At 41.0% G+C, this 57671-nt stretch carries 48 protein-coding genes and 2 riboswitches (2 of these 50 cut by a window edge); of the genes, 28 read left to right on the top strand and 20 right to left on the bottom strand.

Annotated elements, in window-relative coordinates; all coding sequences use genetic code 11:
• The 4 genes from MMU05_RS03705 to MMU05_RS03690 form a co-directional block, all read left to right on the top strand.
• A protein-coding gene (locus MMU05_RS03705) for an amidohydrolase family protein (RefSeq protein WP_241140320.1) crosses the window boundary here: on the top strand, positions 1–582 show its end. It extends 720 nt beyond the left edge of the window; the window shows 582 of its 1302 coding nt (coding positions 721–1302); its start codon lies beyond the left edge, outside the window; it ends in the stop codon at positions 580–582.
• A 123-nt stretch (positions 583–705) separates the two neighbouring features.
• Positions 706–1029, top strand: a complete 324-nt coding sequence (locus tag MMU05_RS03700; protein ID WP_241140319.1) for a YbjQ family protein — start codon at positions 706–708, stop codon at positions 1027–1029.
• Between the two features lie 360 nt (positions 1030–1389).
• Positions 1390–1493, top strand: a riboswitch (SAM riboswitch).
• A gap of 189 nt (positions 1494–1682) precedes the next feature.
• Positions 1683–2981, top strand: coding sequence for an O-acetylhomoserine aminocarboxypropyltransferase/cysteine synthase family protein (locus MMU05_RS03695; RefSeq protein WP_241140318.1), 1299 nt, complete (start codon positions 1683–1685; stop codon positions 2979–2981).
• 42 nt (positions 2982–3023) lie between these two features.
• Positions 3024–4079, top strand: a complete 1056-nt coding sequence (locus tag MMU05_RS03690) for a homoserine O-acetyltransferase family protein (RefSeq protein WP_241140317.1) — start codon at positions 3024–3026, stop codon at positions 4077–4079.
• Positions 4080–4128: 49 nt separating this feature from the next.
• Here the strand turns inward: MMU05_RS03690 and MMU05_RS03685 are convergent, their stop codons facing one another.
• Positions 4129–5268, bottom strand: coding sequence for a DUF4221 family protein (locus MMU05_RS03685; RefSeq protein WP_241140316.1), 1140 nt, complete (start codon positions 5266–5268; stop codon positions 4129–4131).
• A 173-nt stretch (positions 5269–5441) separates the two neighbouring features.
• On the opposite strand from MMU05_RS03685, the gene MMU05_RS03680 reads away from it, so the two are divergent.
• The gene (locus MMU05_RS03680) at positions 5442–5831 is read left to right on the top strand and encodes a VOC family protein (protein ID WP_241140436.1); all 390 of its coding nucleotides are present in this window, start codon (positions 5442–5444) and stop codon (positions 5829–5831) included.
• 98 nt (positions 5832–5929) lie between these two features.
• Positions 5930–7864, top strand: a complete 1935-nt coding sequence (locus MMU05_RS03675; protein WP_241140315.1) for a TlpA family protein disulfide reductase — start codon at positions 5930–5932, stop codon at positions 7862–7864.
• Positions 7865–8173: 309 nt separating this feature from the next.
• On the opposite strand, the gene MMU05_RS03670 is transcribed toward MMU05_RS03675, so the two are convergent.
• Together MMU05_RS03670 and MMU05_RS03665 are read right to left on the bottom strand one after the other, a co-directional pair.
• A complete protein-coding gene (locus MMU05_RS03670) occupies positions 8174–8737 on the bottom strand; it encodes a hypothetical protein (protein WP_241140314.1) in 564 nt (187 codons plus the stop codon).
• A gap of 97 nt (positions 8738–8834) precedes the next feature.
• The gene (locus MMU05_RS03665) at positions 8835–9278 is read right to left on the bottom strand and encodes a DUF2147 domain-containing protein (RefSeq protein ID WP_241140313.1); all 444 of its coding nucleotides are present in this window, start codon (positions 9276–9278) and stop codon (positions 8835–8837) included.
• A 269-nt stretch (positions 9279–9547) separates the two neighbouring features.
• On the opposite strand from MMU05_RS03665, the gene pdeM reads away from it, so the two are divergent.
• The 12 genes from pdeM (at position 9548) to MMU05_RS03605 (ending at position 21559) form a co-directional block, all read left to right on the top strand.
• Entirely contained in the window at positions 9548–10222 is a 675-nt protein-coding gene (gene pdeM / locus MMU05_RS03660; protein ID WP_241140312.1) for a ligase-associated DNA damage response endonuclease PdeM, read from the top strand.
• 51 nt (positions 10223–10273) lie between these two features.
• Complete coding sequence (locus MMU05_RS03655) at positions 10274–11164, top strand: cell division protein FtsX (RefSeq protein WP_241140311.1); 891 nt, start codon at positions 10274–10276, stop codon at positions 11162–11164.
• A 1-nt stretch (position 11165) separates the two neighbouring features.
• Positions 11166–11375 carry a DUF3098 domain-containing protein gene (locus tag MMU05_RS03650; RefSeq protein WP_241140310.1) on the top strand — a complete coding sequence of 70 codons (210 nt, stop codon included), beginning with the start codon at positions 11166–11168 and terminating at the stop codon, positions 11373–11375.
• Positions 11376–11378: 3 nt separating this feature from the next.
• Positions 11379–12173, top strand: a complete 795-nt coding sequence (locus MMU05_RS03645; RefSeq protein WP_241140309.1) for an undecaprenyl-diphosphate phosphatase — start codon at positions 11379–11381, stop codon at positions 12171–12173.
• A gap of 1 nt (position 12174) precedes the next feature.
• On the top strand, positions 12175–12858 hold the full coding sequence (truB, locus tag MMU05_RS03640; RefSeq protein ID WP_241140308.1) for a tRNA pseudouridine(55) synthase TruB: 684 nt from the start codon (positions 12175–12177) through the stop codon (positions 12856–12858).
• On the top strand, positions 12845–13777 hold the full coding sequence (locus MMU05_RS03635) for a bifunctional riboflavin kinase/FAD synthetase (protein WP_241140307.1): 933 nt from the start codon (positions 12845–12847) through the stop codon (positions 13775–13777). Before truB ends, MMU05_RS03635 begins: the two co-directional genes overlap by 14 nt.
• A 19-nt stretch (positions 13778–13796) precedes the next feature.
• The gene (locus tag MMU05_RS03630) at positions 13797–14495 is read left to right on the top strand and encodes a CoA transferase subunit A (RefSeq protein ID WP_241140306.1); all 699 of its coding nucleotides are present in this window, start codon (positions 13797–13799) and stop codon (positions 14493–14495) included.
• A gap of 130 nt (positions 14496–14625) precedes the next feature.
• On the top strand, positions 14626–15285 hold the full coding sequence (locus MMU05_RS03625; RefSeq protein ID WP_241140305.1) for a 3-oxoacid CoA-transferase subunit B: 660 nt from the start codon (positions 14626–14628) through the stop codon (positions 15283–15285).
• Between the two features lie 148 nt (positions 15286–15433).
• Positions 15434–15778 carry a gliding motility protein GldC gene (gldC, locus tag MMU05_RS03620; protein WP_113922922.1) on the top strand — a complete coding sequence of 115 codons (345 nt, stop codon included), beginning with the start codon at positions 15434–15436 and terminating at the stop codon, positions 15776–15778.
• Between the two features lie 278 nt (positions 15779–16056).
• Positions 16057–19023, top strand: a complete 2967-nt coding sequence (locus tag MMU05_RS03615) for a TonB-dependent receptor (RefSeq protein ID WP_241140304.1) — start codon at positions 16057–16059, stop codon at positions 19021–19023.
• A gap of 167 nt (positions 19024–19190) precedes the next feature.
• Positions 19191–20942: a SulP family inorganic anion transporter gene (locus MMU05_RS03610; RefSeq protein ID WP_241140303.1), complete on the top strand. Its 1752-nt coding sequence runs from the start codon at positions 19191–19193 to the stop codon at positions 20940–20942.
• A complete protein-coding gene (locus MMU05_RS03605; RefSeq protein WP_241140302.1) occupies positions 20942–21559 on the top strand; it encodes a carbonic anhydrase in 618 nt (205 codons plus the stop codon). Before MMU05_RS03610 ends, MMU05_RS03605 begins: the two co-directional genes overlap by 1 nt.
• Before the next feature lie 45 nt (positions 21560–21604).
• On the opposite strand, the gene MMU05_RS03600 is transcribed toward MMU05_RS03605, so the two are convergent.
• Together MMU05_RS03600 and MMU05_RS03595 are read right to left on the bottom strand one after the other, a co-directional pair.
• Positions 21605–22258 carry a Crp/Fnr family transcriptional regulator gene (locus MMU05_RS03600; protein ID WP_241140301.1) on the bottom strand — a complete coding sequence of 218 codons (654 nt, stop codon included), beginning with the start codon at positions 22256–22258 and terminating at the stop codon, positions 21605–21607.
• A gap of 115 nt (positions 22259–22373) precedes the next feature.
• Positions 22374–23138, bottom strand: coding sequence for an SDR family NAD(P)-dependent oxidoreductase (locus tag MMU05_RS03595; RefSeq protein WP_241140300.1), 765 nt, complete (start codon positions 23136–23138; stop codon positions 22374–22376).
• A gap of 147 nt (positions 23139–23285) precedes the next feature.
• Here MMU05_RS03595 and MMU05_RS03590 point away from each other — a divergent pair, with 147 nt between their 5' ends.
• The gene (locus tag MMU05_RS03590; RefSeq protein WP_241140299.1) at positions 23286–24113 is read left to right on the top strand and encodes a universal stress protein; all 828 of its coding nucleotides are present in this window, start codon (positions 23286–23288) and stop codon (positions 24111–24113) included.
• 79 nt (positions 24114–24192) lie between these two features.
• On the opposite strand, the gene MMU05_RS03585 is transcribed toward MMU05_RS03590, so the two are convergent.
• Complete coding sequence (locus MMU05_RS03585) at positions 24193–25845, bottom strand: Na/Pi cotransporter family protein (protein WP_241140298.1); 1653 nt, start codon at positions 25843–25845, stop codon at positions 24193–24195.
• A 52-nt stretch (positions 25846–25897) separates the two neighbouring features.
• Positions 25898–26455: a PepSY-associated TM helix domain-containing protein gene (locus MMU05_RS03580; protein WP_262917631.1), complete on the bottom strand. Its 558-nt coding sequence runs from the start codon at positions 26453–26455 to the stop codon at positions 25898–25900.
• Between the two features lie 337 nt (positions 26456–26792).
• Here MMU05_RS03580 and MMU05_RS03575 point away from each other — a divergent pair, with 337 nt between their 5' ends.
• Positions 26793–27845: an acyloxyacyl hydrolase gene (locus MMU05_RS03575; RefSeq protein WP_241140296.1), complete on the top strand. Its 1053-nt coding sequence runs from the start codon at positions 26793–26795 to the stop codon at positions 27843–27845.
• A 52-nt stretch (positions 27846–27897) separates the two neighbouring features.
• Here MMU05_RS03575 and MMU05_RS03570 read toward each other — a convergent pair whose 3' ends face one another.
• The 4 genes from MMU05_RS03570 to MMU05_RS03555 are packed head-to-tail and all read right to left on the bottom strand — an operon-like array spanning position 27898 to position 33469.
• Positions 27898–28746 carry a hydroxymethylglutaryl-CoA lyase gene (locus MMU05_RS03570; RefSeq protein WP_241140295.1) on the bottom strand — a complete coding sequence of 283 codons (849 nt, stop codon included), beginning with the start codon at positions 28744–28746 and terminating at the stop codon, positions 27898–27900.
• A 22-nt stretch (positions 28747–28768) separates the two neighbouring features.
• Positions 28769–29722, bottom strand: a complete 954-nt coding sequence (gene metF, locus MMU05_RS03565; protein WP_241140294.1) for a methylenetetrahydrofolate reductase [NAD(P)H] — start codon at positions 29720–29722, stop codon at positions 28769–28771.
• A 5-nt stretch (positions 29723–29727) separates the two neighbouring features.
• A complete protein-coding gene (metH, locus tag MMU05_RS03560; RefSeq protein ID WP_418884458.1) occupies positions 29728–32406 on the bottom strand; it encodes a methionine synthase in 2679 nt (892 codons plus the stop codon).
• Between the two features lie 19 nt (positions 32407–32425).
• A complete protein-coding gene (locus MMU05_RS03555) occupies positions 32426–33469 on the bottom strand; it encodes a homocysteine S-methyltransferase family protein (protein WP_241140292.1) in 1044 nt (347 codons plus the stop codon).
• A gap of 58 nt (positions 33470–33527) precedes the next feature.
• Positions 33528–33629: riboswitch (SAM riboswitch) on the bottom strand.
• 149 nt (positions 33630–33778) lie between these two features.
• Here MMU05_RS03555 and MMU05_RS03550 point away from each other — a divergent pair.
• Positions 33779–34363: a RidA family protein gene (locus MMU05_RS03550; protein ID WP_241140291.1), complete on the top strand. Its 585-nt coding sequence runs from the start codon at positions 33779–33781 to the stop codon at positions 34361–34363.
• On the opposite strand, the gene MMU05_RS03545 is transcribed toward MMU05_RS03550, so the two are convergent.
• From MMU05_RS03545 to MMU05_RS03530, 4 genes are all read right to left on the bottom strand, one after another.
• A complete protein-coding gene (locus MMU05_RS03545) occupies positions 34360–35667 on the bottom strand; it encodes a hypothetical protein (protein WP_241140290.1) in 1308 nt (435 codons plus the stop codon). The genes MMU05_RS03550 and MMU05_RS03545 overlap by 4 nt on opposite strands.
• Before the next feature lie 62 nt (positions 35668–35729).
• Positions 35730–39884 carry a PAS domain S-box protein gene (locus tag MMU05_RS03540; RefSeq protein WP_241140289.1) on the bottom strand — a complete coding sequence of 1385 codons (4155 nt, stop codon included), beginning with the start codon at positions 39882–39884 and terminating at the stop codon, positions 35730–35732.
• Positions 39885–40640: 756 nt separating this feature from the next.
• Positions 40641–40820, bottom strand: a complete 180-nt coding sequence (locus tag MMU05_RS03535) for a hypothetical protein (protein WP_241140288.1) — start codon at positions 40818–40820, stop codon at positions 40641–40643.
• 250 nt (positions 40821–41070) lie between these two features.
• Complete coding sequence (locus MMU05_RS03530; protein WP_241140287.1) at positions 41071–41436, bottom strand: hypothetical protein; 366 nt, start codon at positions 41434–41436, stop codon at positions 41071–41073.
• Between the two features lie 306 nt (positions 41437–41742).
• Here MMU05_RS03530 and fmt point away from each other — a divergent pair, with 306 nt between their 5' ends.
• The 5 genes from fmt to MMU05_RS03505 all read left to right on the top strand — a co-directional run bounded on the left by fmt (position 41743) and on the right by MMU05_RS03505 (position 47017).
• A complete protein-coding gene (fmt, locus tag MMU05_RS03525) occupies positions 41743–42669 on the top strand; it encodes a methionyl-tRNA formyltransferase (protein ID WP_241140286.1) in 927 nt (308 codons plus the stop codon).
• 124 nt (positions 42670–42793) lie between these two features.
• On the top strand, positions 42794–43720 hold the full coding sequence (locus MMU05_RS03520) for a DUF4412 domain-containing protein (RefSeq protein ID WP_241140285.1): 927 nt from the start codon (positions 42794–42796) through the stop codon (positions 43718–43720).
• A 134-nt stretch (positions 43721–43854) separates the two neighbouring features.
• Entirely contained in the window at positions 43855–44355 is a 501-nt protein-coding gene (locus MMU05_RS03515) for a dihydrofolate reductase (protein ID WP_241140284.1), read from the top strand.
• Positions 44352–45617 carry a competence/damage-inducible protein A gene (locus MMU05_RS03510; RefSeq protein ID WP_241140283.1) on the top strand — a complete coding sequence of 422 codons (1266 nt, stop codon included), beginning with the start codon at positions 44352–44354 and terminating at the stop codon, positions 45615–45617. The genes MMU05_RS03515 and MMU05_RS03510 overlap by 4 nt, the downstream gene beginning before the upstream one ends.
• An 83-nt stretch (positions 45618–45700) precedes the next feature.
• Complete coding sequence (locus MMU05_RS03505; RefSeq protein WP_241140282.1) at positions 45701–47017, top strand: dihydrolipoamide acetyltransferase family protein; 1317 nt, start codon at positions 45701–45703, stop codon at positions 47015–47017.
• Positions 47018–47026: 9 nt separating this feature from the next.
• Here the strand turns inward: MMU05_RS03505 and MMU05_RS03500 are convergent, their stop codons facing one another.
• The 5 genes from MMU05_RS03500 to MMU05_RS03480 form a co-directional block, all read right to left on the bottom strand.
• Positions 47027–49921, bottom strand: a complete 2895-nt coding sequence (locus MMU05_RS03500; protein ID WP_241140281.1) for a PAS domain-containing hybrid sensor histidine kinase/response regulator — start codon at positions 49919–49921, stop codon at positions 47027–47029.
• Positions 49922–50920, bottom strand: coding sequence for a PDC sensor domain-containing protein (locus MMU05_RS03495; protein WP_241140280.1), 999 nt, complete (start codon positions 50918–50920; stop codon positions 49922–49924).
• A gap of 27 nt (positions 50921–50947) precedes the next feature.
• Positions 50948–51187 carry a hypothetical protein gene (locus tag MMU05_RS03490; RefSeq protein ID WP_113922945.1) on the bottom strand — a complete coding sequence of 80 codons (240 nt, stop codon included), beginning with the start codon at positions 51185–51187 and terminating at the stop codon, positions 50948–50950.
• Positions 51184–51600, bottom strand: coding sequence for an OsmC family protein (locus MMU05_RS03485; RefSeq protein WP_241140279.1), 417 nt, complete (start codon positions 51598–51600; stop codon positions 51184–51186). Before MMU05_RS03485 ends, MMU05_RS03490 begins: the two co-directional genes overlap by 4 nt.
• Positions 51601–51762: 162 nt before the next feature.
• A complete protein-coding gene (locus MMU05_RS03480) occupies positions 51763–55140 on the bottom strand; it encodes a methylmalonyl-CoA mutase family protein (protein WP_241140278.1) in 3378 nt (1125 codons plus the stop codon).
• 362 nt (positions 55141–55502) lie between these two features.
• Here MMU05_RS03480 and MMU05_RS03475 point away from each other — a divergent pair, with 362 nt between their 5' ends.
• Both MMU05_RS03475 and MMU05_RS03470 read left to right on the top strand, forming a co-directional pair.
• Entirely contained in the window at positions 55503–56591 is a 1089-nt protein-coding gene (locus tag MMU05_RS03475; protein WP_241140277.1) for a site-2 protease family protein, read from the top strand.
• Between the two features lie 164 nt (positions 56592–56755).
• Positions 56756–57671, top strand: partial view of a cation-translocating P-type ATPase gene (locus tag MMU05_RS03470; protein ID WP_241140276.1) — the start only. Its footprint extends 1832 nt past the window's final position; only the first 916 of its 2748 coding nucleotides appear in the window; its start codon is at positions 56756–56758; its stop codon lies beyond the right edge, outside the window.

Genomic DNA, 57671 nt, shown 5'->3' with positions numbered 1-57671 from the left:
GTTGTTGCGGGAGAATTACCTCTCTTGGTAGAAGTAAATGCCGCATCAGATATCACTTTAGCAATAGAGTGGATCCAATCCAAAAATGTAAAGGCCATCCTTACCGGAGTGGCTGAAGGTTGGAGAGTGGCTGACAAAATCGCTGCCTCCAAAATCCCTGTCATCACTGGACCGATGCTTTCCATTCCGACAAGGAACTCTGACCGTTTTGATGCAGCCTATACCAATCCCGGCAAAATGGCCAAAGCAGGTGTGAAAGTGGTCATCAGATCAAACGATGCAGAAAACACAAGAAACCTTCCTTTCAATGCGGGTTTTGCCGCTGCTTATGGCATGGGCAAAGAAGAAGCCTTGAAAGCCGTCACCATCAATGCCGCAGAGGTATTCGGGGTTGCTGATCGAATGGGTTCCATCGAGCAGGGAAAAGATGCCACGCTGTTTGTCTCCACAGGAGATCCTTTTGAAACCAAAACCCAGATCCGCCATGTATTCATAGACGGCTACAGGGTACCGATGAGCAACAGACATATCAAGCTGTATCAGGAATTTTTGCAGCGGTCACCGGGACTAAAAGAAAATTGATTTGATCCAAAATCAAACCGCAGCCCAAAAAGCTGCGGTTTATTTTTTTGTTAACTTGCTGAAAATAGAGATATCCAATTGTCTTGGTATCCGTAAGAATGTTGAATCATAAACCATAAAAAAATGATAGTAAGTACTACACCAAGTCTAGAGGGATATAAAATTACTGCCTACCTCGGCATTGTTTCAGGCGAAACCATTATCGGCGCCAATGTTTTTAAAGATTTCTTTGCCAGCATCACCGACATCGTAGGCGGCAGGTCAGGTGCCTATGAGCAGGTATTACGGGAGGCAAAAGCCACTGCCATGTCCGAGATGGAAATGCAGGCAAGGGCTTTTGGCGCGACCGCAATCGTGGGGATCGACTTGGATTATGAGACCATCAGAGATGGAATGCTGATGGTGACAGCAGCAGGTACCGCCGTCAAGATTGAGAAAATCTTTTAATTCACGATTTCGATTTTCCCTAAACTCACTTCGCAAAAGCCCAAGGTGGTATATAAGTATTTTCGGAAAAGGTTTTAAGTCAAGTTTACGAACTCAATCCTGTCCCAATCAACTGACCGGATGACAAGGTAGCTTTTCTTAAAGCCTTTACTTTTTGACAATCAGATTTTTGACCAAATAAAAAAGCAGCCCTCTCAAAAATTCTTTCGAAAGTCCAAATGGATAAGTCTGTTTACCTCATTGTCTAATCTAGTCGACCATAAACTTATTCTAGACTATACAGGAAAATATTTTTCATGAGTCTTGCATATCCGGCATTTCAACTATTTATTTGCATTGTCCTTTCACTTTTTGAGTGGGGATTTATAAAGAAGAGGTAAGAGACAGGCTCTGCGACCCTCTGGCAACCAGGAAAATCCAAGGTGCCAAATCCTGCCAGGTAAAATTCCCTGGAAATATAAATTCTTAACATCATGGATCAATACCTCCTCAATTATCCCTTCCTTTTAAGATTCACACCATCAGTATTGGAAGAAAACTTTGTAGGCTTCTCCGTAATCGGAACTAATTTTTTTCTTTTACCAAAGCAAAAGGTTTAAATTTAATCCTGTTAAAATCTACAACTTTTCACTAAACCATAAACCGAGAATAATATGTCAAATTATCGCTTCGAAACTTTGCAATTGCACGCCGGACAGGTTCCAGATCCTACAACCAATTCCCGTGCAGTGCCCATTTACCAGACTACTTCTTATGTCTTCAATTCCGCTGAACACGGGGCCAACCTTTTTGCCCTAAAAGAATTCGGGAACATCTATACAAGGATCATGAATCCTACCACGGATGTGTTTGAGCAACGCATTGCTGCATTGGAAGGTGGCGTAGCCGCTTTGGCAACCGCATCAGGTCAAGCGGCTCAATTTCTTGCACTCAACAATATTCTGCAGACGGGGGAAAATTTCGTTTCCACCTCTTTCCTTTACGGCGGTACTTACAACCAATTTAAAGTAGCATTCAAAAGAATCGGCATTGAAGCCCGATTTGCCAAAGGCAATGACCCGAAGGAATTTGAAAAGCTGATTGATGAGAAGACCAAAGCCATCTATTTGGAGACCATCGGAAATCCTGAATTCAACATTCCGGATTTTGAAGCTATTGCCGCCATGGCAAAAAAACATGACCTGCCTGTCATTGTGGACAATACCTTTGGTGCCGGCGGCTACTTGTTTCAGCCATTGAAGCATGGCGCCAATATCGTCACCGCCTCTGCTACCAAATGGATCGGTGGACACGGAACTTCCATCGGAGGGGTAATCGTCGACGGGGGAAATTACAATTGGGGCAACGGAAAATATCCTCAATTCACAGAACCATCCGAAGGTTATCATGGGATGAAATTCTGGGAAGTATTCGGAGAAAACAATCCCTTAGGACTTCCAAACATGGCTTTTATCATCCGTGCAAGGACTGAAGGTCTGAGGGATTTTGGACCGGCATTGAGCCCTTTCAACTCTTTCTTATTGATTCAAGGATTGGAGACTTTATCCCTCAGGGTCCAAAGAACAGTGGACAATGCACTCTCCATCGCACAATGGCTAGAGGCACATCCTAAAGTGCAAAAGGTGAATTATCCGGGTTTGAAATCTTCTCCTTACCATGAACTCGCCAAGAAATACTTGAGAAATGGTTTCGGTGGAGTTTTGAGTTTTGAACTGAAAGGCGACAAAGAAAGCACCTCCAACTTTATCAATAACCTCAAATTGATCTCCCACCTTGCCAATGTCGGTGATGCCAAAACATTGATTATCCAACCTGCCGCAACCACGCATCAGCAGTTGAGTGAAACTGAACAAGCTGCCGCGGGTGTCACTCCTACCCTGTTGAGGATTTCATTGGGTATTGAGCATATTGAAGATATCAAAGCCGATTTAGAACACGCTTTCAACAGTTAAAAAAATTCAGGAAAACCTGAGAAGAATTCCAATAGTAAAGTAATGAATGTAGCAAGCAACTACCTGATTATTGATATGGCGCAAGAAACCTACACGCATGAGGGTGTATTTGACCTGGAGTCTGGAGAGTCTCTTCCCGGATTCCAACTGGCCTATACCACCCAAGGACGTCTGACCACAGCAAAAGACAATGTCATCTGGGTCATCCATGCGCTCACCGGAGATGCCAAAGTCCAAGAATGGTGGAACGGTATGGTCGGGGAAGATAAATTTTATGACCCGGGCAAGTATTTTATCGTTTGCGCCAACTTGCTGGGTTCTTGCTACGGTTCGAGCAGTCCCCTTTCAGAAAATCCCCTGACAGGAAAACCTTACTACTATGATTTTCCGAATCTCAGCACAAGGGATATGGCAAGGTCATTGGATTATCTCAGAGAATATCTTGGAATCAATACCATCAACACCGTCATTGGAGGTTCGCTTGGAGGTCAAGTTGCCATCGAGTGGGCATATCTTCTGCAGGATCAAGTCAAAAACACCATCATCCTTGCTTCAAATGCGAAGACTTCCCCCTGGACCATAGGCTTCAATGAAACGCAAAGAATGGCGATCGAGTCCGATTGTACCTGGGGAGAAAACCATGCGGATGCCGGCAAAAAAGGGATGGAAGCCGCAAGGGCGATTGCCATGCTTTCTTACAGACATCCTGAGGACTTTGCCCTCAAGCAAAGCGATACCGAAGAAAAACTGGACAACTTCCGCATTTCCTCTTACCTCAGGTATCAGGGTCAAAAACTCGGAAACAGGTTCAATGCATTTTCCTATTGGGTGCTAAGCAAAGCCATGGACAGTCATGACCTTGGACGCGGACGCGGAGGAACGGAAAAAGTACTCCAGAAAATACCCTCCAAAGTATTGGCAATCGGAGTGGACAGGGATTTATTGTTCCTCAAAGAAGAATCCCAATTCATATCCCGGCATGTTTCCAAAGGGACTTACAGAGAAATCCAATCTCCCTACGGCCACGATGCTTTTCTAATCGAATATGGGCAGTTGCAGTATATTTTGAAGGGATTTTACCTAGAGAATAATGGGTAATTGCACTTATGGATTTTGAATGAAAAGGGATTCTGCAAAAACAGGTCCCTTATTTTTTTATCTGTATCAATTGAAACCTTATAAAATCTTCCGAGAGGGCCGGGTTGTCCGGATGGTCTGTTGAGATCCAAATCCCCTCAGGGTCTTCAAAAATGTATTGCCCATTATACCTATCCGGTTCCAATGCCATTTCGCCGACTTTGTTGAATTCCTTATCCAAAAATACCAAGCCCCACTTTGAAGCCAAGAAAGAACCTGTTTCAAAAACGTTTTCAGGGACATCCTCAAATTTTGCAACCCTTACCATCAGCTCCAGGTTTTTGAAATAAAACAGGTCTGTATAGATATCCACATGGTTTACGATCTTCATAATCTCGGGCATGTCCTCAAACATATTGGGAGACTTGGATATCGGCGGATCGTTGGGAAAAGCAGAATGTCCTGCAAATGATGAAACAATTTCTCCCTCCCTCAACCGGTAAATATTTCTGAAATTCATGTTGATCACAGGCATGTCGTCAGGACCCAAAGACAGCAAAGGAAAGATTGACTTGTTGAGGTTATCCCCGACAAATTCCTCAGGAAAGTAACTTACCGGTGTAAACGTCTTGCTAAGGGTGTCATACCTCATCAAATTCGGGATTTTGGTCAATTCCTCCGGAGTTACAGATGTCCATGCAAATACCATTGGAAAGGCAGGAAAGTAAAAGCCGTCTTTTGCTAAAGTAAAGATGTTAGAGAATAAACTAATTCCTTTTTCTTCCAATCCCTCTACATTGATCGGGGATTTTTGGAGCAAATTACCGTCACCATCAAATTTGAAAAGTGTATTGATACCCGCAGTCAGGTATATCACATCGGGGCTTTCGATATAAAGACCTGCAATATTGTTCCCGACACCAGCAGGCCCCTCTTCTTCAAACCTGATGGTTTTGAGCAGGCGATTTTCAGGGATGGAATAAGTCAAAAGTTGCTTGGTTTTGTAATCGAAGAGAAAAAAATACTTGTCCTCTATAGACTGGAAATACAAATCCAGATGCCCGACATCCTCCGGCAAGGGAAAGGTTTTGAATTTTTCAGCGACCTCAAATTCAAATTCGGGTATGGTCTCCTCCTCTTTTGGAGGAGAACATGACCAAAATAGGAGCAAAAACAAAAGAAAGTAATTAACGGGATGCAGGTATTTCATAGGATTGGATTAAACTAACAAGATAGCATATTGAAATCAAAAAACAGCGTAGTCCAAATCCAAATAGGTAATTTCATTTACCATCTATTCCAAAAAACCGAAAGGTTAAAAAAGTATAGTTCACTCCTCCACATTTACCTTTCTGCAGCATTTGTTTTTTTGTAGCTTCTATGATGAAATATACCCAAATCAAGGAAACCTGTCTTTACGTCACAGACTTGGATCTGGCTGAAAACTTTTACAGCCAAATCCTTGAAATGCCCATCATATCCAAAGTGGCAGACAGACATATTTTTTTCCGTTGTGGCAGTTCTGTATTGCTGTGTTTCATCCCGGAGGTAACCAAATTTGAAAAGACATTGCCTCCACATTATGCTTACGGAAAGCAGCATATCGCTTTTGAAGTAAGCAAGCGAGATTACCTGAAGGCCAAATCCAACCTGCTCGAAAAAGGAATCACCCTCACCCACGAGCAGGAATGGAACCACGGCCTGAAAAGTTTTTATTTCGACGATCCCTTTGGAAATGTATTGGAGATCGTGCCAGTGGGGATTTGGGAATGATTGAAATCAGTCCAAAGGTTCCTGTGTTAGGTGTAGGAAAAAATTTATTGTTCTATTAATAAGAACTTAATACATTTACTAGGAAACCAATTCAAACTATGAAAATTACAGTCTTTTACTTTATTCTGCTTTTTTCCCTCAATTTTCAAGTTTTTTCACAAGAAGCTCCTTCCAAACCCATTCTCAGAAGTTGGTACGCCACCGATGGCAGCAATGAATTAAGGCTTTTGATTACACAGGATTTTGCACTATATGAAGGGGAATTTTGGGAAGTTGAGTTTATTGATTCAGGTAAATTCATCTTGAAAAACTTAGATAAGCAACTTCAACTTTCTCTTTCTCAGGTTGGGAAGGACTATTTTTTAGAAAATGGAACTGAAAAAATCCCTGTTCAATCCCAAAAATCAACTGATCTTAAAAATAGGAAGGTAGGACAGTCAAATATCAGCAGTGACTTTTTCAAACAAGATCAGGTGCTCTTACAGGGTCTTTTTGTCCCAAAAGAGTCAATGCCATCCATTGTTAAAGTTATGTACAATCATGCATTCTCAGAAGAGCAAATGCAATTTTCCGGAGATGTGGATGAGCATGGGAAGTTCAAAGTGATTTTCCCTTTGGATTACCCCAATGAGGTGATGGTTCAAATAGGAAATGCCTTTTTCACATATTATGCTACTCCAGGTGCAAAGCAGGCAATTGTAGTGGATGAGAGTTCTTTTCGTGGAGGAATTTCAAGTTGGAATGAAGTAAAGAATCTCGATTTTATGGGAGATCTGGCAGTGGAAAATGAAGAAAGAAGGCTACTTGTACCGGAATTCATGAAAGTCAGGGAGTATTTTCTTACTGATAGTTTGCAGAAAACCCTTGATCCGGAAAACTTTATGGAATATCGTATCGGGATGATGAAAAAGCATGAAGAGTTCTACAAAAGTTATTTTGATTCTATACCTGTCAGTGATTTGGTAAAAGATATAAATCTCCGAGATGTGAGAATTAACACAGCAAAGGATTTGATGAGATACATTTGGTTACACAACGGGATAGTAGATGGTAGAATAACTGTTGCCGATGTCCCTGATGATTATATCCAAGATGTAAAAAAGCTAATTGACAACGACTTAATGGATTTAATAAGCTTGGACTATCCTGGATTCATAAGGGAATTTACAATGCCCATGCGTCCTTCTGAGGGAAAAAAGATAATCAGTAAAGTAAACACTATGACTTATGATTTTTTAAAAACTCAGGATCTGTCCGAATCCCAAATGGCAAGTGTAGAAAACTGGCGTATGCAATTGGAATCGGGAATTCCGGCTGATAGCCTCGTTCTTTCTGAGGAATTCAAGGAATTAAGCCAAAATTTCAAGTCTGATATGGCCAAATTTTATCCTTTGGCCCAATGGGAACATCTACAACAGAAAATCAATGATCTTGGAGACCTTCCCAGATCAAGTATTATTGCCATTTTCTTGGATATGAGTTTTCAAACTATTGGGGTAGGAATTTCGGAATCTATCCTCAACCAATTGGATACTCTTGGTCTTAAACCGGAAGTTTTGGCATTGATCCAAAACAAAATCGAGGATTTTGAACGTACAAAAAACCAACGTTTTATCGATGGTGTAGCAATTGCCGAAAATGGTGACAACGTCATTGCCCAACTCAAAGAAAAATATCCCGGGAAAGTAATTTATATCGACGTGTGGGCCACTTGGTGTGGACCATGTATCAGTGAATTTAAATATGCAGAAATCCTTAAAAAAACCGCTCCTGAAGAAGTTGTATTCGCCTATATCTGTGGCAGTTCAGAAAGGGAAGCTTTCGAAAATCAAGTAAAGAAATTTGGTTTGGTGGGGGAACATTTTTTTCTCGACAAAACTGACTTCCAAAAATTTGATAAAGAACTTAACATCACCGGATTTCCCACTTACATGTTGATTACAAAAGAGGGGAATTTAGTCAAAGAAGGAATACTTCGACCAAGTTCGGGAGAACAGTTGGTCCAGCAGTTAAATGAATTTGTTGATAGGTGACCAATGAAGTAAATGTATCCCAACTTGGACATTGTTTGGCGTATCCGCTAGGCGAATTTTCAATTAGGCCTCCACCTAGGTGTAAAATGAATTTAGCGCCAGTTATAGATTGTATCTACACCCTTTATTTTTTCTGAATTTTAAATTCAAATTACCAAGGATTACCATTTTTCATTTGAATCCAATTACAAATTGGATAGATAAAAGGGTGTAATTACAAATCACACCCAGTCATAGCATCAGATGTTTCACTACGTCATAAGAGGGCTTAGTATACTCCTAGAAAATAATACTTAATTCCCCCTGTAATCAATTTTCATTCAGGCTTTTGATGAATTTCAATACATCTTGCCGGTTGACACTTTTCAAGTTTTCTATCGCCTCCGGATCATCTTTTAAAAATTCCTCCAGCTTTTTTTTCCATCCACTGACTCCACTCACCAAAAAATCTACGGAATCTCCTCTTCCATTGAATAACACATAATATGGTGTAGTGGTAGTCACTCCGTTGACGGTTTCGCTATTGTTTTGAACATACAGCTTGTAGGGATTCCCGTTTTCAATCAGCCGGAAAAATCCGGTTTCTACTTTCCGACCAAGGTCAACAAACAAATAATCAAATGGCACTCCCATCTGATCGAAACCATAAGCAAGAACTTGTTTATCCTTTGTTTTATAAATTTTCTCCTTGCCATCCGCTGTTATGGTAGAGATTTGGGTTTTGTCGGTTCCATTTGGACCACCAAAAACAATTTTACAGGCGATCGTATCGCTTTTTGAAAGAACGGCATAACCGTTTTTTAGCTCTTGCGATTCTCCATTTTGGGAAAAACAAAAAATGAGAGCAATAAAAAAGACAGCAACCTGTTTCATGTATTTGTTTGACTTTAAAAGCATTGGAGTTTTTTGTCTCAGACTATGGGCAAATTTAAATGTACCCATGTTATCCGAAGAAGAAATTTGTTGCCCCCTACTCCGCCTTCGTCCACTCCACTGTCCTTCCGATCATTGAAAACCCAACAAAACCGCGGACTTCAAGCGTCTTGTCATTTTTCTTCTTGATGATGCAGGAATAGGTTTTTCCGTTTTTGGGATCGTAAATGGTCCCGTTCTCCCAAGTACTGCCGGAATGTTCGAAATTGCTCAATAGCTTCATCCCCATGATAGGCCTTGTCCGCTTGGCTTGATCAGTATTGTTTTTGTCTACTTTGGGTTTTCCGTTTTCAGTGGGATCTTTCAGCCACACGATTTTTCCGGAATATTTTCCACCTTCTTTGAAGATTTCCACTTGGGCATCTTTCTCGGTATTGTACCATTTGCCGACAATGGCATCGGCCGATTGAGCTTGGACGTTGATTCCAAACCCTATCATCAATAAAACAAGAAATGTCAAAATTGCTTTTCTTTGAGTCATGGTTTAAATTTTAGTGATTATCGGTTTTTTTTCTGTTAACCCAATATTCTTCTTCGGTCAGGACCGAAGTCGGAAGTCAGAAGCACCGGACATTTCAGTCTCATGCCGAGGATTAAATTGGATTATCATTTTACTGGCAAGATTGTGTAAATACAAATACTTTTCAATCTCCGTCGAATAATAATACTTTTACTACGCCAATTCAAGTGGCCATGTTATTTTCTTAATCATTTCATTTGAAATCCCAAAATTTGATCCAAAATCAAGGAATGCAAACCTATCCTAAAGGAACCCAAACCATCCAAATCCAAGACAAGGAAGTTTGCCTTTTGCCAGAAAAAGCTATTTTCCTTCCCGGAAGCCATTCCTTGCTTATTGCTGATCCACATTTTGGCAAGGCCGCGCACTTCAGAAAATCGGGAATTCCGGTTACTGAAAAAGTACACATCCATGATTTTCTCAAAATCCAAAAACTGATCGAAAGCCTCCAACCGACGGATATCTATTTTTTGGGAGACCTTTTTCACAGCGATTGGAATGAGTCCTGGAATGACCTTGAAGCATTCGCGGGATATTTCCCGGGATGTCAGTTTCACTTGATCAAAGGAAATCATGACATACTTCCTGAGGCATTTTACCGTTCTGAAGTTTGGAAGGTTCATCCCGAATCGTTGGTTTTGGAAAATTATATCCTGACCCACGAACCCATGGAAAGCGCCCCTGATGGATTGTTCAACTTCTGTGGCCACATCCATCCGGGAATTTCTTTATTCGGAGCAGGCAAGCAGAGATTGACACTTCCCTGCTATTTCCGGTCGGGGAATCAAATGATTTTGCCGGCATTCGGCAGGTTTACGGGATTATATAGGATGAAATGTGAAAAAAGCGATCAGGCCTTTGCCGTGGCGGACAAAAAAGTAATTCCTGTCAATTTCATGCAATAGGTTGGTTTAATTGGCCAAGCTGTTTAATTTTGAACCCATTAGAAAAAAAACATGAGTACATATCCAAGGAAAAAAGCAAAACTGGGAAAATTCAAATTTGCATCAGTTCTTTTTAGCACTACCCTATCCTTGTTTATTTTGGGACTTTTTGGGGTGATCATCATTCAGGCCAAAACTTTGACCAAGATCATCCGGGAGAATATCGAAATCCAGGTTTTCCTCAATAAAAATGTCTCTGAAACCGAATTGAAGGCAATTGGCAAATCTTTTGAATCCAAACCTTATGTGCTGCAGACAGGTGATTCGCTTGCCATTACCTTTATCTCTCAAGATGAAGCTGCGAAATCTTTCCTGGAAGATACAGGCGAGGATTTTACACAGTTTTTGGATGACAATCCTTTGCGAGACAGCTACACGATAGCGATCGCGGAAGAATACCAAACCGCAGCGCAAATCGAAGAAATAGTCAAAGAAATCGAAGCGATGGACGGAGTTTTTGAAGTGACTTACATGGAAGACCTCGTGGAATCGATTAACAAAAACCTTTTCAAAGTGGCCCTTGTTATGGGAGGGTTTATCCTGATTTTGGTTTTTACGGTAGTGATGCTGATCAACAATACGATCAGACTGGCGCTATTTTCACAAAGATTTCTGATCAGAAGCATGCAGTTGGTCGGTGCTACTAGAGGTTTTATCCGCAAACCTTTTTTAGGAAGGGCTTTTGTTTTTGGAATGCTTGCGGGCGTCATTGCCTCGGCTATCCTGTTTGGGATCATCGAATATACCAAAGCCAATATTGATGGATTTGCCCTGCTGCAGGACTACAATTTATTATATGCTCTTTTTGGTGGTCTGATTCTTTCGGGCATTTTGCTTTCGGTTTTGAGTACCTTGCAGGCAGTAAATAAGTATTTAAACATGTCTTTGGACGAACTTTATTAATATGGATCATTCACAATTTCCTTTTTCTAAAAAGAATTACCGATTGATGCTGATTGGAATCGGGATCATCATTTTAGGTTTTGTCATCATGGGTCTGGATTCTGAGCCACACGGCTTTGGTTTTCTTGGCCTTACTTTGGGTCCGATAGTCACTTTGGCTGGATTCATTTTTCAATTTTATGCGATTTTCGCCCATTCTGAAAAGAAATAATTTATGGATATTATTGACGCGATCATCCTTGGCATCGTCCAAGGATTGACCGAATTTTTGCCCGTTTCATCCAGCGGCCATCTTGAGTTGGGTGCTGCGATACTTGGAAGTGATAAATTACCGGAAGAAAGCATGATGTTTACCGTTGTGCTTCATTTTGCTACCGCCTTGGCAACCTTGGTAGTTTTTAGAAAAGACATTGTCGAAATCATTGAGGGACTTTTGAAATTCCAATGGAATGAGGAAACCCAATTTACCGTCAAAATCATCATTTCAATGATTCCTGCGGTGATTGTAGGCTTGTTTTTTGAAGAGCAACTGGAACAGTTTTTTGGAGGGAAAGTGGTCTTTGTCGGTTTTATGCTCCTCGTAACAGCCGTCTTGTTGTTTTTTGCGGACAAAGCCAAGAGCACAGAAAACGACGTTACTTTTGGGAAGGCAGTATTGGTAGGCCTCGCACAAATGGTCGCGATGCTTCCGGGAATCTCTAGATCCGGCGCTACGATTTCAAGTTCGGTTCTTTTGGGAATTGACAAAAATAAGGCTGCAAGGTTTTCCTTTCTGATGGTTGTTCCTTTGATTTTGGGCAAGATCGCCAAGGATATCCTGGATGGGGCTTTGACCTACAATGAGGCTAGTTTTGGCTACTTATCTGCGGGATTTATTGCAGCATTTATAGCAGGATTTTTTGCCTGTACATGGATGATTTCAATTGTCAGAAAAAGCAAACTGATCTATTTTGCCATTTATTGCTCCATAGTCGGCCTGATTGCAATCTTCTCAGGCGTATATTTGTAACATGCAAGAGGAACCCTACGGAGAAGTTTTCCTGATCAACAAGCCTTACCAATGGACTTCTTTTGATGTGGTCAAAAAGGTAAGGAATGCATTGAAAATCAAAAAAGTAGGGCATGCCGGGACCTTGGATCCATTGGCGACAGGATTGTTGATTGTCTGCGCCGGAAAGAAGACCAAGTCCATTGATTCTTACATGGCCCAGGAAAAAGAGTATACCGGTATTTTTGTTTTGGGAAAAACCACGGAGAGCTTTGACCTGGAAAAAGAAGTTACTGATGTCGCAGATCCTTCTGCCGTCACTTCTGACAATGTCAAATCAGCAGTCGCTCAACTGACAGGTGATATCCTCCAAATCCCACCCATGCACTCTGCCATCAAAGTCGACGGAAAAAGGGTATATGAATCTGCGCGAAAAGGCATTGAAGTAAAAATGGAAGCACGGCCGGTGACAGTTTCAGAATTTGAAATTACGGCATTTGAAAATCCCGAAGTCCATTTCAGAATCGTCTGCTCCAAAGGAACTTATATCAGAAGCCTTGCCAGAGACTTGGGCGAAATTTTGGGTGTCGGGGCTTATATGTCCGCCCTGACCCGAACAAGGATCGGAGATTTTAGGTTAGAAGATGCGGAAGAATTGACTGCCCTGATTGAAAAAATAAAAGCACGACAGGATGAAAATCTATGAAGGAATAGAGGACTTCAGGCAAGTGCCAAATCCCGTCGTGACGATTGGGACTTTTGACGGAGTCCATCTTGGTCATCAAAAAATCCTCAATCGCATCAGGGCCATCGCAGACGAAATCGGAGGAGAAACCGTCATGATTACTTTTTGGCCACATCCCAGGCTGATTCTTTATCCGGAAGAACATAATCTCAGGCTACTGACAACATTCGAAGAAAAGGCAAAACTGCTCCGGGAATTTGGAATTGACCATTTATTGACGATCCCTTTTACCAAGGATTTTTCAGAATTGACTTCGGAAGAATTTATTCAAAACAACCTGATTGATAAGATCCAAACTCGTAAATTGGTAATCGGCTATGACCACCGCTTCGGTAAAAACCGGGAAGGTAGTTTTGAATTCCTAAAAGAAAACATCGGCCGCTATCACTTTGAGTTGGAGGAAATCTCCCGCGAGGACGTGGATGATGTGGGCGTCTCAAGTACCAAAATCCGACAGGCACTGGAAGTAGGTGAAGTGCATATCGCCAATGAATTCCTTGGCAGACCTTATGAACTCAATGGCATCATCATCAAAGGACAGCAACTTGGCCGCTCGATTGGATTTCCGACGGCAAATATCCATATTCCTCACGATTACAAGCTTATCCCTTGTGACGGAGCTTATGCGGTGACCATTGACATCGAAGGAGAGTCTTTCCTTGGCATGCTCAACATCGGCAACCGACCCACCGTAAACGGAAGTAGCCGGACGATTGAAGCGCACTTGTTTGATTTCAATGGAGACTTATATGACAAAAGAGTCTGTGTCCATCTGAAATCTTACCTGAGACCTGAGATCAGATTTTCAGGTTTGGAGTCTCTCCAAGAGCAATTGGCCAAAGACAAGGAAATGGCCCGACAGATTTTAACCCAAGTATAAACCCAAAATAAATTTTTGTATGATCACAAAAACCGTTACGAATGCTGCAGAAGCCGTGAAGGACGTTGTCTCTGATTCGGTGCTGATGTTTGGAGGCTTTGGCCTCTGCGGAATCCCCGAAAACTGTATCCAAGCTTTATTACAAAAAGACCTAACAGGACTCACCTGCATTTCAAACAATGCCGGTGTGGATGATTTTGGCATTGGACTGATGCTCAAGAAACGCATGGTCAAAAAGATGATTTCAAGCTATGTCGGCGAAAATGCGGAGTTTGAAAGGCAGTTGCTGAGCGGAGAACTGGAAGTGGACCTGATCCCACAGGGAACGCTAGCCGAAAGAATCCGTGCCGGCGGTGCAGGAATTCCTGCTTTTTTTACTCCTGCGGGGGTCGGAACTGAAGTGGCCGATGGCAAAGAGATACGAGAATTTGATGGGAAAATATACCTGATGGAAAAAGGCTTGCGAGCGGATTTTGCATTTGTCAAAGCCTGGAAAGGCGATACTGCCGGAAACTTGATTTTCAAAGGAACCGCAAGAAACTTTAACCCAATGATGGCGACAGCCGGAAAAATCACCATCGCCGAAGTAGAAGAATTGGTCCCTGCCGGCCAACTCGATCCAAACCACATCCATACTCCGGGCATTTATGTCCAAAGGATCTTTCAGGGAGTGGATTATGAAAAAAGAATCGAGCAGAGAACGGTAAGTAAAGGGTAGAAGTTAGAGACGAGCCCTTCGACTTCGCTCAGGGACCGGGTTTGACATTCCGACAACTTGACAACCCGATAACGCGAAGCGGACAACCATTACAACAATTACAACCATTACAACAACATTCAAACCTCCCATGCTAGACAAAACCCAAATAGCCAAAAGAATAGCCCGAGAAGTCAAAAACGGACAATACATCAACCTTGGAATCGGTATTCCGACTTTGGTTGCCAATTATATACCTGAAAATCTTGAAGTCGTCCTTCAGTCTGAAAACGGATTGTTGGGAATCGGCCCTTTTCCGACCGAAGACAAAATAGATCCGGACCTGATCAATGCCGGCAAGCAGACCATTACGATGGTAAAAGGTTCCGCTTTGTTCAATTCCGCAGATTCATTTGCCATGATCCGTGGCGGTCATGTTCATTTGACAATCCTTGGGGCAATGGAAGTCTCAGAAAACGGAGATATTTCCAACTGGAAAATCCCCGGAAAAATGGTCAAAGGTATGGGCGGGGCGATGGACTTGGTGGCTTCTGCCGAAAACATCATCGTCGCCATGCAACATTGCAGCAAAGACGGACAGTCCAAACTATTGAAAGAGTGCAGCCTTCCGATCACCGGAATCAAATGTGTCAAAAAAATCGTGACCGATTTGGCAGTCTTGGATGTACTTCCTGAGGGAGGGTTCAAATTGCTGGAAAGAGCGCCCGGAGTAACTGTGGAAGAAATCGTCAGCAAAACTGAAGGCAGGCTTTTGGTCGAGGGGGAAATCCCTGAAATGGTTTTTGATTGAGGAAATAATGTTGGATGACCGATGTCCGATGAATTTGGAAAAGACAGTCAGGGGTCTCCCCAATAATGAGGAACAAACAAAATTTAAATGAGCAAACAGGAACTTGCAAAGGCCTTTGCTAGTTTTGCATAGAAATTATCAAACCACGATGAAAAATTCAGAAATAAAATTCTCCATAAATCTTGACGATAAAAACCTTCCCAAATCTATTCAATGGGATGCTTCAGACAAAGAAGAGGAAGGATTCGAAACCACAAAGAGCATCAGTCTGAATGTTTGGGACAACCTCAACCAAAGTACCCTGAGGATTGACCTTTGGACTGATGACATGTCTGTAGTCGAAATGAAAAGATTCTATATCGACATCTTGGGAGGAATGGGACAGACCATCCTAAACAGTACCGGAGATGAATACATTTCTGAAGAAATCAAAGCCCTTTGTGACAGGTTGGTAGCCCACGTCAACGAAGAAAACAAAAAAACTTTGAAATGATCCAAACCCTGCCCGACGGCAGGGTTTTAATTTTTTTTAACCTTTCCTGAAAATTCCAACATAGGAAACACTGGACGAAAATTAATTTTTCCCAATCCTCATTATTATTTTTGCAATTTTCAGTACTGAGTAATCCAATTCATCATATTTTTTGCAATAAAACGGAATATTGATTAAAATTTTTTTTGCCTAATTATATTGATAATTGGTAATTTCCTCTAAATTTCAATCAAATAGTCTACCCTCAATATAATCAAACAACAAACCCAAAATAGCATATGCAAAAATTTACTAAAAACAGGTGGCAAATTCTATTATTGCTACTCATTATGGTCTCCTTCACTACTACCGATGTTTTCGCCCAAACGACTACTATTTCGGGAAAAGTAACTGAGGAAGGAACAAAAGAAACCCTTGTTGGTGTCAACATAGTGGTCAAAGGAAAAGTAGTCGGAACCATCTCTGATCTTGATGGTAACTTCACCCTGAGGGTAAACCAGGCACCTCCATTAACTTTGATTTTTTCGATGGTCGGTTTTTCCAGTAAGGAAGTAGAAATCACACAAGACAATGTTTCAAACCTTCAGGTAAGTCTTTCTGAGGCTTCTATCTTGGGTCAGGAAATTGTCGTTTCTGCCTCTAGGGTAGAAGAGAGCGTGCTTCAATCTGCTGTAACAGTAGAGAGAATGGATATCATTTCTATCAGAGAGGCTCCACAGGCGAGTTTCTATGATGGTTTGAATAACCTCAAAGGGGTAGAAATGAGTACCCAATCACTCACATTCAAATCCTTCAACACAAGAGGTTTCAATGCTAACGGAAACGTCCGTACCGTACAAATGATCGATGGAATGGACAACCAAGCGCCGGGCTTGAACTTCTCCGTAGGTAACATTGCAGGTATATCTGAATTGGATCTTGAAAGCCTTGAATTGCTTCCCGGTGCAGCCTCTGCCCTTTACGGACCAAATGCCATTAACGGGATCTTATTGCTAAACAGTAAGAACCCATTCCAATACCAAGGACTTTCTGTACAGATGAAAGGCGGCGTGATGAGCGAAGGTTCGCGTTCCAACCCATCCACAGGATTCTATGATTTTGCAGCAAGGTATGCCACAGCACTCAGTGACAGAGTTGCGATCAAAGTCAATGTGAGTTACTTGTCTGCTGATGATTGGCAAGCAAATGACTTCAGAGACCAATCACTTTTGAACGGTAATACTATCGAAGGTGGCAACAGGATCAACAACCCGGGTTTTAACGGTGTCAACATCTATGGTGACGAGACCAATGTAAACATGCTGAGCGTGGGTCAGTCCTTGGTTAATGCAGGGTTGCTTCCTTCAGCAGCACTTGGATTGATTCCGCAAAATACCTTTGTTTCCAGAACAGGATATGAAGAAAGAGATGTGGCTGATTATAATACCAGGTCATTGAAATTGAATGCTGCCTTGCATTGGAGAATTACAGACAAAATCGAAGCTATCTTCCAAGGAAACCAAGGTATGGGAACAACGGTCTATACCGGCGCAGATAGGTATTCTATCGCCAACTTTAAATTGGGTCAATACAAAGCGGAATTGAGAGGATCCAATTGGTTTGTAAGGGCATACACCACACAGGAAAGATCAGGTGATGCATACGCTGTTGGTATTGCTGCCCAAGGTATCAATGAGGCATGGAAGCCAAGCACAACATGGTTTGGACAATATGTAGGAACCTATGTGGGTGCTATTAGCCAAGGAGCTTCACCTGAAGTTGCGCATGGTGCTGCAAGAGGTGCTGCCGATACAGGCAGATATCTTCCAGGTACTCCGGAATTCAACCAAGCTTTGGCGGATGTCACTTCAAGACCAATCCCAGGTAACCAGAATGGTGTGGGTGCAAGATTTGTGGACAAGACAAACCTTTACCACTATGAAGGTTCATACAGTTTCAAAGACATCAAGTTTGCTGACTTTATTGTTGGTGCCAATTTCAGAACTTACCAATTGAACTCTGAAAAAACACTGTTTGCTACAGATGATGATGGCAATGAATTCACCATCCAAGAATATGGAGGATATGCTCAAGGTTCCAAAAGAATGATCAATGACAAATTGAAATTGACAGCATCTGTCCGTTATGACAAAAATGAAAATTTTGAAGGTCAGTGGTCTCCAAGGGTATCAGCAGTGTATACCGCAGGACAACACAACTTCAGGGCTTCTTATCAGACAGGCTTCAGGTTGCCGACTACCCAAGATCAATTCATTGATTTGGTGACTCCACAGGCAAGATTGATCGGTGGATTGCCATTGTTCAGAGAGAGGTATAATTTCAACACCAACCCGGTATACTCTTTAGCAACTGTTACCCAATTCGGTGGTGCTGTACAAACAACTGCTGCAAGTCCAGCTTTCCAACAGAGTGTATTTACCCAATATGTCCTTCCAGGAATTATAGCAGGAACTATCCCAAATACTCCTGAAGCTATAGCAGCAGCTATGGCACAGCAGGTTCCTTTCCGTGCAGCAATGGCAAATCAGGACAAGAAAACCGAATACCAAACAACAACTTTCAGACCTGAAATCGTTAAGTCTTATGAGTTTGGATATAAGTCTTTGATCAAAAATAAGTTATTGATCGACGGATATTATTACTATAACAGGTTCGAAAACTTTATTGGAGGACAGGTATTGGTCCAGGACAGAAACCCAAGTGCAACCAACCCTGCATCCTTTTCTGGTTTGAATCTATTGAGTGCCAATACAAGAAACGTATATTCCATGCCTGTCAACAGGGAAGAAATCATCAAGTCTTATGGCTGGGCTTTAGGAGTGGATTATCAATTGCCTAAAGGCTACACCATAGGTGGTAACGTCTCTTTCAACAAGTTGGACAACATCGATGAATTGGATGGCTTCCAACCTGCATTCAACACTCCAGAATACAGAACTGTCTTCAATTTTGCAAACAGGGAAGTGATCAAAAACCTTGGTTTTGGTATCTCTTGGAGATGGCAGGATGAGTTTGTATGGCAGTCTTCTTTTGTCGGCAATTCAGTCTCTACCCAAGGGCTTTCAGTAATGCCGGCCTTCAGTATCTTCGATGCGCAGGTCAGCTACAAAGTCCAATCCATCAAATCCATCATCAAAGTAGGTGGTCAAAACCTATTTAACAGTGGCTATCGTCAGGCTTGGGGTAACCCAACTGTTGGAACCATGTACTTTGTATCCATTACATTTGACGAATTCTTGAATTAAATAACCATCAATATCCATAACAGAGAGCCATCCCGCAAGGATGGCTTTTTTTATTGCGTAACAATCATCACAAATTGCAAGGCCTTTTTTTATGAATTTTGGGAATGATTTCAAGGTAAAAAATACATATCCTTGATTTTTGCTAACTTGAGAATAGAATTTCAGCTATGAAAAATAATTTCTTCCAAAGTATAAAAGGGTACGTCCCTATCTTGGAATGGTTACCCAAATACCAAAAAACAGACCTTCAGGGTGACCTCTCAGCAGGTCTGACGGTGGGCATTATGTTGATCCCACAGGGAATGGCTTATGCCATGCTTGCCGGATTAGAACCGATTCATGGTCTCTACGCAGTCACTGTTCCCTTGATCTTATACGCCATCTTTGGAACCTCAAGGCAATTGGCTGTCGGTCCGGTGGCAATGGTTTCCCTCTTGACTGCAGCCGGGATTGCTACACTCAACGCCTCCTCTCCGGAACAATACCTTCTCTATGCGCTTTCTTTGGCGTTTTTGGTAGGGTTGATTCAGTTTGGAATGGGGTTATTTAAATTGGGTTTTGTGGTCAATTTCCTCTCCCACCCTGTCATCAGCGGATTTACCTCTGCCGCAGCCATCATTATTGGATTGAGTCAGATCAAGCACTTGTTCAGGATCAACCTTCCCAACTCAGAACACATTCAGGAAATGATCGTTGCCATCTTCCAAAATATCGGAGATATCCATTGGATTACCTTTGGAATCGGCGTAGTCGGCATTATCATTATCAAATACGGGAAGAAATTACATAAAAGCTTTCCTGCACCTTTGGTGGCTGTGATCGTTGGGATTGCCTTGGTTTCGGGTTTTGACCTCACAAGTCAGGGTGTCAAAATTGTGGGTGATGTCCCAAGCGGATTACCTTCACTTTCCTCCCCTTCTTTTGACTTAGCTACCTGGAAAACATTGCTACCAATAGCACTGACCATCTCTCTTGTGGGTTTTGCAGAATCTTTTGCAGTAGCAAAAACCATACAGGCAAAACATAAAAACTACAGGCTGAATGCCAATCAGGAATTGACCGCATTGGGAATGGCTAATTTTGGTGCTGCCTTTTTTCAGGGATATCCAGTTACAGGAGGTTTCTCCAGAACTGCAGTAAACAACGATGCGGGTGCCAAAACAACAATGGCCTCTATTTTCAGTGCCATTTTGATCGTGCTAACGCTGTTGTTTTTCACAGGCTTATTCTACAATCTTCCAAGTGCCATCCTTGCCGCAGTAGTATTGGTGGCAGTTTCAGGACTGATTGATTTCAAGGAACCGGTGCATTTGTGGCACAAGGACAAGGCAGATTTCGCCATGTTGGTCGCTACCTTTGTCATCACGCTGACCTTGGGGATCGAAACCGGAATTATTTCAGGGATGGTCTTATCGCTATTGGTTGTCATTTACAGGGCTTCCAGGCCACATATTGCCCAACTTGGAAGAGTTCCCGGAACAAATACCTTCAGAAACATTACAAGGTTCAAAAACCTTGAGGTAAGAGACGACCTTTTGATGGTGAGGATTGATGGACCCATTTATTTTGCCAATGTGGAATTTATCAAAGACAAACTGGATCTCTGGATTTCTGAAAAAGGAAAGAAAGTGAAAATGCTGGTTTTCAACATGGAAAGCGTCAGCAACATAGACAGTACGGGTGCACACGAACTCACCGAGTGGATCAGTACCTGGCGAAAATCAGGCATGGACATTTCCATGACCAGTATCAAAGGTCCTGTAAGGGATGTGCTGAACAGATGGGCATTATTGGAAAGTGTCGGTTCAGACCATATTTTCTTAGATGACAATACCGCCCTGTCTGCCTTTGACCATGCCATTACGGAGGAAACATTGGAAAAATATTCATCCTACGCGACCCAAACCAATCCAAAATAATGTGCGCAACAGATATCAATCACTATTTGGAAAATAACCAAAATTGGGTCAAATCTGTGTTGTCCCAAAACAAGGAATATTTTGATGACCTGAAAGAAGGCCAACAGCCCAAAGCACTTCTTCTGGGATGTTCGGATAGCAGGGTATCACCTTCAATGGTTTTGGGTTCAGAACTTGGCGAACTGTTTGTACACCGCAACATTGCCAATGTGGTATCCCACACAGACCTCAATTTTCTTTCAGTGATGCAATATGCAGTAGAAAATCTTGGGGTCAGGGAGATTATTGTCTATGGCCATTATGGCTGCGGAGGAGTCAAAGCGGCTTATGAAAACAATACAAATGGATTGATAGACAATTGGCTGGCAAATATCAAAGACGTGATCAGACACCACAAAAGGGAACTGAACACCATTGAAGATGAAAATCAAAGACTCAATAGGCTTGTCGAATTGAACGTGTTGGAACAGATCGAAAATATCAAACAGACTTCGATATACAAGCAAGCTATAAAATCGGGGATCAAATTGAATCTTTATGCATGGGTGTTTGATTTCAATACCGGACTGGTCCTCGACCTCAAAAAGAAATACAACATCATTCCAAGCGTCACATAAAATAAAAAACCGGGTTTCCCCGGTTTTTTATTTACTATATCATTCTCAGCTGATCAATTCCTCAAAATCGTCCCTCACGTAGATGATATTTCTACCGAGTTCGATCCATTTTTTCTTTTCAAGTTGCTTTAGCAATCTTGATATCACTTCTCTCGAGGTTCCAAGCTCATTTGCGATTTCCTGATGGGTGGTATGCAATTCATTGGATTTGTGCTGCTTCATTTTGGTAAGGATGTACCGCATCAATCTTTCATCCATTCTTTTGAAGGCCACCGCATCCAAGGCTACGAGCATTTCATGGAATCTCGATTGATAAGTCATCGCTACAAAATCTTTCCACTGTTTGAAATGGTCAGACCATTCTTCATGCTTTTCGACAGGAACAGCCAAAATCACTGTTTTCTCTTCGGTAACCGCCTTTATCTCGCTTGGCCGGGAGGAAGAGCAGCAGGTCAAGGACAAGGCGCAAGTTTCACCGGGTTCGAGGTAGTACAAAAACAATTCTTTGCCATCCTCATCCATTCTCATGATTTTGATGGATCCTTCCAATACAATGGGTACCATTTTCACAAACTGACCCGGTTCGGTAATTACTTTCCCGGGCTGAAAAACCAACTCTTTCCCATTGTCCAAAAGTGCTTTTAGAAGTGCAGGATCAGTTATATTGGGTAACTTTTGTTTTAATTCTTCTAATTCCATAGTCAAAATTTGGTCAAAAATATCCTTGTCATAGGAGCAATTTAGTGACAACTATCACAAAAAAAAAGGCTGAAGTTATACCTCAGCCCTTTTTAACCTTTTTAACCCTATGAATTTAAATGTTGAATCCGCCATCCACTACATGCATAGCACCTGTGATATATTTGCTTTTGTCTGATGCAAGGAAAGTGACCATGGAAGCAATGTCTTCATTGGTCGCATACCTTCCCAATGGAATCTGACTTTCAAAACCTTTTTTGACTTCCGCTCCGGCGCCGGGTGCAAAGCCCTCTTCCAAAGAGCGCATCATCCTGTTGTCCACAGGTCCCGGATGGACAGTATTGACTCTTATTTTATAAGGTGCCCCTTCCAAAGCTGCTACCCTCATAGTACCGATAATTGCATGCTTGCTAGTAGTATATGCCACCATATTCGCTGTTCCTGTGAGGCCAGCCACGGAGCAGGTGATGATTATTGAGCCTCCGGATTTTTGCATGTAGGGGAATGCATACTTCAGCCCAAGCCAAACACCTTTGACATTGATATCCATAACTTTATCAAAGATATCTTCCGGATATTCGCTGAGTGGCTTGACCACCCCTTCATAGCCGGCATTTAGAAATACCACATCAAGTTTACCAAATAATTCCATCGCCTTATCCGTATAGGCTTTCACCTCAGCGGGCACACTTATATCAGCGACAAAGCAATGAACCGCGGAATTATTTAATTCCCTTTTTGCCTCATCCAAGGCCTTTTGGTTTTTATCTACCAACAGCACGTCCTTGCCTCCTTCGTTAAGAAACATCTGTGCTGTAGCTAAACCGATACCACCGGCACCCCCGGTAATAATGATGGATTTATTGTGCATTGGTTTCATGGTTTTTGGTGTTGTTTTGCCAAATCTATCTCATAGACAATTACTTAAATAGGAATATAATCAGATTCATACATGATTTTGATCATAGAATTTTTTCTATTAATTCCACACCTTTATGGCTATTAGCAACCAAAAAATCCGATAACCATGAAAAGAATAATCGTACCCATCGACTTTTCCTCCTATTCTGATTTTGCCTTTTTGAGTGCGCTCAAAATTGCCCAAAAAGCCAATAGCAGCATCACTTGTGTCAACGTTGTCAGTTCGTTATTAGATTGGCCCAACCTTTCCAATGAACAGAAAGCAAAGAACACAGAAATCCTAGATCTGGAAGCAGAGGCAAAAGATAAATTGAAAGCATTTGTATTGGAACACAAACTGCATGGAGTTCCCGTCGAATCTGTGGTTGAAATAGGCGTACCCCAACATGTTATTTTGGAGGTAGCCAAAAAACACAAGGCAAACCTGATTGTAATTGGAACCTATGGTGCGGGTTTTCAGGAGGGGAAATTTATCGGTTCAACCGTACAGCATGTATTGAGAAATGCAGAATGTCCTGTAATGGCCGTCAAAAAAACACTCACAGGAAATGACCTTAGAAAGATGGTCTTTGCCTCGATGTTCAATGAAGATTCCAGGCCTGCATTTACCAAAATGAAAGCGGTTTTAAAAGATTTTCAGACTTCTGTCCATTTCCTGTTTGTAAATACCCCAAGCCATTTTGTCAATTCTGAGATTGCAGAATCGAGGATGGATGCCTATTCCAAAGGATTTGAAGACCTTGTCATCCATAAGCATATGTATTGCCACCATGAACCTGAAAACGGGATTGTGGAATTTGCCAAAAGCAGAAACATCGGTTTTATCGGTATTGCCTCCGGAAATCGGAAAGGAATGGCAACCTATCAGGTAGGAGTGACCGATACTGTTCTTTACAAATCTGATATTGCGGTATTGAGCGTCAAAATCGAATAACAATACCGGACCACCACCTTTTACTTCCTTGCCTCAAACCTTTGAAACAACCTTTCAAAGGTTTTTTTTTTTTATGCAATCAGGGCATGACATCAATGACTTCTTTCTTTTGGTGCTTCCAATGAATCACCGAACTACCTAAGTTGTCCATGCTGGAAATCACCTGTTTGATGACATTGGTAAGTGTAGAAATCGGGAATTCGAGATTATTGGACTTCAGATCCTCGTATAATTCAGAAATCCAAATTTTGTACTGCTTTGCATTTTCATTGATCCAATCGGGTTCCTTTTCGGGGATTACTTCCAATGCTTTATACTCATCCATTTTTTCAAGGAAAGCCGTAACATAAGTCTTGATTGCACCGTGAAGGTCCACTACAAGCCGATCTTCTTCCCCTTCCATGTCCCTGATATTATGCATGACATCCTTGATGTCTTTGGCAGCAAATACCATTGTTCTGAGAGAAAGCATCAGTGAAGTGAGTTTTTGGGCTTCCTTTTCATTGAGAAATTCTTCCTGAAGGAAGATGTGGTATTTGGTAATCTCATCTTCAAGTTTTTTGATCCGGCCATATTCTTCAAGCAGATTCACAGGTTGATAAAGAATTTTCCGCCAGATGGACTTGTTGTTTTCCTCCAATTCTCCGTTTTCCAAGACATTCATGATAAAATTCACCGTGGAATCATAGGCCAGCAATATTTCTTTTTCCAATGCTTCCAAAGCCACGGAGGGAAGTTTCGGGCTCACGTTTTTGATGAACTTGGATAATCCCTGCGGTTCATCTTTTTTAAAGAGCATTTTGAGTACTCTTTCCAATTGGGTGATGAAAGGGTAGAACAAAATAATTCCTACAGCATTGAGGAAAGTGTTGAAAAGAACCAATTCCATCAGGGGATCATGGATTTCAAAAACCTTCATTGTAAAATCAATCACCCAATCCAAAAATAGAAATATTAATAAACCTGTGACTACATTGAATAAAAAATGGGCGAAAGCCAAACGTTTTTTATCTGCCGTACCCCCCAAAGATCCAATCCCGAGGGTAACAGTAGTTCCGATATTGGCACCTATGACCATCGCAGCACCCTCGGTCAGACCGATCATGCCGGCATTCATGGTGCTCAGCACGATTACTATAGCGGCTGAACTCGACTGCATAACAGCCGTTATCACCAAACCTGCAATCAAGTAAAACCAGGAGCCATAACCTTGAAACTTCTCCATATCCATCCCATCGGCGATTTCTTCGATGGAGGTTTTCATAAAGTCTAACCCCAAAAACAATAAACCAAACCCTATTGATATGGCACCAAAATTCTTAAGGTAAGGCCTGTCTTTGAAGAAAAGGAACATTAAACTTCCAATTCCTAAAAACGGAAATGAAAAAGCTTCTACACTCAATTTAAAACCCAAGGTGGCCACGATCCAAGCAGTGGCGGTGGTTCCTAGATTGGCACCCAACACAACGCCAAGCGCATTTTTCAGATTTAATACACCTGCCCCCAAAAATGCCAAAACCATCAAAGTCACCAATGAACTGCTTTGTAACAATGCCGTCACGAGAGTTCCAATCAAAATCCCTTTCCAAGGCGCATCTGTAAACCGGTGCAGTAACTGCCTAAAAGAATTTCCCCCGAGCTCTTTGATAGCATTTTCAAGTTGAAAAATTCCCCAAAGGAATATTCCAATGCCTGCAAAAAATTTCCAAAAGTCAAAGTCTATTTGATCCATAACCTTTCAGCCTATACCAAATATAGAAAGCAATGGTGACAATTAGAATGATTTAAGTGGCCTTCCGACTTTTTAATTTCTTTATCATTTTAGGCAAATACCATAGAAAAAAACCTGTAAAACAAAGCAAAAGCAAGACAACTGAAGTCAAGGTGCTGTAGGTGATTTTGGAAATTTCGGAATCGGATACCATCAAAAAATCAAAAATGCTTCCGTCATGGATTTTTTCAACCAAGTCCGAGTTTCTTTGGCTGACTGAAAGTATCTCTCCCGAATAGCCATCTACCTGAATTTCGGTAAAATGCCTTTTGAAGACAATTTTGGCGATTCCCTTTTCGGGTCTGACATCTATCCTGTCGATCAGGTCACTTTTTTGTAGGCTGTCTCTTGCAAATGTTTGCCCGATCTCCATCATTCTCTCCAATGGAATCCAATTGGAAGGACTCTCAACTTTAGTGGTTTGGGTTTTGGGGATGAGACCCAATTCTTTTTTCCAAGCCAAAAGAATTGCCGTAATGCCAATGACCACAAGGAAAAACACAAAGACTATACTAATCCATTTATGTATTCGCCTGTGGATACGGGTTTGATGGGCTTTTTTGGAAATCATAAGAAATACTCCATAACGATCGGCGAAAATAATTAAAATCGAGGCAGATGTGTTTTATTTTTTTTCAGGCGGTCTTCTTATAGAAAAGACGAAACACAGTTTCTAGAAAATTATTGAAATTTGAATATCAGTTAGAACTCAAAATTCTGCGATTATTCTTCCGATATTGTTTACTTCAAAACACTAAGAAATAAACCTTTTCGTAGAAAATTCACCCTATTCAAAATTCTTTAGGTAAATTTTCAACCAGAAAAGTTTATCGTTACAAGAATAAAAAAAAGCTATTCACGGTCCACCCTCATTGTTTCATTTTCGTAGAAATCAAAAAAAGAAAATTTTGAAAAAGGCTGTCTTTATTTTTCTTATTCTCAGTTTTTTGACTGTAAATGCAGAAGCGCAGGTCAGCTCTCACAAGATCGGGCTGGAAAGTCAATATGGATGGATAATTGCCCATAATCCTGAACTCCAGGATCTGGCTTCCAGCCGACCCATTTCACTAAATCTATCTTCCCAATGGATGAAAACAACCCGCAAAAACTGGGAAGCCTGCAATTGCTTCCATTATTTGGGGCTGAATCTATCAGTCGTAGATTTTCAAAATCCCAATGAGTTGGGGCAGGCCTGGAACCTTTCAGGGAATTTTGAACCATACCTTTTCAGAACTGACAGGTGGTCGGCGAGTCTTTCTACAGGAATGGGTGTAAGTTACCTTACCCGGATTTATGACCCTATCGAAAATCCAAGGAATACCTTCTTTAGTGCTCCGATCAGTTTTTTAATTTTTGTTGCGCCAAAACTTTCCTTTGAACTTAGCCATCAATGGGAATTGCAGGCTTCATTTTCATACAACCACATTTCCAATGGGGGACAAAGTCAGCCCAATCGGGGGATGAACTATCCTATGCTGGGATTGGGAGTTGTTCATTACACCCGAAAAACCGATTTACCAAGCTATGAAAAAAACCCTCTCCCTAACAAATGGTCATTTTATGCAGACTTGGGATTCAATACACGGGACTCCGATAATGGAACCCGTCAACCAAACTTTACCCTTGCTGGAGGTACTTACCGTAAATTTACCGGAATAATAGGCTTGGGAGGAGGAATTGAGATCGCTAAGGACTTTTCACTGCCAATCCAAGAAAGCCGAAAAGAAGCTGTGATTCCTGGAATCTTTTTGGAGAATCATTTCCTATTTGGAAAATTTGATTTCAGTCAGCGCATGGTCAAGTACCTGTCCAGACCAATGGGTTATCAAGAGGACCGGGAGTTTTACCAGCGGTATACATTGAATTACCTGATGGGAGAAAACATCCGGATTGGCGCAGGACTCAAAGCCCATGGGCATGTCGCTGAGTTTATGGATTTCAGAATAGGTTGGATTTTTTAAAAAACTTTTTCTTTAGAATAAAAGAACAAGGGATATAATCTCCGAAGTCAATTCAATGAAACACTACCTTGGCAAGTTTCACCGCCTCATCGAATTCCATCCTATTGAGGTCCAATTCATACCCTTCCTGTTCCAAAATCCGGATCAAGGATTCTGTGGCCACATTACCTACAAGGTCATCATTAGCCATGGGACATCCTCCAAATCCCAATACCGCACTGTCAAACCGTAAACATCCGGCTTTCAATGCCGCTGTGATTTTGGATGAAAGCTGTTCGGGATGGGTGTGTAAATGCATGCCAAACTCAATTTTTGGATAGGAATTAGAACTCACGGAGTACAATTCTGAGATCAAGTCGGGTTGGGCAGTACCTACAGTATCGGCAAAAGAGATGATTTTGATACCCATTTGATCCAAATTCCTGACAAATTCTGCTACCAGATCAGGGGAGTAAGCATCGCCGTAAGGATTTCCAAAACCCATACTGAGGTAGGTGACCAAGGTTTTGCCTTTGGTCTCACAGAGGTTTTGGATTTCTTCTATCGCCTCCAAAGCTTCAGCAATTGACTTGTTGGTATTGCGCTGTTGGAAAGTTTCTGAAAGGGAAAGGGGAAAACCCAAGTAATCTATTTCTTCGAAATGAGAAGCGTCTTCAGCACCGCGGACATTTGCCACAATAGCAAGAAGTTTGGATTTGGTCCCAAAAAGGTCTAATTGCTCCAAAACATCTGCCGTATCCCTCATTTGGGGTATAGCTTTGGGGCTGACAAAGCTTCCAAAGTCAATGGTGTCAAAACCGACCTGAAGGAGTTGGTTGATGTAGGCAGCCTTTATTGAAGTATCTATGAATTCGGCCCTGCCCTGCATGGCATCCCGGGGACATTCCACCAATTTGATCATGCTACTAATGTAACAAAATCCATTAAAAGACTTCTTTGGCTATTTTATAAGTGGCGTCAGCTTTACTCATGGTATAATAATGCAATACCTGAACCCCGTTAGCAACCAATTCTTTGCTTTGCTGAATAGCCCATTCAATGCCTACTTCTTTGACTTCAGCATTCGTTTTGCACTTTTCGAGCTCATCCATCAAAGCATCAGGCATATCAAGGAAAAAAGTCCTTGGCAACATGCCGATCTGACCCAGAGTGGTGATGGGCTTCAACCCCGGAATGATAGGAACAGTGATTCCCAAGGCCCTCACATTCTTCACAAAATCAAAATATTTTTGGTTGTCAAAAAACATTTGGGTAACAATATATTCGGCACCGGAATCTATTTTTTCCTTCAGATGCTTCAGGTCAAATTTCATATTTGGAGCCTCAAAGTGCTTTTCAGGATACCCTCCTACTCCTACACAAAAATCAGTATGGAAACCGGTCTCTGTCTCCTCATGCAAATACCGCCCATGGTTCATCCCCACGATCTGCTTAACCAGATCTTTGGTAAATTCATGTCCATTGGGTTCAGGCTTGAATGTTCCCTCATTTTTTGGGGCATCACCTCTCAGGGCCAACACATTCTGAACACCAATAAAATTGAGATCAATGAGTGCGTTTTCAGTTTCTTCTTTGGTAAACCCTCCACAAAGCAAGTGCGGAACGGCATCTACTCTGAACCTATTCATCAAGGCTGCGCAAATCCCGACTGTACCCGGACGCTTTTTGGTACTCACTTTTTCCAAAAGCCCATTGGGATGCTTTTTATAAATAAATTCTTCCCTATGGTAGGTGACATCCACAAAAGGTGGCTTGAATTCCATCAAAGGTTCAATCCCGATACAAAGTTCATTGAGACTCTGCCCTTTCAATGGGGGTAATATTTCAAAAGAAAACAGGGTTTTTTTTGCCTGTTCTATATGTTCAGTGATTTTCATATCTTCTATTCTTGTACTTGTAACATTGGTGAGTAAGCTAAGTTTGGCGATAACCATCTTTCTGCCTGCGCCTTACTGACTCCTTTTCGTTTGGCATAATCCACAACTTGGTCCTCCCCTATTTTACCTAGACCAAAATACTTGCTTTCGGGATGTCCGAAATAAAATCCGCTAACTGAAGATGTCGGGTACATAGCAAAGCTATCCGTCAGCGTGATTCCGATACTTTTTTCAATTTGCATCATATCGAAAAGCGTTCTTTTTTCGGAATGTTCAGGACAAGCCGGATATCCCGGTGCCGGTCGGATTCCTTGATATTCTTCCTTGATCAATGCTTCGTTTTCCAATATTTCTGACTTGGCATAGCCCCAAAGCTCTTTTCGGACGAGTTCATGCAGATACTCAGCACCTGCTTCTGCAAGCCGGTCTGCCAACGCCTTGAGCATGATGTCATGGTAATCATCGTGGCTTTTTTGGAATTCCTCCAGTTTGGATTCAATTCCCCAACCTGCAGTCACCGCAAATCCACCCATATAATCTGTCTTGGTAGGATGGATATAATCCACCAAAGACCTGTTAGGAACACCTTTCCCCTTTTTGCCCTGCTGACGAAGGAAATGGAAGTTGAAGCCGGTCTCAACTCCTTGGGAGAGAACAGCTACATCTTCCCCATTTCTCTTTACAGGAAACAAATTCACTACTGCTTTGGCCTGAAGCCATTTTTCAGCAATCACCTGATCGAGCATCTCGTTGGCTTCATCAAATAATTTTTTCGCCTCTTTTCCCACTACCTCATCCTCAAAGATTTTGGGATACCTTCCTGTCAGCATCCAAGTGCTGAAAAACGGCGTCCAATCAATGTATTTTCTCAAAACTGACAAATCAAGATCATGGAAAATGGTTTCTCCCAATTTTGCCGGAACCTCAGGTTCATAATGCTCCCAGTCGATATACACAGGATTGGCTTTGGCTTCCTCAAAAGTAACAAGCTGTTTCACCTGTTGCTTTGCCTCATGCTCAACCCGCAACTGCCTGTAGGTTTCCTTGATCTGTTTGTGATAAGCCGTCTTTGTCTCCTCATTGATGGATTCTCCTGCTATCGGAACCGACTTGGAAGCGTCAGTCACATGGATGACAATCCCGCTGTAGACCGGATCAATTTTTACTGCAGTGTGGATTCTTGAAGTCGTAGCTCCACCGATCAACAATGGTATCTGCATTCCCTGACGCTCCATTTCGGAAGCGACGTAAACCATTTCGTCAAGGGAAGGTGTAATCAGACCGCTCAATCCGATAATATCCACTTTGTTTTTGATGGCTTCATCGATTATTTTTTGGGCATCTACCATCACGCCAAGGTCGATGATCTGATAGCTGTTGCAAGCCAAAACCACCCCGACAATGTTTTTTCCGATATCGTGGACGTCCCCTTTGACAGTAGCCAAGAGGATTTTTTTGATGCTGCTTTGCTCGGCATTGTAATCCAAATCCCCGATTTTGGGCATAAATGGCTCCAAATAAGCAACGGCTTTTTTCATCACCCTCGCAGATTTCACTACTTGGGGAAGGAACATTTTGCCCTCACCAAATAAATCCCCGACCACATTCATCCCGTCCATCAGAGGCCCTTCGATGACTTTGAGTGGGTTTTGGTATTTCAACCTAGCCTCTTCAGTATCTTCAATGACAAAGTCAATAATGCCTTTGACCAATGCATGCTCTATCCTTTTTTCAACAGGAAATTCCCTCCAGGCTTCATTGACAATTTCTTTCTTTCCGGAAGCTTTTACGGTTTCTGCAAAAGCAAGCAATTGCTCGGTAGCATCTTCCGTCCTATCAAAAAGGACATCCTCCACTCTTTGGAGCAAATCTTTTGGAATATCGTCATAGACCTCAAGCATGGTTGGATTCACAATCCCCATATCCATCCCGTGACGGATGGCGTGGTAGAGGAAAGCGGCGTGCATGGCTTCCCTCACAGGATCATTGCCTCTGAAAGAAAAACTCACATTGCTTACACCGCCACTGACTTTGGCTCCCGGAAGGTTTTGTTTGATCCATTGGGTAGCATGAAAAAAGTCAAGGGCGTTTTTCCGATGCTCGTCCATTCCGGTTGCAACAGGAAAGATATTCGGATCAAAAATGATGTCCTGAGGGTTGAATCTGACAATATTGACCAAAATATCATAGCTCCTCTTGCAAATATCTATCCGGCGCTGATAAGTATCAGCCTGACCTTTTTCATCAAAAGCCATTACCACCACCGCCGCACCAAATTTTTTGATGGTCTTGGCCTGATTGATAAATTCGGTTTCGCCATTCTTTAAACTGATCGAATTGACAATTCCTTTTCCCTGTATGCATTTGAGTCCGGCAAGGATTATCTCCCAACGTGAACTGTCGATCATGATCGGTATCCTGCTGATTTCCGGTTCGGAAGCAATCAGGTTAAGAAACTTTTTCATTGCCACCACACCGTCAAGCATGCCTTCATCCATGCAGACGTCCAGTACTTGGGCGCCGCCTCTGACTTGATCCAAAGCAATTGTTAGGGCTTCATCATATTGGCCGTTGAGAATCAGTCTGGCAAATTTCTTTGACCCGGTGATATTTGTTCTTTCACCGACATTGACAAAATTGATTTCAGGAGTGAAAACCAAGGGTTCCAGTCCTGACAATTTCATGGCATTATATTTTTGGATTTTACTCATTTTCTGCTGTGACAATTTCAATCTTACGTGGGGCGTATTTTTCAGCCGCTTTGGCTATGGCAGCAATATGTTCGGGTGTCGTTCCGCAGCATCCTCCCAAAATATTGACATACCCTTCTTTCAAAAACTCCTCGATCTGACCCGCCATTTCATTTGCTCCCTGATCATATTGGCCAAATTCATTTGGCAAACCGGCATTGGGATAAGCAGAAACCAAAAATGGCGCGTTGTCTGCCATTACTTTTAGATAAGGTCTGAGCTCCTTGGCACCAAGTGCACAATTCAACCCCACACTGAAAAGCGGAACATGGGAAACTGAAATCAAAAATGCTTCTGTCGTCTGTCCTGAAAGTGTCCTGCCCGAAGCATCAGTAATGGTTCCTGAGATCATAATGGGAATGCCACCTTCTTCAGGATTCAATGGGATATTTCTTTCTTCAAATACTTCCTGAATGGCGAAAAGAGCGGCTTTTGCATTTAGGGTATCAAAAATTGTTTCCACCAATAGAATATCAGAGCCTCCATCCAATAATCCCTTTACCTGTTCTTTGTATGCTTCAGACAATTGGTCAAAAGTTATGGCCCGGTAACCCGGATCATTGACATCAGGAGAAAGAGATGCTGTTTTATTGGTCGGCCCAAGTGCCCCTGCCACGAACCGTGGTTTGTCAGGGTTTTTTGCAGTGAATTCAACAGTAACTTCTCTGGCGATTTTCGCTGATTGGAAATTGATCTCGTAGGCAAGATGCTGCAAACCATAATCCTCTTGGGCTATGGATGTGCCGCTAAAGGTATTGGTCTCGATGATATCTGACCCAACTTCAAGGTAGGCTGCATGAATGGATTTGATGACATCCGGTCTCGAAAGTGAGAGTAGGTCATTGTTACCCTTCAATGGTTTGGGGTGATTTGCAAGTTCGGGTGTTCTAAAATCTTCCTCATTCAGCTTAAAACGCTGAATCATCGTGCCCATGGCACCATCGAGGATAAGAATTTTTTTCTTGGCTAAGGAGAGTAATAACGCGGTTCTGTTCATGGATATGGAGTATCAAAAACTTATGCGAGCAAGAACCGGAAAAAAGACTTTATTTTTCCGCTCATCTTCTTCCGGCTTCTCCGGAATAGGAATTGGCACCTTGTTTATTCAGGTTGCCAAGACGTCATAGGGCCTTTCCCTCGGTCTTTCTCGATAAGCTGTCCAAATTTAAAAGCAATTCTTGGATTTTGTATTTTTTTATAGAGATTCTTTGATGGAATAGGTATATTTCTCCTATGTGAAAAATTAATCCTGTTTTCATTTCCAAATTTTATTCAGCAAAATCCCAAACCTCCATCCCTTTTCCCTATGAAATTCAAAGCCTTTTTCTCCAGATTTGTTTTGGTCTTGACTCCCATGTTCCTGACCCTATTTTCAATTTCATGCAATTCCCCGGAAGTTCAATCCGAGCAACCATCGGAGTTAATCTGGGATGCCGAACAAAAACTCAAAGACTTGGGAATTGTCCTACCGGAGGCTAGTTCGCCGGTAGCTAACTATGTCAATGCGGTCAGAAGCGGTAACCTCCTTTTCCTTGCGGGAAAAGGCCCGGGACTTCCTGATGGTACTTTTATTACCGGAAAAGTAGGCCAAGACCTGACGATTGAAGAGGGAAAAGAAGCCGCCCGTATGGTGGCAATTAACCAACTTGCTGTTCTAAAAGCTGAATTGGGCGATTTGAATAAAGTCAAACGCGTAGTAAAAGTATTGGGTATGGTGAATTGCAATTCCGATTTCACCCAACAGCCACAGGTTATCAATGGGTTTTCGGATTTGATGGTGGAAGTTTTTGGCGAAAAAGGAAAACATGCAAGATCGGCTGTTGGTATGAATGCCTTGCCGATGAACATCGCTGTAGAAGTTGAATTGATAGTGGAGATCGAAGACAATTAATGTTTGATCCCTACACTCAACTGAAAGTACGGATTGGACATGTAGCTTGCCATGGGCAGGTCAAGTAGTTTATAATTGGCCAAAGGAATTTCATATCCCCCATTTATCCCAAACATGATTTTGGAAGTGTGGTTCGGTGATAATGGAATTCCGTAAGCTATAAAAACTTCCGGTTTGGCCATCAAGCCTCCTTTTCTCAAAAATGCATCATGAAGGGGCTCTTCAAATAATCTTGGGAAATCAGGTTTTTCATTGCTGATGAGACTGTACCGGATATTTCCATAACCGAGACCACCTGTGCCACCCAATTCCAGATTTCTTCTTTCAAAAAATTTCAGGCCAACGTTTCCATAGATGCGCAGACTATTTAAGGTATGACTTCTAGATTCATCGGCCTCTCCTGAAAGTCCAAGGTTGTAGAAATCAAGTCCATAAAGAAGTCCTCTGTTTTCTCCCAAAACCTTCAATCCAATGTTATTTGGTCTTCCTTTAAATGGAGCAAGTCCATTTGCCACAAGGACTTCATTGAATTGGTCAGGTTTGGTAAAATGAAATCCATATACGAAATGTCCACCGATAGCAGCATCTTTATAAAAAAAGTTATGGTCAGGAATTGTAATACCTGCCCCCATTCGGATAAATGCGCCACTTTGGGTGCTGTTAAACCTGATGGCGTTTAGTTTCCATGAATCTTCAAACGGGCTAAAAGAATACCCAAATCTTGCAATAAGCTCAATCGCCTCTTCTCTGCCGGGAATCGGCACATCATAGCTCATCTGAAATCCGATTTCCGTCAGAAATCCTGTCATATTCAAAGATCCTTTATGGAGGTTGCCGTCTCTAAGAATAAAGCCATGCTCAGGATTTTCAAAAAAGGTTTCGAGATTTTGGGCAGGATTTTCCTTCAGCATCTGAAAATTAAGAAATCCTGTCCCCACAGACATGTAATGGATCAATTGAAAATTCCCTTCTTCGGTAAAAGCAAACCCTACATTCACATAAAATCTGGTACTGTGATAATCAATGGCATATCCATCAAAGTTGGATTTTGGACCACTGTTTTGAAATAGCTCCAATCCTAGGACAAAATCATTGAACCTCGTCAAATACCCGAAACTAAGGTTGGAATAGCTATTTCTCATCGGAGAAAGCCCTTTATTGGAAAGCATTTGATTAAACTCCCGAAGGTTTGCGCCAGTTTTACCATAGGTCATGTACATGGTAGTCCTGTTGGACTTCGGGGACTGGGAAAAAGCAGGAAATCCTAAAGAAAGCGAAAGCAGCAGTACCAAGAAAACTCTCATACCAGTTTGTTTGCCTCCAAATTTATAATGAAAGCGGTTATCGCTAACTCCTTTTTTCAAATTTATGGCTTAAGGTATTTGAGAATTTTGGTGTAAAGGTTATCGGGGTTAAACGGTTTGCTGATATAGTCATCCATTCCCACTTTATCCAATTGTTCTTTCACTTCAATCAACGATGAAGCGGTCAAAGCAATTATAGGGACACTCTTCTTTTTTTGATCGTCCATCGATCGGATAAATTCAGCCACTTGGAAACCATCTTTTTCAGGCATCTGCAGGTCAAGTAATATCAAGTTAAAATCCTGTTTGAGGTATGCCTCAATGGCTTCATTTCCGTCGTTTGAAATCACTACATTTTTTACCCCCCATTTATGGAGAAATTTTCTGATCATGATCTGATTTACAAGGTTGTCTTCTGCCACCAAAATACTTGCCTCCTCTAGGTACTTTAAACCATCAGAATGGTCTTTCTGGGAAAGAACAGCCTTAGAATGGGGTTTTTCGAATACTGCTGTGAAGGTAAATCTGGTCCCTCCTTCTTCTCTTTGGTGGGCTTTGATCTCGGCCCCGAATAATTGTACCAATCTTTTGACAATGGCGAGTCCTAGACCTGTACCACCGTATTTTCTTGTAGTGGCAGCGCTTGCCTGTGTAAATGCCTCAAAAACCAAATCAAGCTTGTCTTCTGGAATACCAATTCCTGAATCTTCGAAGTCAAACCGAATAGCTATTTTTTGTTCGTCTTCTTTTTCATTGGTCAGTTTGATTTTGATGAAACCCTTTTCAGTGAATTTTACAGCATTGGAAACCAGATTATTTACTATTTGCCCTAACCTTACCGGATCACCGATGAGGTTTTGCGGGAGAGAGGGATCCGCCTCAAATATTACATTGAGAGCTTTTTCCCTAGCCTGATACGAATAGGAATGTAAGATTCTATTGAAAACATTACCCAGTTCAAAATTGACTTTTTCAAGTTCTACTTTCCCTGAATCAATTTTACTGTAATCCAAAATATCATTGATCAATCCCAACAAGTTTTCTGCTGAAAACTGCAATGTTTTCAAATTCTCAAGCTGGTCAGGGCGCGGGTCGTCTTCGATCAGCAGGTGCGCCATGCCAATGACAGCATTCATCGGAGTCCTGATCTCATGGCTCATGATGGATAAAAACTGCGACTTAATGGTAGAAGCCTGTTCAGCTTTTTCTTTGGCATGGAAGAGCTCTTTCTGAGCTTCTTTGAGATTGGTAATATCCCGGGCTATTCCCGTATAATACATTTTCTTTCCTTCTTCATCTGTCACCAACTTCCCATTGGAACTGAATACCCGGTAATCTCCTGTCTGATGCCTGAGCCGAAATTCCAGATATTGGTTTTCCTTGAAAAAATTCGGTTCTGTCATGCTTCTTTCTGCAAAAACGAAAAGATCATCAGGATGCAAAAAATCTGTCAGCCTTTTTCGTATCACATCTTCTGAAGGATAACCGAGAAATTGCTTTACGTTTGGTGAAATGTAAGTCAATGTCATATCCAAATCCAAAGAGAAAATAATCTCCGTGGATTCTTCAACCAGCTTCCTGTATTTTTCTTCGTTTTTTCTGAGGTTTTCCTTTGCCTGATGTTCTTCATTGATATCCCTCAAAATCCCAAGCGCGTACTCGATCTCCCCTCCGTACATGATCGGCCTAACTGTGATTTCATATACCCGCCGGCGGAAAACCAGATGCTTTTGGATAATCTCATTTTTGAGTAACGCCCTCGTGACAATTGGCTGGATTTCACTGAGATTACCGGTATGGACTTCAGCTAGGGTTTTACCCTCAAAATCAGCTGCCGTCATACCCCAATCAGCAAAATTAGTACCTTGGGCAACAATGTATCGGAGATCCCTATCGATCAAAAAGATACTGGTACCGGGAATATTGGATGCCAACACCCTGTATCTTTCCTGGCTACGGATAATCTCTTCACGGTTGTTTTTTCTTTCGGTAATATCCTGAAGGATACCCTCATGCACAAAAATCCTGCCTTCGGAATCATACACTTCCCGGGTTCTGTCTTCCACCCATCGGTATGAACCATCTCCTTTTCGGATTCTATATTCTCCTGAAAATGCAGGAATTCCGTTTTCATTCTCTTTGGCATAATGGTAATCCAAAAGCCGGATGACGTCATCGGGATGGATTAAATCCAGAATACTGGTTTTTGAATTGACCAATTTTGAAGAATTATAGCCGAATTGCCTGATATTTTCGGTGATATAGAGGATTCTGAAATTTTCATTTGGATCCACTGTAAACAATACAGCCGGACTGTTTTCAACGATCATCTGCGCCTTTCTGGCAATGGCTTCCTGTCTTACCTGAAGTGATAAATTCCGGATTACAAATGAATACCCGATTCTCTCTTTTTCATCATTCAAAAACTGCTGAACAGAGACTTCGTAAGGATCAACCACACCGGTTCTTAGCCTAAGTTGCATCTGTTTGGTGATGCCCTCATTGGATTTCAGGCTATGCAAGAGCTTTTCCAAGGAATTGGAATCTTCAAAAATGAACTCAAATAGATCAGTTATTCTCCCTTGGAAGTTTTCATTTTCTCCGATTTTACATTCTTTTAAACCCGCTTTGTTGATATAAATGATTTTGAGCGAACCATCTGTCACTACAATAGGATCATCCACTTGGGTAAGAATCTGGGACTGTAGCTTCAAATAATTTTCTGCATCTTTTTTATGGGTAACATCAGAACAGTACCCAAAAACTTCCACATCTTCACTGTTTTCTATTTCCCTCACCTGAATGGTGAAGCTGATAAATTTTTCTTTTCCTTCTATGGTAAAGATGCTAAACTCGCCGTAAGTAGTGCTTCGGGTATTGACCGCAACTTTTAATCTTCCTAGGAAATCTTTCCTGTCTCCCTTTTTTATCTTTTTCAAGAATCCCACCAAATCAGAGGAATAGATATTCTCATCCAATTCAAAGATTCTCTTCAAGCCCGAAGAATAAAAAATTCTCCTTTTGGTATTGCTAAATCTCCAAGAGCCGGATTTTGCCAAAATCTCCGTAGAGGCCAAAAGCTTTTCATTCCGTTCAAGTCTCTTTTTGATCGCTCTATTGATAAAACTTCCTGCATAAACATCTCCAAGCTGCCTAAGGACATATTCATCTTTTTCGTGCCATGCCCTTTTTTCATGGACCGCATCAAGCCCAAAAAAACCTATCAGCCTGTTTTCTGAGAAGATAGGAATCAGCACAAAAGATTTAATGCCTTGTTGCTGGTAGATTTCTTTTTCTTTTTCAAACCTTTCAGGCATGAGATCTACATCGGGTACGACCAGAATTTCTCCTTTCCGAAGAGATTCGATTGTCAGATTCTCGGCTGTGATCGGGAGGTTTTTAAGGTATTGGATTTGAGGCTCGATACCTTTTGCTGTCCATTCATAGACATTTTCTATTTCCTGTAGGTCATCATGAACAATGAAAATATAAGCCCTGTCAGCTTTTTCGAACTCACCCAACATCTTCAAAGACAATCTGAAAACTTGGTCGACCTGATTATAGCCTGCATTGACAAATTTGGCAGAAATTCTGTTGATCAGATTTTCAAGCTCGTATCTTTTTTGAAGTGATTTTTTGGCTTTCCAATAGGCTGTTATATCTCTTGCACTGAAAAGAATCCCATTGATATTGGGATCATCTAACAGATTCCTACTGTAGCTTTCAATATAAACCCGTTTTCCTCCAGGAATATTGACCCAAAAGTTGATGTTTACTTCAGATTTTGAGGTAAAAACCTTATGCAACTCCCCTTCATCGATTTTAATGACCTCTTCATCAATAAAATCCAAATAAGATTTCCCGATGATTTTGGACGGGTCGACACCTAGTTTATCGATAACAGCGGCACTTATAAATTTATACCTTCCCTCTGCATCCAGGATCGCAACCATATCATGGCTATGTCTTAAGACACTTGAAACAAAATTCAGGTTTTGGATGATATCTTTTTTATCCAAAAATGAGTCCTCCTCACGGTATCTACCAAAACTATTTTCTGTTTTGGTGCCAATTGCAGCACAATATCTTTGGGTATCGTCGCTATATAATTTTCTAAATTCCCACCTGTAATCACACGGGGAACCATCTATACCAATCAGCGGAGAAATATATTTTTCTCCACCTAACTCTCCTGTTGAAAAAAAGCAAGAAAGCATATTTTTTACGGAATGATTACCAAATAATTCTTTCCAACTTGAAATTGATCCAAGGAAATTTTTCTTGAAATAATCATTCAAAAAAATGTCGCTTTCTTCTGAAAAAACGACAACAGGCTCTTGTATTTGATTAAAAAAACCTAAAATATCTAATTTTTTGACTACACTCATGTATTCGGGATAGAATGCAAGTTCAATTTGAAATTATAGCTTCTGCTCGGGTATTTGGGGATTAAATCAATCCATTTATAAGTCGAAGTTTAATCAATTAAATAACAAAATCAACCAAATGGTTCAAATTAAAATATTCTTAAGTCAAGAAATAACCAATTTTCACGGCCAAAGAAAATCGCTGATTCATTTCTATATTAAAAATAGATTGCATTATTAATATAGGAAACATTTAGTTAAATAAGGTTGGACACCAAAATTTCAATGAAGCCAATTGAAAATGTGGTAAAAACATAAAAAAATTTAAAATATTAGTAGAATATTCCTTATTGAAGTAAAGGAAATTTAAACAATAAAAATTAAAGAAAAGATTTTTATTATATTATATCAATAAGAAATAATAACTATCCAATTTTTTGGTCCCAAAAATACCCAGTATTGGTTATTTTTTTAAGGTTTTTAATTCCCTATGTTTGAATATCTATTGGAGGTTCTCTGATAAGTGTTTAAGTTCAAAAAAGGGTTTATCCCAAAACAAAAATCCCCGGCAGTACCGGGGATTTTTTTTCAATAATTTAAAATGAATTAATTTACTGCAGTTGAATCAGCAGCTACAGCTGTAGTATCTACAGGAGCTTCTTCAACAACTTCAGGAGCAACTTCAACCGGAGTTTCAACTACTTCTACTTCTTCAGTTGTTTTGTTGCCGCAAGAAGCCATAAAAGCAGAAGCAGCGATCATCATTGCAAAGATTGTCTTTTTCATAGTGTTTGATTGTTTAATGTCCTTTTGAGACGGTTTGTTTGATTTTTATTTTTGTTATTAAATGGAACTTTAAGCCAACATTCGAGGTACTCCGGATTCAATAAATTTGATGAGCCTAATAAAACCTGAGATGCAAACATGATTTTGCCTCTTCAAGAAGAATACTTCAAATACCTGTATTATTTTGGGGTTAGCGCAATTCAGTTGTTTTATTCGAATTGCTTTAATTGGAGGGTGTAGTCAAGCCCAATCAAGGTGCATTCGTATTCAACGAATGTCTAAATATTGAAGAGATTGGAAAAAATATATGAACTGCCTCGGCAACAGACCTGCTTTCAATTGAAGGTGCTTCAAGAGAAGAATAAACAACACTTTTCAAAGGTTGAATAACTTCAATTTTTTCAATTTTGGAAATTTTATTACCTGATAAATACCGGACAATACTTGGAAGTTCAATGAATTTAAAATCGGCTTCAGAAACAAATTCACCTGCGTAGATTATTTCAGCCTTTTTCTGGAAACTATCAACTATTGCTAAAAAAGAAAAAAATACAGCCATGGTACAGACAAAAAGTCTAATGCCATTAGAAAAGCCATATCTAATTTTCGGTTTCATCCTGCAAAATTAAATAATTTTTTATTATTCCTAGCCTTTTTTTTCAAATTGACCAGTTTTTTGCAATTACATTGACAAATACTAAACAGATTTGACTGATGATTGCGAATAATAAAATAGTAACAATTAGGATAAATTAATGTGTTTAACTTATATAAATGTCTATAAATAAAATATTATACTTATTTTTTATATTTTATCCAAATTAAATTCCTTACTACTTCCCTCCAAATTTTATTTTTAATCTTCAAAATACCTCCGACAAAAAAATAATTCCCGAACTTTAAAAATCGAATAGAAAGAGAAATGGATAAAAAATTAAGGATTATTTTCATGGGCACGCCGGAATTTGCGGTTCCATCCTTGGAAGCTTTGATAAAAAATGGTTGGAACGTGGTGGCTGTAGTGACGGCTCCGGATAGACCGCAGGGACGTGGCCAGAAATTGATTCCTTCACCCGTGAAGGTAACCGCTTTGGGTAGTAACATTCCCGTCCTGCAGCCAACCAATCTTAAATCAGATGATTTTATTGAAGAGCTAAGAAGCTTTGAGGCAGATCTTCAGATAGTAGTTGCATTCAGGATGCTGCCTGAAGTGGTCTGGAATATGCCTCCACGGGGGACTTTCAACCTCCACGCTTCCCTGCTTCCCAACTATAGAGGTGCAGCTCCTATAAACTGGGCCATAATCAATGGGGAAAAAGAAACTGGTTTGACCACTTTTTTCCTCAAACATGAAATTGATACCGGAAGCATTATTTTTCAGGAAAAAGAGTCCATTAATGCAGAGGACAATATTGGGACTTTGTACGAAAGACTTATGAATAAAGGAGCCCTGCTGGTTTTGAAAACAACAGAGGCAATCGAAAATAACCATGTTGTAACCTTGCCCCAAAATGAAGCACTTGCAATCCACCATGCTCCAAAAATCTTTAAGGAAACCTGCGAAATTGACTGGAAAAAACCCGCAACCGAAATACACAACCTCATCAGAGGGCTTTCTCCTTATCCCGGAGCTTGGACAATTTTGGACGGAAAGACCTGTAAAATTTATAAGAGTGAGTTTTCAGATAAAAATTCCGAAGGATTGCTTCCCGGAGAATACAGATCAGATGGCAAAAAAGAACTTCTCTTCCAGACAGGAAATGGAACGTTGAAAATTTTGGAACTTCAGATGGAAGGTAAGAAGAAGCTTGGAATTGAAGAGTTTTTGAGAGGCTATAAGCTTCTTTAGCCATTCCAATAAGTGAAATTCCATAAAAATTTCTGCTTAGCGAATCTACACACAGGAATACGGCTATAACCTTGTCTTTCTGACGCAAAAGAAATAAATTGTATCTCCAAAATCCTTCAAAAAGATGAAAAGAAATATCCTGTTTTTCTCCGCGCTTGCATTCTTATTGACGACTTTTTCGGTCAATGCCCAATTTATAAACCGGATTAAAAATGCCGCTGAAAGAGGCGTCAGCAGAGCCATCGAAAAGAAAGTCGAAAGTGAAATGGAAAAAATCGCCAGAAGAAAGCTGGACAAAATGTTTAAAGACGTCTATGGCACCGATAATCCTGATTCCATTCCCGGGGTGGACATCGAAAAAATGATGTCGTCGATATATAATGACATAGAAGTAGATGAGTCTTATGGTTTTGAGGGATTTGCAATTTTAGAAATCACCGGCGTAGATGCCAAAGGAAAGCAAAATGAACCCATTCAGTTGACCTCTTTTTACTCCAAAGATCCCAAAATCACAGCAATGAAATTTACCGACCCGGAAAAAAAAGAAGACGGTACTTATGTGCTGATTTATGACTTTAACAGAAATGTCGGCATCACTTTGCTTGAAAATGAAGGTGAAAAAATGCGGATGACTTTTGAATACGATTATGCAGCCATTAGTCAAACTGACTCGCCGGTGGGTGCAGAAGGCACAGAGAATGATAAGGTTAGTTTCAAAAAAACAGGGAACTCAAAAATAATATCCGGTCATGAATGTGAAGAATACCTTATCGAAACCCAAGAAAATATCACAAATTATTGGGTTACAAGAACTCCGCTCTCAGGCCAAACACCGTTTTGGAGTCAAAACAATCCCTTTTTGACTGCCCGGATGAAAGACCAAAATCCTGATCTTTTTAGTAATCTTCCAACCGGAAATATGATGGAAGCCCATGTGGTTAGCAAAATTGACAAAAGCACTATGGACATGGTCACTCTTGAACTACAGGAAAACCGCAAACAGGTATTTCACATGACCGATTATCCAAGCATTGCCGATTCAATGAAATAGGTTCGATAGTTCCGACTTTTTTTAGGATTGACTGTAAAAGAGAAAAGAAAAGAAGATCAACTCTATTCATTCTTTCCCACCAAGATTTCTTGATTGGATAAACCTTGGTAACTTAGCCAAAACATTAAAATACATTGAAAATATCCATCATCGTTGCTAAGTCATTGAACAATGTCATAGGCAAAGACAACCAATTGATATGGCGTCTATCAGCTGATTTACAGCTTTTTAAATCCCATACTTCCGGTTACCACATCATCATGGGCCGAAAAACCTTCGAATCCATCGGAAAACCGCTTCCCAACCGTACTTCCATTGTGATCAGCAGAAACCCTGATTATGGTGTTCCTGAGGGCCATTTTGTTGCCCGGTCTTTGGAAGAAGCCGTACAAATCTGCATCGGAAAAAAATTAGATCAGGTGTATATCATCGGTGGGGCAGAAATTTACCACCAAGCTATTGACATAGCTGATGAACTGATGGTAACTGAAGTAAATGCTGTTTTGGAAGGCGACGTTTTTTTCCCTGAAATCGATAAAAATGTATGGACAGTCGTTTCTTCCAATGCATATAAGAAAGACGAAAAAAACCAATTTGATTTTGATTTTGTGGTTTACAAACGGAATTCAAAATGACAAAATACAAAGAAGTCAGGGCCGAAATAATTTCCATTGGTGACGAGCTACTTTATGGTCAGATCACTGACACCAACAGTCAATGGATCAGTCAGGAGTTAGACAAAATCGGGGTGCGCGTCGTCCATAGAAGTACCATTGGAGACAGCCGGGAATCCATTCTGGCAAGCTTTGAGGCCGCCGAAAAAAGAGCAGATATCATTTTGATGACAGGAGGTCTGGGACCTACCAATGATGATCTCACCAAACCTCTTTTGGCAGAATATTTTGGATGTGGGATAGAATTGGTTCCCGAAGCACTGGAAGCTGTAAGAACTTTCTTTGAAAAAAGAGGTAGGGAATTGACCGATCTGAATAGAATGCAGGCACATTTGCCCACCAAATGCCTTTATATTCCCAATGAGTTGGGAACTGCACCGGGAATGTGGTTTGAAGAGAACGGAAAAAAATGGATGTCTATGCCCGGCGTGCCACATGAAATGAAAAATCTCATGTTGCAACATGTCATTCCAAAAATCAAATCCCAGTTTACCCTTCCAAACATTTACCACAAAGTCATAAAAACAGTTGGGATTGGTGAAAGCTGGTTAGCTGACTTGATAAAAGATTGGGAAAAAAATCTTCCCTCCCATATCAAACTCGCTTATCTACCCTCTTTGGGCCAGGTTAAACTCAGACTGACCGCTTTCGGCGAGGATCTTTTCAGCCTCAAAAATGACGTGGAAATTGAAATCGAAAACGTAAAGCCAATAATCGAGAAGTATATCTATGGATACAACAAGGAAACCCTAGAGGAAGCAGTAGGTCGACTCTTGAAACAAAAGGGCCAAAAAGTCGCTTTGGCAGAAAGCTGTACGGGAGGTTACATTTCTCATTTGGTCACCAGTATTGCAGGCAGCAGTGATTATTTTCAGGGAAGTATGATTCCATACCACAACCAGTTCAAAAACAGGTTGCTAGGCGTTGATAATAAAATCTTGGAAAGCCATGGTGCAGTAAGTGAGCAAACTGTCATCCAAATGGCAGAAAATATCCGGAAACAATTCAATTCGGATTTTGGATTGGCAAGCAGCGGCATCGCAGGTCCAGGGGGAGGTTGGGCAGAAAAACCGGTAGGGACAGTTTGGATAGCATGCGCTTTTGAAGGTAAGACGGTAACCAAAAAACTTCAGCTCACCCAAGACAGAATGCTCAACATCCAACTTACTGCAGTGGCAGTTTTGAATTTGTTGAGAATATGCATTTTAGAGAAAACAGAATAAAAATTATATTCACTGATTTTGCATTGGTTAAAATAAAATTTAATTTTAAAACTTGGAAATAAACCCAATTAAATAATAAAGGAATGGCAAATGTAGAAATGCTGATGCCCAAGATGGGTGAAAGTATAATTGAAGGAACTATACTCACTTGGCTGAAAAAAGAAGGGGATTTCATTGAGCAAGATGAATCAGTCTTGGAAGTTGCCACGGATAAAGTCGACACAGAAGTACCTGCAACCCATGCGGGGATATTGAAAAAAATATTGGTCAAAGAAGGTGAAGTCGTCGCTGTGGGTGCGCCAATCGCAATCATTGAATCGGTATCGGAAGCCACAGGAAATTCAAAAATCCCAGAACTTAAACCGGAAATTTCCTCGCCAAAAGAAGAGTTGCTTGGAATCTCACCAGCACAGACGGCTACCGTAATTTCAACCTTTTCTCAGGTGGAAAAACAAGGAGATGATGACAGGTTTTATTCGCCTTTGGTATTGAGCATTGCAAAAGAAGAAAAAATCAGTAAATCAGAATTGTCTTCCATACTTGGCACAGGAAAAGATGCCAGGGTGACCAAGCAGGATATTCTTCAATATTTAAAAAACCGGGCAGAAGGAAAAGTCGGGTCGCCAAGTGGGGAGATAAATTCCGGCACTTTGGCCAATCCAGTCCAAAGGGTAGAAATGAGTATCTCTGCACAAGATGAGATCATGGAAATGGACAGGATGCGCAAGATGATCGCCCAAAGAATGGTGGACTCCAAGCGTATATCTGCACATGTCACCTCATTTGTCGAGGCAGATGTGACCAATATCGTCCTGTGGAGAAATAAGGTAAAAGACAACTATAAGAAAAAAGAGGGGGAGGCATTGACCTTTACCCCATTCTTTATTGAAGCTGTGGCCAAAGCCATCAAGGATTTTCCGATGATCAATATTTCTGTCGATGGGGATAAAATCATCAAAAGAAAAGACATCAACATTGGTGTGGCTGTTGCATTACCTTCGGGTAACCTAATTGTTCCTGTAGTGAGGAATGCGGATCAGCTCAACCTCATGGGTCTTTCCAAAAAAATCAACGATATCGCCAATAGGGCGCGGATCAATAAATTATCTCCTGATGAATTGAGCGGGGGAACTTACACCGTATCTAATGTAGGTTCATTTGGCAATGTGATGGGAACTCCCATCATCATGCAGCCTCAGGTCGCCATCCTTGCAATCGGAGCAATTCAGAAAAAACCCGCAGTGGTAGAAACTCCAACCGGGGATGTAATCGCCATCAGACATAAAATGTTCCTGTCCCATTCTTATGACCACCGCGTGGTAGATGGATCTTTGGGAGGCATGTTTGTCAGAAAAGTGGCGGACTATCTTGAAGCATTTGACTTGGATACTGAACTATAAAAAAAGAGGTCAATTGACCTCTTTTTTTGTGGCTAGTTTTTCGGAACAGGTCCGGATAATATTTGTGATTTCATTTATTTTCAAAGGCTTGGTGATGTACGAATCCATCCCCATCTCCATGGCCAAGTCAACGTCTTCCTGAAAAGCATTTGCAGATAAACCAACAATGGTGATTTTCCTGCCTTTTGATTTTCTTATAATTTTTGTGGCTTCCAGTCCATTCATCACGGGCATCTGGATATCCATCAATACAAGGTCATAATCTGATTCTTTTACTTTTCGCACAGCCTCAGACCCGTTTCTCGCGACATCATATCCATAGCCTAACTGCGCCATCAGCATATCCATAAAAAGCAGATTGGTTGAATTATCCTCTGCTAATAAGATTTTCAAAGGATATTCCTGTGCCATGTTTTTCCAGATGAATCCCTCTTCTTCTTCCTCAGGTATTTTTTCCTCCGCGTTATCCTCTTTGTTCCATATTTTTCCAAATATGCTAAAAGAGAACTCTGAACCTTCACCAAATTCACTTTTGATAGTCAGTTCTCCGCCCATCAATTCTATGATTTTTTGTGAAATCGCAAGTCCCAATCCTGTTCCCTGATGTCTTTTCGTATTGCTGCTATCCAGTTGAAAGAAAGGTTTGGTCAACATATCAATTTTATCAGAAGGGATTCCGACGCCATTATCCTTGACTTCAAAATTCAATATGACATTCTTTTCAAAGAAAGATTCTGCTGAAATATCTAGGGAAATTGTCCCACCGTCAGGGGTGAATTTTATGGCATTGCCGATAATGTTGATCAGAATCTGCCTGAGTTTTTCTTTGTCCAACTCCACATAATCAGGCACCATATCTCCAAAATGGTAAGAAAAATTAAGGTTTTTTTCTTTGATCAGACCCGAGAAAATTTTAATGGTTTTTTCAATTTCATTCTTGAAATTAAATACTGATTTGTACAGTGTCATCTCTCCCGACTCTATTTTTGAATAATCAAGGATGTCTTTGATGATACTGAGAAGAGATTCACCGGAGTCTTTGATAATTTGTAAGTATTCCCTTTGATTTGGGTCCAAAGTCGTTGATTCCATCAGAGGAATGATTCCCAAAAGGCCATTCATCGGCGTCCTAATCTCGTGACTCATGTTTGCAAGAAATTCTGATTTGGCCAAATTAGCCTGCTCGGCAGCTTTCTTTGCCTCCATCAAACCTCTTTCCCAAAGCTTTTGGCCGGTGATGTCACGGGCGATGGACATCACTTTGCTATTGTCAAGTCTAAAAAATCGTGCCTCAAAGAGTCTTTTACCAGAAGGAATATCCACTTCATATTCCGCCGTCTGCATGTTCCCGCTTTTGATGGTATTATTAAAAACCTGTTGGATGGGCTTTGCTAACTTCTCGGGCAATATTTCGGTCATTTTCTTACCGATGGCACCTTCAAGCGGGGCTACAAGAAGGCTTTTGTCTTTGACATGAAAATCAAGGTACCGGCCTTCATTGTCATAAATAAAAATCAGATCAGGCAAACTGTTCAACACCGCCCTCAGCCTGTTTTCACTGTTTACGATTTCCAATTCTCTTTCGTATTTCTCTTGTATATCGGTGCAAATTCCAACATTACCCAAAAAGTTTCCATTAGCATCGAACTCTAGCCTTTCAAAAATCTTCGTCCTCAGCATTTTACCAGACTTGGTTTTGAAGTCGAGTTCAAAGGAAATACCGTCCTGCTTATTTAAGATGGACTCAGCCAAAAGTCTTTCAACCCTTTCTTTGTCATTTTTTGAGATATACTTTTTAAAATTTTCAATAAAATCTTCCTTCTCAAATCCCAAAATTTTCTTGACTTCCTTGCCCACGCTTGTCATTTTTCCATTTTGATCTTGGAAATAAATAAAGCCCTTAGTCTCATGCAACAGCAAAGCCTGCCTTCTAAACAACTCCGAAATCTCATCGGCATTCTTTGACAACACGCTATTGGTAATCTGGGAATTCTTGATTGATTTAAATAAAATCAAAATCACCAAAGCCAATAAAGCCAACAATACCAAAATCAGATAGAAATAGGTGCTGAAAATACCCGTCGTGACCACGTTACGGTCGACAACAAACACGGTGGTAAATTTACTTTCTAATGGATAGAGGGAGAATGGGTAATGTTGGATCAGTGCTTCAAATTCAATCTCTTCATTTTCATTGGTAAATTTCCCGCGGAAGTCTCCTTTCAAACCTTCGTCAGCTTGGACTGCTAATTGACGTAGGGTTTCCTTGTCGATGGAAAACCCATCTTTCAACTTTTGCTCGTGGGTGCCACGGAGTTTTCCGTCACAATAGATCAATTTTTCCCCTGAAATCCCAAGGTAATAATTGGTCATTTCATCAATAAAAAAACGCTCGAGATCGACAACAGCACGTATAGAGACTTGATTCGGTTTATTATTCACAACAATCTCATTCTTGCCCAAAGCAGGGTTTACTTGCTGGATGTCAAGTTTGGTTTTGATAAAATTGTTGCGGTTGTCAAAATGAAAAATTATCGCCTGATTTGGAAACAAGACCTTGATCGTATCCAAAAGATCCCGGTGATTGTTGAATATTCTCCTAGCCCTTTTTTCAAAGGCAAGAATTTCTTGACCATTATTTTGATAAGTCGTCGGTTCTAGATTATTGACAAAAAATGCCATATCGTCGTAGAAAGCCGTAAACCTTTTCTCAATCTGTTTGGATGCAAGTTCAGCCTGTTTATTAAGTGTAGCCCTACTTGAATTTACTTGGTTGTCATTAAGAACTTGAAAGAATGCCATTCCCAAAAAAGTGATTAAAAAAACCACAAAAATTCCCAAAACCACTAAAATGCGGTAAAAGCCTGTTTCGGATTTGGGAAGTGAATAATTTTTAGGGACCATCTAAAATTGGATTTCAAGAACATACCAATCAAGTTTGCTCATCTTTTTTGCTATTATTTTGAGTTTCGTATTATTTTCTGAAAGCCATAATACCTCTTCACCAGAGTTAATGATTTTATCGGCAATAATACGTACATTTTTATCCTTACTTTTGAATAGGTTAAAATCTTCTTTTCGGTAACTGTCTGAGGTGATGGTTTGTGTATAGGTATAATTCTTCAATGAAGGTAATGACAAGGCTTCTATTGCCTTAGCCTTTCCTGCCACTACTGTCCCGGTCCCATCAATGATGAGGAGTTGGTTTGAGGTTTTGTTGATGTAATTTTCTATGATATCATTCAGTGTGATGTCAAATCCCAAAACCATTTTTAAATCTTCTTCTGCATAAACAGGATATGTCAAGGTAATCATCCATCCCCTACCCACAGGATCAATGTAAATCTCATCCACCCAGGCCGGAGCCCTCGAAGGATTGTTTTTCTCATCTCCCTGATAATAAAAATTGAAATTTGTAACATCAATATCCGGCTCCAATAAATTTACATCATAGGGAGGGTAAAGCCTGTTTAGATGGTATTTGGAATTAAAATAAACCTGGGATATAACCGGGATTTCCTTTACAATTCTTTTGAATTCATCATCCAAAGGATTGGTCAATAAAATAAGTTCTTTGACCGCTTCTTTATTAGTTGAAATGGTGGGAATAAAAAGTGAACTCTTTTCAGGATTGGCTCCGGGTTCCGAATTGGCCGAAACGCCTACTATTTTGTATTTATCAGGATCAGCATTTGCCAGTTTGGTTTTCTTGTCCACAAAAAGTTCCTCGGAGAATCTACCGAGCCGCACAATTTCGTCTTCAATAACTCCAAGGTCATATTCGAGTAATGAAATGAAAGAATTGATTTCAAAGAAATCAGTTGTGCTTTCAGATTCTTTAGGCGGGGAACAGGAAAATAGACAGATTGAGACAAAAAAACAGAAATAGAATAAACTCTTCATGTTCAGCAATTAAGTTAATTCTTAAATCTAAAGATTTTCAAGCTGTTTTTGAAAGCTTTCTCCCATTTCTTTAAATCTTGAAACAACCTTATCAAAAAATTCCCCCTGATAAAATGAATCAAGGTCAGATTCCTCCAAGATGTCCGTTTCCGGAATCTTGAAGGTTTGTTCCATCGGACCCAATTCATACTTTAGCAGGTATTTATTGTTCCAGGAAAACACTGAAACTCTGATCCCGTCTTTTGAAAATTCGCTGACTACTCTCATTCCGGTCTCCTGACTTCAGAGATATGTCTGATTTCCGACTTTAAGGACGAGGCTACCGAACAGTATTTATCCACTGCCAAAGTGACGACTTTGGTGAATTCTTCCTCAGTAGCATCAGGGGAAACCAAGATAAATTTCATATCAATCTGGGTATAATATTTTGGAATGCCTTCGTGCCTATTGCCTATTATTTCAATAAAAAAATCAGTAATTGTCCTTCTCTTCTTTTTCATCATCAGGACGGCATCCACAGCGGAGCAACCCCCTAAAGCCGATAAAAGCAATTCCATGGGAGATTGGGCTTTCTTGTGCTCGCTGTCATACATATCGATATCCACTTTGTTGCCAAAGTGATTGGTGGATTCATATTCCATATCCGCCTTCATTCTGACGGTGACGTGTTTTTTGCTCATTGCGGTTGGTTTATTAGGTTAATGGTTATTGGGTTCTAGTTGTTGTAATTGTTATAGTGGTTGTAATTGTTGTCTGCTCTGCGTTGTCAGGTTGTATGTTTTTACTTCTGACTTCCAACTTCCTTACATCCTAACTTCCTACTAAAATATTTCCCGCCTCCCCTACATATTCCTTCTGTACTGACCACCAACCTCGTAAAGTGATCTAGTGATCTGTCCCAAAGAACAGGTTTTGGCAGCTTCCATCAGTCTTTCAAATATATTTTCATTGCGAACAGCGACATATTGAAGTTCGTTCAATTGGCTTGGTGTATGGTCAGCGTTTTTTTCATGAAGTTGGAGAAGTGTCTGAATCTGGGCTTCTTTTTCTTCCTCTGTAGCTCGGATTACCTCCCCTGGAATGACTGTAGGTGATCCTTCAGATGACAGGAATGTATTGACTCCGATAATCGGATATTCTCCGGTATGTTTCAAAGTCTCGTAATAGAGGCTTTCTTCCTGAATTTTACCCCTTTGGTACATCGTCTCCATAGCACCTAGGACTCCTCCCCTTTCGGTAATTCTGTCAAATTCTTTATATACCGCTTCCTCTACCAAATCTGTGAGTTCTTCGATGATAAAAGCCCCCTGAATCGGGTTTTCATTTTTTGCCAATCCCAATTCCTTGTTGATGATCAGTTGGATGGCCATGGCCCTGCGAACTGAAGCTTCTGTCGGAGTAGTGATGGCTTCGTCATATGCATTGGTGTGAAGGGAATTGCAATTGTCATAGATCGCATACAGTGCCTGAAGCGTCGTACGGATATCATTGAAGTCAATCTCCTGCGCATGAAGCGAGCGTCCTGAAGTCTGGATATGGTACTTGAGCATTTGCGAACGCTCATTGGCACCATATTTCAATTTCATGGCCTTTGCCCATATCCTCCTAGCAACCCTGCCGATAACTGCATATTCTGGATCGATTCCATTGGAAAAGAAGAAGGAAAGGTTCGGCGCAAATTGGTTGATGTCCATTCCCCTTGACACATAATATTCCACATAGGTAAAACCATTGGAAAGTGTCAAAGCCAATTGGGTAATCGGATTGGCTCCGGCCTCAGCAATATGGTAACCCGAAATAGAAACAGAATAAAAATTTCTGACATTTTGGTCAATAAAATATTGCTGCATATCCCCCATCAATCTCAGGGAAAATTCAGTGGAGAAAATGCAGGTATTCTGAGCTTGATCTTCTTTGAGGATGTCAGCCTGTACGGTTCCTCTGACATTGGCCAAAGTAAAAGCTTTGATTTTTTCATAGACTTCCTTAGGCAAAACCTGATCGCCTGTCACGCCCAAAAGCATCAAGCCAAGACCGTCATTTCCTTCAGGAATGGGTGCATTGTAAGTAGGCCTTAGAGCACCCTTCTCTTTGTAGATGGCTTCTATTTTGGAATTGACCTCTTCTTCCAATCCATTTTCTTTGATATAAATCTCACATTGCTGGTCAATGGCCGCATTCATAAAAAATACCGTCATGGCTGCAGCAGGACCATTTATCGTCATCGACACTGAGGTCATCGGATTGGCAAGGTTAAACCCTGAATACAGCTTCTTGGCATCATCCAAGCAACAGATGTTGACACCGGAATTTCCGATTTTACCATAGATATCAGGCCTGTAATCCGGATCTTCACCGTACAAAGTCACTGAATCAAATGCTGTAGAAAGTCTTTTGGCAGGCAAACCCTTTGAAACGTAATGGAAGCGCTTATTGGTCCGCTCGGGCCCTCCTTCTCCTGCAAACATTCTCGTGGGATCTTCTCCTTCCCGCTTGAAAGGGAATACTCCTGAGGTATAAGGAAACTCCCCCGGTACATTTTCTGTCAGTCCCCATTTCAACAAATCTCCCCAAGCTTCATATTTTGGAAGGGAAATCTTCGGAATTTTGGATTGGGAAAGGGAAGTGTAATAAGTCTGTATCTTGATTTCCTTGTCCCTGACTTTGAACACATAAAAATCATCTACATACTTTTGCGCTTTTTCAGGCCATTGTTCAAGCCATTTTTTGTTTTTGGGATCAAGCTCCAATTCTACCTGCGCATAGACTTCCTGAAGTTCTTTGACCAACCTGTCCACGTCAGTTACTTTCGTGGATTTGACTGCCTCTATTGATTTTTGGATGCTATAAAGCTTTTGGGCTACTTCCTTTTGGGCAGCCACCCATTTGTCATAACCCCGATTATTTTCGGAGATTTCTGACAGGTATCTGGTTCGGGCAGGTGGTATGATGTAGATCTTTTCAGACATTTCCTTACTGAACTTAAAGGAAGTCTGCAGGTCAACCCCTGTTTTTTCTACCATTTTATGGATGATTCCTTTGTAAAGGTTATTCATCCCCGGATCATTGAATTGCGAAGCAATGGTACCGAAAACGGGAATATCCTCGTCAGCAATATCCCATAGATTATGGTTGCGCTTGTATTGTTTTTTGACGTCTCGGAGTGCATCCTGCGCACCTCTTTTGTCAAATTTGTTCAATGCAATGATATCCGCAAAATCAAGCATATCGATTTTCTCCAATTGGGTGGCAGCACCATATTCTGGCGTCATCACATAAAGGGACATGTCTGAGTGCTCTATGATTTCCGTGTCCGACTGACCAATTCCTGATGTCTCCAAAATAATCAAGTCGAAATTGGCTGCTTTGACAATATCTACCGCATCCTGCACATATTTGGAAAGGGCAAGATTGGATTGCCTTGTGGCCAACGACCGCATGTAGACATGGGAATGATTGATGGCATTCATCCGAATCCTGTCACCCAAAAGTGCTCCTCCTGTCTTTCTTTTGGAAGGATCTACCGAGATAATCGCAATGTTTTTATCAGTAAAATCAATCAAAAACCTCCTGACCAATTCATCCACAAGGGAAGATTTACCCGCCCCTCCCGTACCGGTGATTCCCAAAACTGGAGCTTTGCTGTTGCTTGCCGATTTTCTGATTTCTTCCAAAAGGGATTTACTTTCCTCAGGAAAATTCTCCGCAGCAGAAATAATCCGTGCGATGCTTGATTGATTCGATTTGTCCAATTTGATGTTTTGGAAATCATCCCCAACCGGGAAATCAGAGGTACTGACAAGGTCATTGATCATGCCCTGCAAACCCATCGCCCGTCCGTCATCTGGTGAATAAATCCGGGTGATCCCATATTCATGCAGTTCTTTGATCTCCTCGGGTAAAATCGTGCCTCCACCTCCACCAAAAATTTTGATATGACCTGCGCCTTGCTCCTGAAGCAAATCAAACATGTATTTGAAAAATTCCACATGTCCGCCTTGGTAAGAAGTGATCGCAATCGCCTGCACATCCTCCTGAATGGCGCAATCGACGATTTCCTGAACAGACCTGTTATGTCCGAGGTGGATGACCTCACAGCCTGTCGCCTGGATGATCCGCCTCATGATGTTGATAGCCGCATCATGGCCGTCAAAAAGGGAGGCAGCGGTAACAAGTCTGATGTGGTTTTTGGGTTTATAAATCTCTTGCGTAATTGACATTTTATTTGGGTTAATATATCCTACAAACAGCCGAAGATCATCAGTGTTTTGGATGATAAATGGAATAAATTAATTCATAAATAATCGAATGCGAATATAAGAAAAATAAAAAAGTCGAAAGGTTAAAAAACCAGTCTTTCCCAAACATTATTTGGAATTATATCTCCATATTACTTATCACCAAACAGACTATGGATTTTTCTCCAAAATACAGGGGAATTCACAACTCTTTTAAAAAAATAGAATCATTTTTATTCCTGACGAATATCAGCCTTTTTGAGATTTCTGACTATTTTCTTTGTAGGGTACACCGATAAAATGGCTTAAATTCGGATTCAGCCATACACTTTAACTTGATTCTTATGAAATTATCCTTGTCTTTGGGAAGTTACAAAAATGTAAAGGTTTATATCCATTGGACTTTTTCACTTTTGCTACTTTGGATTATCATCTCTAATTCACGTCAGGGAATGCCAGGAATGGACATTCTGTGGATCATCATCTTTGTTTTGGCTCTTTTTGCCTGTGTTGTTTTTCATGAATTTGGACATGCTTTGGCCGCCCAGAAATATGGAATCCAGACAAAGGACATCGTCTTGTATCCAATAGGTGGTATTGCCAGGCTGGAAAAATTACCCGAAGAACCCAAGCAGGAACTTTGGGTCGCCATAGCAGGTCCTTTGGTGAATATTGGGATATTCTTGATTTTGTCTCTTGTCCTGAATTTTACGGGATTTGACATGACCAATCTCGAGCAGCTCGAAAGCATCAAAATCGGCCCAAGTACCATAGTCCTCTACCTTGCTTCTGCTAATTTGATCTTGGCACTTTTCAATCTCATTCCTGCATTTCCCATGGATGGAGGAAGGATTTTGAGGGCATTTTTGGCGATCCGAATGCCAAGGGCAAGAGCGACCAAAATCGCAGGGAGCATCGGTCAGTTTTTGGCTATTTTCTTCATATTCTTTGGTCTTTTCAATAACCCCATTTTGGTTCTGATCGGGGTTTTTATTTTCCTTGGTGCTGCAGCTGAAGTCAGCCATACTCAACAGGAAAGTTTGCTCAAGGGCTTTAAAGTAAAAGATGCAATAATGATGAAATTCCAGATTCTCGGTTTTGATGCACCGCTTTCTAAGGCAGTTGAAAAGCTACTCAATTCTCAGGCAACACATTTTGTGGTGGTCAAGGACGATGTCGCGGTAGGGACTTTGAGCAGAAATGAAATTATCAAGGGATTGCAGGAGGGGGGAGAAAACCTGTTGATTGAAAAAGTCGCTGATATGAATCCTATGAAAGTGGAAACTGAAGAAGACTTAGATGAGGCTTGGAAAAGGATGCTCACAGAAAGTAGGAAAGTTGCATTTGTGATAGAAAACGGTCATTTTCTCGGGATATTGGACCAGGAAAATATTAGTGAATTTGTCATGGTGAGGACGGCTATCCAAAAATAATGGCAATGCGGAAACTCCCCCTGTGCCATCTTGAAGGATTTTTTTTGAAAGTATGAGAACTTGATTTCATAAAAGTTGATCTAAAAAGAGGAAGCCTGAAAAGTTAAAAAAAGAGTTTTCAGAGCTATCAAGGATTCAAATGATTGTCCATAAATAATTCAACGATGATTGACAAAGCACTTCTTCAGGAAAAGAAATGGCATTCCTTGAAATCAGAGGAGGTGTTGACCATGCTCGAAACCTCCCCGGAAGGACTCAGCAATGCAGAGGTTCAGGAAAGGCAGATTGCATTTGGGCGAAATACGCTTCCCGAAAAACATCGTATCAACCTTTGGAAGATTGTCTTTACCCAATTAGTCAATCCATTGATATTTATTCTAATAGCTGCGGCTATTGCATCAGTACTAATTGGGGAACCAAAGGACGCGATTTTTATTTTCGTAGTTATTTTTATCAATACCCTTATCGGTGCCTTTCAGGAATATAATGCTGAAAAAAGTGCCGCCAACTTACAAAAGCTTCTCAGAATCACTTCCAGAGTTATTAGGGAAGGCTCCGAGCAATATTTAGACTCTGAAGAACTGGTTCCCGGCGACTTTATTTTGCTTGAATCAGGAAGCAAAGTTCCGGCCGATATAAGGTTAATTGAAGCAAATGGTCTGGAGATTGATGAAAGCTTCCTTACCGGGGAATCTCAAGCAGTCCTCAAGAACACGGATGCAATAAAAAAAGAGGTCGTTGTGGCTGATAAAAAAAACATGGCTTTTGCAGGTGCGACAGTCATGTCCGGCAGAGGAAGCGGGATAGTCATCTACACAGGACTTGATACAGAGGTAGGGAAAATTGCCCAGAATGTCTCACAAGGAGAATCAGCCAAACCTCCTTTGATTCTCCGAATGGAAAAATTCACCAAAAACATTGCCTACTTCATTGTTGCCCTTTGTGTGATTCTTGCGGTTTTGCTACGCTTTCAGGGGATGGACATGTCTGCCATATTTTTCTTTGTGGTTGCTTTGTCCGTTTCTGCCATTCCGGAAGGGTTGCCTGTTTCTCTTACAGTAGCCCTGGCAGTTGCTACCA

Origin of the sequence: Cognataquiflexum rubidum (genome assembly GCF_022538115.1) — a bacterium.
GTDB lineage: Bacteria > Bacteroidota > Bacteroidia > Cytophagales > Cyclobacteriaceae > Cognataquiflexum > Cognataquiflexum rubidum.
The sequence above is the reverse complement of the archived record's forward strand: the minus strand, read 5'-3'. Positions and strand labels throughout refer to the sequence as shown.

Coding starts and splice junctions, on each gene's coding strand:
- MMU05_RS03675 (WP_241140315.1), top strand. CDS start 5,930: ATGAAAATTACAGTCTTTTACTTTATTCTGCTTTTTTCCCTCAATTTT.
- MMU05_RS03595 (WP_241140300.1), bottom strand. CDS start 23,138: ATGAAACCAATGCACAATAAATCCATCATTATTACCGGGGGTGCCGGT.
- MMU05_RS03610 (WP_241140303.1), top strand. CDS start 19,191: ATGAAAAATAATTTCTTCCAAAGTATAAAAGGGTACGTCCCTATCTTG.
- MMU05_RS03505 (WP_241140282.1), top strand. CDS start 45,701: ATGGCAAATGTAGAAATGCTGATGCCCAAGATGGGTGAAAGTATAATT.
- pdeM (WP_241140312.1), top strand. CDS start 9,548: ATGCAAACCTATCCTAAAGGAACCCAAACCATCCAAATCCAAGACAAG.
- MMU05_RS03555 (WP_241140292.1), bottom strand. CDS start 33,469: ATGAACAGAACCGCGTTATTACTCTCCTTAGCCAAGAAAAAAATTCTT.
- MMU05_RS03530 (WP_241140287.1), bottom strand. CDS start 41,436: ATGAAACCGAAAATTAGATATGGCTTTTCTAATGGCATTAGACTTTTT.
- MMU05_RS03540 (WP_241140289.1), bottom strand. CDS start 39,884: ATGCTTTCTTGCTTTTTTTCAACAGGAGAGTTAGGTGGAGAAAAATAT.
- MMU05_RS03570 (WP_241140295.1), bottom strand. CDS start 28,746: ATGATCAAATTGGTGGAATGTCCCCGGGATGCCATGCAGGGCAGGGCC.
- MMU05_RS03615 (WP_241140304.1), top strand. CDS start 16,057: ATGCAAAAATTTACTAAAAACAGGTGGCAAATTCTATTATTGCTACTC.
- MMU05_RS03645 (WP_241140309.1), top strand. CDS start 11,379: ATGGATATTATTGACGCGATCATCCTTGGCATCGTCCAAGGATTGACC.
- MMU05_RS03685 (WP_241140316.1), bottom strand. CDS start 5,268: ATGAAATACCTGCATCCCGTTAATTACTTTCTTTTGTTTTTGCTCCTA.
- metF (WP_241140294.1), bottom strand. CDS start 29,722: ATGAAAATCACTGAACATATAGAACAGGCAAAAAAAACCCTGTTTTCT.
- MMU05_RS03580 (WP_262917631.1), bottom strand. CDS start 26,455: ATGATTTCCAAAAAAGCCCATCAAACCCGTATCCACAGGCGAATACAT.
- truB (WP_241140308.1), top strand. CDS start 12,175: ATGCAAGAGGAACCCTACGGAGAAGTTTTCCTGATCAACAAGCCTTAC.
- MMU05_RS03600 (WP_241140301.1), bottom strand. CDS start 22,258: ATGGAATTAGAAGAATTAAAACAAAAGTTACCCAATATAACTGATCCT.
- MMU05_RS03635 (WP_241140307.1), top strand. CDS start 12,845: ATGAAAATCTATGAAGGAATAGAGGACTTCAGGCAAGTGCCAAATCCC.
- MMU05_RS03510 (WP_241140283.1), top strand. CDS start 44,352: ATGACAAAATACAAAGAAGTCAGGGCCGAAATAATTTCCATTGGTGAC.
- fmt (WP_241140286.1), top strand. CDS start 41,743: ATGGATAAAAAATTAAGGATTATTTTCATGGGCACGCCGGAATTTGCG.
- MMU05_RS03535 (WP_241140288.1), bottom strand. CDS start 40,820: ATGAAAAAGACAATCTTTGCAATGATGATCGCTGCTTCTGCTTTTATG.
- MMU05_RS03490 (WP_113922945.1), bottom strand. CDS start 51,187: ATGAGAGTAGTCAGCGAATTTTCAAAAGACGGGATCAGAGTTTCAGTG.
- MMU05_RS03520 (WP_241140285.1), top strand. CDS start 42,794: ATGAAAAGAAATATCCTGTTTTTCTCCGCGCTTGCATTCTTATTGACG.
- MMU05_RS03700 (WP_241140319.1), top strand. CDS start 706: ATGATAGTAAGTACTACACCAAGTCTAGAGGGATATAAAATTACTGCC.
- MMU05_RS03670 (WP_241140314.1), bottom strand. CDS start 8,737: ATGAAACAGGTTGCTGTCTTTTTTATTGCTCTCATTTTTTGTTTTTCC.
- MMU05_RS03550 (WP_241140291.1), top strand. CDS start 33,779: ATGAAATTCAAAGCCTTTTTCTCCAGATTTGTTTTGGTCTTGACTCCC.
- MMU05_RS03680 (WP_241140436.1), top strand. CDS start 5,442: ATGAAATATACCCAAATCAAGGAAACCTGTCTTTACGTCACAGACTTG.
- MMU05_RS03605 (WP_241140302.1), top strand. CDS start 20,942: ATGTGCGCAACAGATATCAATCACTATTTGGAAAATAACCAAAATTGG.
- MMU05_RS03475 (WP_241140277.1), top strand. CDS start 55,503: ATGAAATTATCCTTGTCTTTGGGAAGTTACAAAAATGTAAAGGTTTAT.
- MMU05_RS03485 (WP_241140279.1), bottom strand. CDS start 51,600: ATGAGCAAAAAACACGTCACCGTCAGAATGAAGGCGGATATGGAATAT.
- MMU05_RS03590 (WP_241140299.1), top strand. CDS start 23,286: ATGAAAAGAATAATCGTACCCATCGACTTTTCCTCCTATTCTGATTTT.
- MMU05_RS03655 (WP_241140311.1), top strand. CDS start 10,274: ATGAGTACATATCCAAGGAAAAAAGCAAAACTGGGAAAATTCAAATTT.
- MMU05_RS03480 (WP_241140278.1), bottom strand. CDS start 55,140: ATGTCAATTACGCAAGAGATTTATAAACCCAAAAACCACATCAGACTT.
- MMU05_RS03665 (WP_241140313.1), bottom strand. CDS start 9,278: ATGACTCAAAGAAAAGCAATTTTGACATTTCTTGTTTTATTGATGATA.
- MMU05_RS03585 (WP_241140298.1), bottom strand. CDS start 25,845: ATGGATCAAATAGACTTTGACTTTTGGAAATTTTTTGCAGGCATTGGA.
- metH (WP_418884458.1), bottom strand. CDS start 32,406: ATGAAATTGTCAGGACTGGAACCCTTGGTTTTCACTCCTGAAATCAAT.
- MMU05_RS03625 (WP_241140305.1), top strand. CDS start 14,626: ATGCTAGACAAAACCCAAATAGCCAAAAGAATAGCCCGAGAAGTCAAA.
- MMU05_RS03500 (WP_241140281.1), bottom strand. CDS start 49,921: ATGGTCCCTAAAAATTATTCACTTCCCAAATCCGAAACAGGCTTTTAC.
- gldC (WP_113922922.1), top strand. CDS start 15,434: ATGAAAAATTCAGAAATAAAATTCTCCATAAATCTTGACGATAAAAAC.
- MMU05_RS03650 (WP_241140310.1), top strand. CDS start 11,166: ATGGATCATTCACAATTTCCTTTTTCTAAAAAGAATTACCGATTGATG.
- MMU05_RS03695 (WP_241140318.1), top strand. CDS start 1,683: ATGTCAAATTATCGCTTCGAAACTTTGCAATTGCACGCCGGACAGGTT.
- MMU05_RS03690 (WP_241140317.1), top strand. CDS start 3,024: ATGAATGTAGCAAGCAACTACCTGATTATTGATATGGCGCAAGAAACC.
- MMU05_RS03545 (WP_241140290.1), bottom strand. CDS start 35,667: ATGAGAGTTTTCTTGGTACTGCTGCTTTCGCTTTCTTTAGGATTTCCT.
- MMU05_RS03495 (WP_241140280.1), bottom strand. CDS start 50,920: ATGAAGAGTTTATTCTATTTCTGTTTTTTTGTCTCAATCTGTCTATTT.
- MMU05_RS03630 (WP_241140306.1), top strand. CDS start 13,797: ATGATCACAAAAACCGTTACGAATGCTGCAGAAGCCGTGAAGGACGTT.